The sequence below is a fragment of the Streptococcus constellatus genome (assembly GCF_902167705.1).
Classification (GTDB): domain Bacteria; phylum Bacillota; class Bacilli; order Lactobacillales; family Streptococcaceae; genus Streptococcus; species Streptococcus constellatus_A.
The window spans coordinates 1-57671 of the sequence record NZ_CABHMZ010000007.1 but is presented as its reverse complement, the minus strand read 5'-3'; the positions used below and the strand labels follow the sequence as shown (position 1 = coordinate 57671).

General features: G+C 39.7%; 44 protein-coding genes and 1 other annotated feature. Of the genes, 4 read left to right on the top strand and 40 right to left on the bottom strand.

Annotated elements, in window-relative coordinates:
* Positions 1-527 precede the first annotated feature (527 nt).
* From FQ204_RS02150 to FQ204_RS02035, 24 genes are all read right to left on the bottom strand, one after another.
* Positions 528-2300 (bottom strand): ABC transporter ATP-binding protein, encoded by a 1773-nt coding sequence (locus FQ204_RS02150; RefSeq protein WP_144208028.1) that lies wholly within the window; start codon positions 2298-2300, stop codon positions 528-530.
* Positions 2301-2313: 13 nt separating this feature from the next.
* A complete protein-coding gene (locus tag FQ204_RS02145) occupies positions 2314-4053 on the bottom strand; it encodes an ABC transporter ATP-binding protein (protein WP_144208025.1) in 1740 nt (579 codons plus the stop codon).
* Positions 4054-4343: 290 nt separating this feature from the next.
* Positions 4344-5189 carry a DNA/RNA non-specific endonuclease gene (locus FQ204_RS02140; RefSeq protein WP_144208023.1) on the bottom strand — a complete coding sequence of 282 codons (846 nt, stop codon included), beginning with the start codon at positions 5187-5189 and terminating at the stop codon, positions 4344-4346.
* A 206-nt stretch (positions 5190-5395) separates the two neighbouring features.
* The gene (locus tag FQ204_RS02135; protein ID WP_144208020.1) at positions 5396-5572 is read right to left on the bottom strand and encodes a DNA-directed RNA polymerase subunit beta; all 177 of its coding nucleotides are present in this window, start codon (positions 5570-5572) and stop codon (positions 5396-5398) included.
* Positions 5565-6845, bottom strand: a complete 1281-nt coding sequence (gene murA / locus FQ204_RS02130) for a UDP-N-acetylglucosamine 1-carboxyvinyltransferase (protein ID WP_144208017.1) — start codon at positions 6843-6845, stop codon at positions 5565-5567. The genes FQ204_RS02135 and murA overlap by 8 nt, the downstream gene beginning before the upstream one ends.
* Positions 6846-6883: 38 nt before the next feature.
* Positions 6884-7114, bottom strand: a complete 231-nt coding sequence (locus tag FQ204_RS02125) for a DUF1146 family protein (RefSeq protein ID WP_144208014.1) — start codon at positions 7112-7114, stop codon at positions 6884-6886.
* A 103-nt stretch (positions 7115-7217) separates the two neighbouring features.
* Positions 7218-7637, bottom strand: a complete 420-nt coding sequence (locus FQ204_RS02120) for a F0F1 ATP synthase subunit epsilon (RefSeq protein WP_144208011.1) — start codon at positions 7635-7637, stop codon at positions 7218-7220.
* A gap of 10 nt (positions 7638-7647) precedes the next feature.
* Complete coding sequence (gene atpD, locus FQ204_RS02115; RefSeq protein WP_144208008.1) at positions 7648-9054, bottom strand: F0F1 ATP synthase subunit beta; 1407 nt, start codon at positions 9052-9054, stop codon at positions 7648-7650.
* A 34-nt stretch (positions 9055-9088) separates the two neighbouring features.
* Complete coding sequence (locus FQ204_RS02110) at positions 9089-9967, bottom strand: F0F1 ATP synthase subunit gamma (RefSeq protein ID WP_144208005.1); 879 nt, start codon at positions 9965-9967, stop codon at positions 9089-9091.
* 15 nt (positions 9968-9982) lie between these two features.
* On the bottom strand, positions 9983-11488 hold the full coding sequence (gene atpA, locus FQ204_RS02105) for a F0F1 ATP synthase subunit alpha (RefSeq protein WP_144208001.1): 1506 nt from the start codon (positions 11486-11488) through the stop codon (positions 9983-9985).
* Between the two features lie 15 nt (positions 11489-11503).
* Positions 11504-12040, bottom strand: coding sequence for a F0F1 ATP synthase subunit delta (locus tag FQ204_RS02100; RefSeq protein WP_144207998.1), 537 nt, complete (start codon positions 12038-12040; stop codon positions 11504-11506).
* Entirely contained in the window at positions 12040-12534 is a 495-nt protein-coding gene (gene atpF / locus FQ204_RS02095) for a F0F1 ATP synthase subunit B (RefSeq protein ID WP_144207995.1), read from the bottom strand. The genes FQ204_RS02100 and atpF overlap by 1 nt, the downstream gene beginning before the upstream one ends.
* A gap of 14 nt (positions 12535-12548) precedes the next feature.
* Complete coding sequence (gene atpB / locus FQ204_RS02090) at positions 12549-13262, bottom strand: F0F1 ATP synthase subunit A (protein ID WP_144207992.1); 714 nt, start codon at positions 13260-13262, stop codon at positions 12549-12551.
* A gap of 39 nt (positions 13263-13301) precedes the next feature.
* The gene (locus tag FQ204_RS02085) at positions 13302-13502 is read right to left on the bottom strand and encodes a F0F1 ATP synthase subunit C (RefSeq protein WP_003025282.1); all 201 of its coding nucleotides are present in this window, start codon (positions 13500-13502) and stop codon (positions 13302-13304) included.
* Positions 13503-13836: 334 nt separating this feature from the next.
* On the bottom strand, positions 13837-16233 hold the full coding sequence (locus FQ204_RS02080; RefSeq protein ID WP_144207989.1) for a glycogen/starch/alpha-glucan phosphorylase: 2397 nt from the start codon (positions 16231-16233) through the stop codon (positions 13837-13839).
* Between the two features lie 21 nt (positions 16234-16254).
* Positions 16255-17688 (bottom strand): glycogen synthase GlgA, encoded by a 1434-nt coding sequence (glgA, locus tag FQ204_RS02075; protein ID WP_144207986.1) that lies wholly within the window; start codon positions 17686-17688, stop codon positions 16255-16257.
* Positions 17685-18824: a glucose-1-phosphate adenylyltransferase subunit GlgD gene (glgD, locus tag FQ204_RS02070; RefSeq protein ID WP_144207983.1), complete on the bottom strand. Its 1140-nt coding sequence runs from the start codon at positions 18822-18824 to the stop codon at positions 17685-17687. The genes glgA and glgD overlap by 4 nt, the downstream gene beginning before the upstream one ends.
* Entirely contained in the window at positions 18814-19956 is a 1143-nt protein-coding gene (locus FQ204_RS02065) for a glucose-1-phosphate adenylyltransferase (RefSeq protein WP_144207980.1), read from the bottom strand. The genes glgD and FQ204_RS02065 overlap by 11 nt, the downstream gene beginning before the upstream one ends.
* Positions 19957-19959: 3 nt before the next feature.
* Positions 19960-21870: a 1,4-alpha-glucan branching protein GlgB gene (glgB, locus tag FQ204_RS02060; protein ID WP_144207976.1), complete on the bottom strand. Its 1911-nt coding sequence runs from the start codon at positions 21868-21870 to the stop codon at positions 19960-19962.
* Between the two features lie 532 nt (positions 21871-22402).
* Positions 22403-26083, bottom strand: coding sequence for a helicase-exonuclease AddAB subunit AddA (gene addA, locus FQ204_RS02055; protein ID WP_144207973.1), 3681 nt, complete (start codon positions 26081-26083; stop codon positions 22403-22405).
* Positions 26080-29352, bottom strand: a complete 3273-nt coding sequence (rexB, locus tag FQ204_RS02050) for an ATP-dependent nuclease subunit B (RefSeq protein ID WP_144207970.1) — start codon at positions 29350-29352, stop codon at positions 26080-26082. Before rexB ends, addA begins: the two co-directional genes overlap by 4 nt.
* A gap of 119 nt (positions 29353-29471) precedes the next feature.
* Entirely contained in the window at positions 29472-30686 is a 1215-nt protein-coding gene (locus FQ204_RS02045; protein WP_144207967.1) for an ABC transporter permease, read from the bottom strand.
* Complete coding sequence (locus FQ204_RS02040; RefSeq protein WP_144207964.1) at positions 30683-31576, bottom strand: ABC transporter ATP-binding protein; 894 nt, start codon at positions 31574-31576, stop codon at positions 30683-30685. Before FQ204_RS02040 ends, FQ204_RS02045 begins: the two co-directional genes overlap by 4 nt.
* 202 nt (positions 31577-31778) lie before the next feature.
* Complete coding sequence (locus FQ204_RS02035) at positions 31779-31991, bottom strand: YdbC family protein (protein WP_003025304.1); 213 nt, start codon at positions 31989-31991, stop codon at positions 31779-31781.
* 87 nt (positions 31992-32078) lie between these two features.
* Here FQ204_RS02035 and FQ204_RS02030 point away from each other — a divergent pair, with 87 nt between their 5' ends.
* Positions 32079-32420, top strand: coding sequence for a hypothetical protein (locus tag FQ204_RS02030; RefSeq protein WP_186286753.1), 342 nt, complete (start codon positions 32079-32081; stop codon positions 32418-32420).
* 15 nt (positions 32421-32435) lie between these two features.
* Here FQ204_RS02030 and FQ204_RS02025 read toward each other — a convergent pair whose 3' ends face one another.
* The 3 genes from FQ204_RS02025 to trpX are packed head-to-tail and all read right to left on the bottom strand — an operon-like array spanning position 32436 to position 35106.
* The gene (locus tag FQ204_RS02025; protein WP_049494093.1) at positions 32436-33194 is read right to left on the bottom strand and encodes an ABC transporter ATP-binding protein; all 759 of its coding nucleotides are present in this window, start codon (positions 33192-33194) and stop codon (positions 32436-32438) included.
* Complete coding sequence (locus tag FQ204_RS02020) at positions 33191-34057, bottom strand: ABC transporter permease (RefSeq protein WP_144207958.1); 867 nt, start codon at positions 34055-34057, stop codon at positions 33191-33193. Before FQ204_RS02020 ends, FQ204_RS02025 begins: the two co-directional genes overlap by 4 nt.
* Positions 34058-34101: 44 nt before the next feature.
* A complete protein-coding gene (gene trpX, locus FQ204_RS02015) occupies positions 34102-35106 on the bottom strand; it encodes a tryptophan ABC transporter substrate-binding protein (protein WP_144207955.1) in 1005 nt (334 codons plus the stop codon).
* 131 nt (positions 35107-35237) lie between these two features.
* Positions 35238-35474 (bottom strand) — a binding site (T-box leader).
* 118 nt (positions 35475-35592) lie between these two features.
* Between trpX and fbp62 the strand changes: the two genes are divergently transcribed.
* Positions 35593-37242, top strand: a complete 1650-nt coding sequence (gene fbp62 / locus FQ204_RS02010; protein ID WP_144207952.1) for an Rqc2 family fibronectin-binding protein Fbp62 — start codon at positions 35593-35595, stop codon at positions 37240-37242.
* Between the two features lie 509 nt (positions 37243-37751).
* Here the strand turns inward: fbp62 and budA are convergent.
* From budA to FQ204_RS01975, 6 genes are all read right to left on the bottom strand, one after another.
* Positions 37752-38471 (bottom strand): acetolactate decarboxylase, encoded by a 720-nt coding sequence (budA, locus tag FQ204_RS02000; protein ID WP_144207949.1) that lies wholly within the window; start codon positions 38469-38471, stop codon positions 37752-37754.
* 92 nt (positions 38472-38563) lie between these two features.
* Positions 38564-40228 (bottom strand): acetolactate synthase AlsS, encoded by a 1665-nt coding sequence (gene alsS, locus FQ204_RS01995; RefSeq protein WP_144207946.1) that lies wholly within the window; start codon positions 40226-40228, stop codon positions 38564-38566.
* Positions 40229-40310: 82 nt separating this feature from the next.
* Positions 40311-41540, bottom strand: a complete 1230-nt coding sequence (locus tag FQ204_RS01990; RefSeq protein WP_144208407.1) for a tetratricopeptide repeat protein — start codon at positions 41538-41540, stop codon at positions 40311-40313.
* Positions 41527-42705, bottom strand: coding sequence for an AI-2E family transporter (locus tag FQ204_RS01985; RefSeq protein WP_144207943.1), 1179 nt, complete (start codon positions 42703-42705; stop codon positions 41527-41529). The genes FQ204_RS01990 and FQ204_RS01985 overlap by 14 nt, the downstream gene beginning before the upstream one ends.
* 428 nt (positions 42706-43133) lie before the next feature.
* A complete protein-coding gene (locus FQ204_RS01980; protein ID WP_144207940.1) occupies positions 43134-44510 on the bottom strand; it encodes a sensor histidine kinase in 1377 nt (458 codons plus the stop codon).
* A complete protein-coding gene (locus tag FQ204_RS01975) occupies positions 44507-45163 on the bottom strand; it encodes a response regulator transcription factor (protein ID WP_144207937.1) in 657 nt (218 codons plus the stop codon). Before FQ204_RS01975 ends, FQ204_RS01980 begins: the two co-directional genes overlap by 4 nt.
* Before the next feature lie 413 nt (positions 45164-45576).
* On the opposite strand from FQ204_RS01975, the gene FQ204_RS01970 reads away from it, so the two are divergent.
* On the top strand, positions 45577-46590 hold the full coding sequence (locus FQ204_RS01970; protein ID WP_144207935.1) for a lactonase family protein: 1014 nt from the start codon (positions 45577-45579) through the stop codon (positions 46588-46590).
* 374 nt (positions 46591-46964) lie between these two features.
* Here FQ204_RS01970 and ezrA read toward each other — a convergent pair whose 3' ends face one another.
* From ezrA to FQ204_RS01935, 7 genes are all read right to left on the bottom strand, one after another.
* Positions 46965-48689: a septation ring formation regulator EzrA gene (ezrA, locus tag FQ204_RS01965; protein WP_144207931.1), complete on the bottom strand. Its 1725-nt coding sequence runs from the start codon at positions 48687-48689 to the stop codon at positions 46965-46967.
* Positions 48690-48776: 87 nt separating this feature from the next.
* Complete coding sequence (gene gyrB, locus FQ204_RS01960; RefSeq protein ID WP_144207927.1) at positions 48777-50723, bottom strand: DNA topoisomerase (ATP-hydrolyzing) subunit B; 1947 nt, start codon at positions 50721-50723, stop codon at positions 48777-48779.
* A gap of 12 nt (positions 50724-50735) precedes the next feature.
* Positions 50736-51299: an HAD-IA family hydrolase gene (locus tag FQ204_RS01955; protein ID WP_144207924.1), complete on the bottom strand. Its 564-nt coding sequence runs from the start codon at positions 51297-51299 to the stop codon at positions 50736-50738.
* 128 nt (positions 51300-51427) lie between these two features.
* A complete protein-coding gene (locus FQ204_RS01950; protein WP_144207921.1) occupies positions 51428-51976 on the bottom strand; it encodes a DJ-1 family glyoxalase III in 549 nt (182 codons plus the stop codon).
* Between the two features lie 12 nt (positions 51977-51988).
* A complete protein-coding gene (locus FQ204_RS01945) occupies positions 51989-53221 on the bottom strand; it encodes an FtsW/RodA/SpoVE family cell cycle protein (RefSeq protein WP_144207918.1) in 1233 nt (410 codons plus the stop codon).
* 36 nt (positions 53222-53257) lie between these two features.
* On the bottom strand, positions 53258-54238 hold the full coding sequence (locus FQ204_RS01940) for a YeiH family protein (RefSeq protein ID WP_144207915.1): 981 nt from the start codon (positions 54236-54238) through the stop codon (positions 53258-53260).
* Positions 54239-54358: 120 nt separating this feature from the next.
* Positions 54359-56818 carry a bifunctional DnaQ family exonuclease/ATP-dependent helicase gene (locus tag FQ204_RS01935; RefSeq protein WP_144207912.1) on the bottom strand — a complete coding sequence of 820 codons (2460 nt, stop codon included), beginning with the start codon at positions 56816-56818 and terminating at the stop codon, positions 54359-54361.
* A 131-nt stretch (positions 56819-56949) separates the two neighbouring features.
* Here FQ204_RS01935 and FQ204_RS01930 point away from each other — a divergent pair, with 131 nt between their 5' ends.
* Complete coding sequence (locus tag FQ204_RS01930; RefSeq protein WP_144207909.1) at positions 56950-57585, top strand: MBL fold metallo-hydrolase; 636 nt, start codon at positions 56950-56952, stop codon at positions 57583-57585.
* Positions 57586-57671 lie beyond the last annotated feature (86 nt).

Below are 57671 nucleotides of genomic sequence, written 5' to 3'. Positions count from 1 at the left end.
CGTCGACTGGGGCGACGAAGCAAACCAAAACTGGTTCTTACTGTCGACCAGGGCGACGGGATAAACTGAAGTCATTTCATTTCGTCCGCTCGGCTGACAGTGCAAACTAAAACTCATTCATCTCGTCCGCCCGGCTGACAGTATAAATCAAAACTAGTTCATTTCGTCCGCCCGGCTGAAACTATAAACCAAAACTACTTCATCTCGTCCGCCCGGCTGACAGTATAAATCAAAACTAGTTCATTTTGTCCGCCCGGCTGAAACTATAAATCAAAACTAGTTCACTTCGTCCGCCCAGCTGACAGTGCAAACTAAAACTTATCCACCTCGTCCGCTGGGCGGACGGAAGAAATGTCATGCAGTTTTGAAGATTTATCAAAAAATAGTTGTGGAACAGAACGGGTGCATTTTAGCTTTATGTCACCAAAGATAAAAAAACACGAACTCGCCCAGATTAGCTAACTGCTAGTCAAGACAGGGTTCGTGTCTTCATTATTTTTTGGAGCTTTGTTCTACTCCCTTATTTGTCAAGCCTCTTTCTTGGCAAACTGACTCGTATATAAATCATAATAGAAACCTTTATCGGCTAGAAGCGATTCATGATTTCCTTGCTCAATGATTTGCCCGTCTTTGAGAACTAAAATCTTGTCCGCCTCTTGAATCGTCGATAAGCGGTGAGCAATGACAAAGCTTGTCCGCCCCTGCATGAGGTTCTTCATCGCTTTTTGAATCAAGAGCTCTAGGCGTGTATCAACGGACGAGGTTGCTTCATCTAAAATCAAGATTTTTGGATCAGCTAATAATGCTCGCGCAATGGTCAGCAATTGTTTTTGCCCCAGCGAAATATTGCTGGATTCCTGATTCATTTCCATATTATAGCCACCTGGAAGCGTCCGAATGAAATGATCGACATTAGCTGCTTTGGCAGCTTCTACAATCTCTTCATCTGTCGCATTCAGATTTCCAAAGCGCAAGTTTTCTTTGACCGTTCCTTCATAAAGCCAAGCGTCTTGCAAGACCATACCAAATTGTTTGCGGTATTCTTGGCGGGATAAATTGCGAATATCATGACCGTCAACAGAAATCGAACCGGCAGTTACATCGTAAAAGCGCATCAGTAGATTGATGAGGGTAGTCTTTCCAGCACCGGTCGGACCGACAATCGCCACCATTTCGCCCGGCTTGACCTCTAAGTTGAAGTCTCGAATGAGCGGTTTGTTTTCCACGTATTGAAAGTCAACATGCTTGAAGCTGACCTGACCTGTCAAATCATGCTCCAAATGCTCTTTTACATCCGTCACTTCGTCTGGTTCATCCAAGACTTGGAAAACACGATCCAACGAAGACTTGGCACTCTGCAATTGCCCAGCCAATTGCGTTAGGTTTTGGATTGGTTGGTTCACTTGCCACACATATTGTACAAATGCTTGCATGTTCCCAATCGTTAATTGTCCAGAAATGACTTGCAAACCACCAACAACCGCCACAATCAGATAGGTCAAATCTGAAACTGCATTCAAAATTGGCATCATCAACCCAGAAATAAAGCTAGCTTTGAAGCCGACTTCTTGGAGATTTTGCGTGATTTCTCGAAAATCTTCTGAAGATGTTTCTTCACGGCCATAAAGTTTCAGCACATTAAAACCAGTTAAATTTTCCTGCACAAATCCATTCATAGCTCCCAGCGCGTCTGCTTGCTTTTTAAAATAAGGCTGCGATTTCTTCAAAATAAAGTTCGCCCCAAAATAGGTCAAAGGAATGCTGGCAATCACGATCAAAGCCAATTGAAAATTGAGATACAAGACCATTCCGATAACCAAGGTAATGGTCAAAACCGCATTGACAACTTGCAGAAATGACTGTTGAAGCGCATTTGAAACAGTTTCTACGTCGCTGGTAAAACGCCCCAGCAAGTCTCCGAATTGATGTTTGTCAAAATAAGAAACTGGAATTTGATTGATTTTAGAACTCAGCTCATTGCGCATGTCGCGTACGGTATTTTGCACCGCATTGGTCATAAAATAATTCGAATAATAAGCACCAATCTCATAGAACAAACCACGTAAGAGATAGAGCGCCATTACCCAAAAGACATATGTGGTATTGATGCTTGCGCCTTCCACTCCCTTTGCCATATCCAGCAAATTTCGTGTTAATTCTGTAATGGCAAGACCAAGTACAAAAGGCTCTAGCACGCTCATTACAACACTTACCACTTTCAAGAAGATAGCAAGGATTACTGAGACTTTATAAACTTTTAAGTAGCTCCACAAACGAATAAAACTATGTTGTTTTTTCATTTTCTCTTCCCTCCTATCCTTCTTCTGTTAGTGATTGGCTATTGAGTTGAGAATTGGCAATTTCGCGATAGATATCGTTATCTTGCATCAATTCTTCATGCGTTCCGCGGCCGACGATTTCTCCCTTATCAAGGACAATAATCTGGTCAGCATCCATAATGGTTCCCACGCGTTGTGCAACAATCAAAACTGTCGCATTTTGCGTGACTTCCTTTAGTCTGCTGCGGAGAATGGCATCGGTCTTATAGTCCAAAGCAGAGAACGAATCATCAAAAATATAAATATCTGGCTCTTTTACGACTGCACGCGCAATGGAGAGACGTTGCTTTTGACCACCAGAAAGATTGCTTCCACCTTCTGCCAAATGCGTTTCAAAACGCTCTTCCTTGCTTTCGATAAAGTCTCTCGCTTGTGCCACATCTGCTGCTTGTACCAATTCCTCACGACTAGCATTTTCTTTCCCATAGCGGAGATTTTCTGCGATTGTGCCGGTAAAGAGTAGAGCTTTTTGTGGGATGAAGCCTATCTTCTGCCGCAGTGCTTTTAGATTATAAGAACGTACATCCACCCCGTCCACTAAAATCTTTCCAAGTGTCACGTCATAGAAGCGCGGAATCAATTGCACCAATGAGGACTTCCCTGATCCAGTCGATCCGATAAAAGCAATCGTTTCACCAGGCTTGGCTTTGAACGAAATATTGTGCAATACTGGGCTTTCTGTCTCGCCGGGATAAGCGAAAGTAACATTGTCAAATTCTAAATAACCGCGACTGTCCGTCTCCGTCACACCATCTTCATTTGGATTGATCGAAATCGGCATTTCCATCACTTCTTTCAACCGTTCACTAGAAACAGCGGTTCTAGGATACATGGTGAACAGACTGGACAGCAACAGGAATGACAGCAATGCATGAAAACTGTACTCGATAAAAGCAACCAAATCCCCAATCTGCAAGTCTCCTGTACCAAGCGGTTTTAAAGCAGACCAGACAATGGCAACAATCATCGCAATGATAATTTGAACAAAGAGCGGCTCTGTCAATCCTGTTAATTTGAATAACCGATTGGAATTATCCGCATAAATATCATTTTGTGAAGCAAAGCGCTCTTCTTGAAATTCTTCTCGTGCAAAAGCTCGAATGACACGCAGACCCGTTAAATTTTCACGCGCATATTGATTGATTTTGTCTAACGTTTTTTGTTGCTTTTCTGACAAAGGCCGTGTTTTAACCGCCACATACCAAACGACAATGCCAAGAAAAGGAACGGAAATTGCGACAATCCAAGCCAAAGAAGGGCTAGTGACAAAAATCATCATCACACTAGAAATCATCATCATAGGCGTGATGACACCCATTTTTAAGGATTGTTCTGCAAATTGCATCAAAACAAAGGCGTCACTGGTAATCCGTGTCACCAAAGATGAAACACCAATCTGTTCGTATTCATGGTGTGAATACTCTTGCAACTTGTCATAGACATCATTGCGCATGTCACGCACCATGCTCGTTGTCAACTTACCAGCCGCATAAGAAAGTACGATACGTCCAAAAATCCCCAGCAAAATCACAACAAGCATCACAATCGCCCAATAATACAAACGATTGCTATCCCCTTGGTTAATCCCTTCGTCAATCATCCGTGCTAAAACAGTCGGCAAGCCGAGATTTACCACAACAAAGAAGATAGCACCAAAGAAATCCAACATCAACCATTTGGGATATTTTTTCAAATAAGACCAAATATACTTCATGTTTCTCCTCCCTACATCATAAAATAAATCCACAATAAAAAAGCACCAACGCACTTTTTAGACAAAATGGGAGTGGGACAGAACTTATCTTGAAAAATTTAAGTTCGTAGTCCCACCCCCGCAAGGGTGATTAGGTGCTCTTTCGAGCTTGAAAAGCGAATAAAGAATCCAATCACCTACTGCGTCATTCGCTTATCACTAAATTAGATAGAGGCTGAGATACTTTTTGTCCGACCTCATGTAAAAACAGTATAACAAAAAGATGATAAAAATGCAAAATTATTAAAAACTTAGTTGGTGACGATCACTTCTCCTGTTTGATAATTTAACCGAATTCCTGTCTGTACATTGGGAACAAAAACATTTATTTCCAGACTGCCATCATTAGATTTGCCTTCAATATGCGAACCAACTGGCACCAAATCCTGTTCATTGGCATAAATCAAAGTCACCCGATACCGAACTCGTTTATTTTTGTCTAGTGCCTTACGGACCTTTGTTTCATAAAAATTTTGACCCGTAGAATGACTAGTATTGGCTTGATTGGCCCAAGCTGTTTGCACAGCGATGTTTTTCGGGTTGCTGGTCGAAGCATCAAAACCTTTCAAATTACCAATCAAAGCATAACCCAGCAAATGTCCACGGTCAACTGCATGGTTGTATTCACCTGATAAATGCTTGACTTGATGCCAACCAGCAGGTGTCCACGTCGTTGAGCCATTTCCTGTCTCTTCACGGCTTCTATATTGGCGAGTTGCTTTGGATAAAAGAGCATTGGCTACAGTCGGAACAGTTTGTCCTCTAACTAATTTTGTCTTATTATCCGCATAAGGAACACTTGCAACTTTGGCATCCAATGTTGTTTGATTTTCGTTAACTATGAATGCTCCTGCTCCATTCCACTCGATTTTCCCCCTGAGCTGTCGCTTAACAGGTTCTGTCAAAACACTCTGTGCTAATTCTTGACTGGGTGCTGCATGATTCTTACGAATACTCCTGTTAATAGCAGTGCTGTCAGAAGGCTTCGTACCACCATGATGATTGCTAAAAGAATAACCTCCCAGCGCAAGAACGAGTGCAAGAAATACGCCTACTACACTTTGCGCTACTTTCTGGTTGGATTTCTTTCTCGCCATTTCTACTCCCCTTTTAAATAAATAGGAGGGGGTGGGACTACAAAGTCTATTTCAATGAAATCATGACTTTTGTCTCACTCCCTCAAAGTTATTAACTTCTAAAAACTGATCCGCTCAATAACTAGAAGTCACGCAACTACTGCGTGTAATCGAACATTATTTGAATGAGAGGTCAATTTTATTTCGACCTCTTCTTGCTATTAAGATTATTGTCCTGTAAATTTGCTGATAATCTCCTGCCACTTATCTGGCGATAAAATATTCCATGGATTTTTGCCACCGTAGCCAACAACTAAGCCAAGTGCAAACAAAATCAACCCCAACAATAAGACTATCAGAACAATTCCGACTTGTTTCCCAACGTATTTCAAATCATTATTCATCGTCTTCTTCCTTCACTCGCTTCACATTTGCGCCTAAGTTAGCCAACTTTTTATGAAATTGGTAATAGCCTCTATCCAAATGAGTTAGTTGTCCTACTTTTGTTTCACCTTCTGCAACCAAGCCCGTCAAAATCAGTGCGGCACTTGCACGCAAGTCTGTTGACATCACTTCTGCTCCCTGCAAAGCTTGACCACCAACGATACGAGCTGTGTCCCGCATAATTTCTGAGTGCAAGCCCATCCGACGCATTTCTTCCAGATGTTGGAAACGGTTCTCAAAAACAGTCTCAATCATAGTGGATTCACCCTTGGCAACCGTCATCAAGGCTGTAAATTGCGCCTGCATATCTGTCGGAAAACCGGGATGAGGAAGAGTTTTGACATTGACAGCTTTTAGTTTAGACAAATCGGAACGAATCCGAATCCCTTCGTCCTCTTCGGTAACAGACACACCCATTTCCATCAGTTTCGCAATGAGGGGACGATTATGCTCCCAGATAGCGTCTTGGACAAGAACATTGCCACCAGTCATAGCAGCTGCTACCATAAAAGTTCCGGCTTCGATACGGTCTTGTACCACGCTGTGACTTGTACCAGTCAGTTCTGTAACTCCAGTAATCGTTAATGTTTCCGTACCTGCACCACGGACTTTAGCTCCCATTTTATTTAACAAAACAGCCAAATCTACAATTTCCGGCTCCCGAGCTGCATTTTCAATGACGGTCACACCATCTGCTAACGTTGCTGCCATCATAATGTTTTGCGTCGCACCTACACTTGGAAAGTCCATATAGATATGAGCTCCATGCAGTCGATCAGCTTTTGCTTCGATGAATCCAGCCGTCTGCTTAATTTCAGCTCCCATTGCCTCTAAACCTTTCAAATGAAGATCAATAGGACGGCTGCCAATCGTACAGCCACCTGGCATGGAAACTTTTGCGTGACCATTGCGCGCCAAAATAGGACCTAATACTACGATAGAAGCCCGCATTTTACTTACATATTTATAGGGTGCTTCTTCGCCCAATGGTTGAGTAGCATCCACCGTAATCTTGTTTTCTTCTTGCTCAAAGGTTACTTTTGTATTCAACCCACGAACCACATTGTTCATCGTAAACACATCGGATAGAACAGGAACATTTGTAAGAGTTGTTTTCCCTGTTTTTGCTAAAATAGTGGCTGCAAGCAAAGGCAAAACAGCATTTTTGGCACCTTCAATTTTAACCGAACCGACTAACGGATTTGAACCACCTTGTATAATAATTTTATCCATATTTTCTCCAAAACACCTATTGTATTTCTTTTCTCATCTTATAAATTGCTATTAAACACATCACGTCCCAATGTATAGAGACTAAGGAAGAAAGAGCTGAGCAAAAACCCTAACGCAATACTAAGCAGTAAAATTAAAAATCGAATCTTAAGAGCATTGTCAGCATTCACCTTCAATAGTTTTTCCCAATTCACAACAGTAGAAAGTAAGTGAAATGAAAGAAAAATAAAAATCATGTGGCTACTAAGCGTAAAAATTAACTGAATCATATCCCCATTATACCAAAAAAATAGGTGAGAGCAAACTATCGGACACGAATCATTTACTGATAGCAAAAAAGCCATTATAAAAAGGCCAATTGGCCTTTTCATATTATAGTCTTGTTCCAACGTTAATTCGGTTAATGGCACGTTGAAGGGCAATTCTGGCACGACGTTCTTGGTCAATCAAATGCTTTTCATGTGCTTCTTCAATGTCACGTTCAGCACGTAATTTTGCTCTTTCAGCACGACTGATGTCAATATCGCGAGCACGTTCAGCAGAGTCTGCAACAATAGTAATCAAATTGTCAGCAACTTCGACAATCCCACCATTCACAGCGATCCAATTAACATGATCTTCATCGTCAATCCGCTTCACTTTGACCTCATCGACAGCCAAAACAGCAATCATATTTTCATGATGCGGTAAAATCCCCATTTCTCCATCAAGAGTTTTAACGGAAACAAACGTTGCATGGTGATCAAAAACCAGACCATCCGGTGTAACGATTTGTACTGTCATTTGAGCCATAGGTCACCTCTTAGAATCCCATTTTTTCAGCTTTAGCAACAACATCTTCGATAGAACCAACACCACGGAAGGCGTCTTCAGGAAGATGATCGTATTTACCTTCAAGAATCTCTTTAAAGCCACGAACTGTATCAGCAACGGGCACATAAGATCCTGGTTGACCGGTAAATTGTTCCGCAACATTAAAGTTTTGTGACAAGAAGAACTGAATCCGACGTGCGCGAGCAACCAATGTCTTTTCTTCGTCTGACAATTCATCCATACCCAGAATAGCAATAATATCTTGCAATTCATGGTAACGTTGAAGAACGCGTTTCACTTCTGCTGCAACAGCATAGTGTTCTTCTCCGACAATTTCAGGAGCAAGAGCACGAGAGCTAGAAGCAAGTGGGTCAACTGCTGGGTAAATACCCAACTGAACCAATTTCCGTTCCAAGTTGGTTGTAGAGTCCAAGTGAGCAAATGCTGTCGCTGGTGCTGGGTCTGTGTAGTCATCAGCTGGCACATAGATAGCTTGGATAGAGGTTACAGAACCTTTTTTAGTTGAAGTAATCCGCTCTTGCAATTGTCCCATTTCTGTCGCAAGTGTTGGTTGGTAACCAACGGCTGAAGGCATCCGTCCAAGAAGGGCTGATACTTCAGAACCTGCTTGCGTGAAACGGAAGATGTTGTCAATGAATAACAGCACATCTTGCCCTTCGACATCACGGAAATATTCGGCAATTGTCAAACCTGTAAGAGCCACACGCATACGTGCTCCAGGTGGTTCATTCATTTGACCGAAAACCATGGCTGTTTTTTCAATAACGCCAGATTCTTTCATTTCCCAGTAAAGGTCGTTCCCTTCACGTGTCCGTTCCCCAACACCAGTAAAGACAGAAATTCCACCGTGTTCTTGGGCAATGTTGTGAATCAACTCTTGAATCAAGACGGTTTTTCCAACTCCGGCACCACCGAAGAGACCAACTTTCCCCCCTTTGAGGTAAGGTGCCAAAAGGTCGATCACCTTAATTCCTGTTTCTAAAATTTCTGATGAAGTAGACAACTCATCAAAAGTTGGAGCTTTTTTGTGGATTGGTTGACGTTCTGCATCTTCACCAAACGGAGCATCCAAGTCAATGGTATCTCCTAAAACGTTAAAGACGCGACCGAGTGTTTCTTTCCCGACAGGGACAGAAATTGGACGACCTGTATCTAGGACTTCCATACCACGAGTCAACCCGTCAGTTGATTCCATGGCAATGGTCCGAACCACTCCGTCACCAAGCTCAAGAGCTACTTCAAGGACGATTTTCGATTTTTTTTCGTCATTTTTATAGACTACAAGTGCATTATTTATCTCAGGTAATTTATCACCAGCTGCAAACGCAACGTCAACGACTGGTCCGATAACCTGAGCAATTTTGCCTGAGCTCATTCTTTTCTCCTCTTTATATTTATTTTCTGTGACACTATTCTAGTGCACTTGCACCCGCCACAATCTCAGTAATTTCTTGCGTGATAGCTGCTTGTCTAGCACGATTATACTGAATAGTCAAATCACTGATAACTTTTTTCGCGTTATCTGTTGCTGTCTGCATAGCTGTCATCCCTGCCGCATTTTCCGCCGTTTTCGCATCAATAATAGCCCCATAAATCATACTTTCAGCAAACTGAGGCAACAACTGATCCAAAATGACATCGCGGCTTGATTCCAATTCCAAATTTAAAATGTAATCTTCATCAGCTTCGTTTGGATCCAAATCCACAATTGGAAGCATTTGTTCAACACGCATTTGGCTAGTCAAACTATTGACGTGATGATTATAACAAACATACAATTCATCAAATAATTCGTTTTGATACATTTCAACCGTTTTATTAATGATTTTACGAACCTCATCAAAGCTTGGTTGATCAGCTAAGCCACGTAGTTCATAAATTGGTTGAATACCACGCGCACGAAAGAAGTCCGAGCCCATACTTCCGATTGAAATAATGACAAAGTCATCTTTATCATGATATTCTGCAAAGAGTTCCATCATGGATTTGAGAATAGTTGCATTATAACCACCAACTAAGCCACGATCCGATGTGATCACGATATAAGCTGTTTTCTTAACTGGACGACTAACAAGCATAGGGTGGTATTTGGAATTTTGATCTTCATGTCCATGAAGTAAATCCGTCAACAATTTTCTGACCTTAGAAGCGTAAATTTGAAAATTTTTAGCTGCTTCTTCGGATTTTCCCAACTTTGCAGCAGATACCATCTGCATAGCATTTGTGATTTGACTGGTGTTTTTTGTGGATGCAATTTTATTTTTTATATCATTTAATGAAACTGCCATCTGACACCTCTCTTCTTACTTGAAGCTAGACTGATTGATAAATTCAGTAATTGCAGCATCTAAGACTGCTTCCTCTGGAAGGTCTTTTGTTATACGAATGATTTCGTAGATGTCTTCATGATGTGCATCAAAGTAATCAAACAATTCTGCTTCAAAACGAAGAATATCATTAACCGGCACACTATCTAAGAAGCCATGTGTCAAGGCGTACAAGATAACGACTTGTTTTTCAACTGGTAATGGTTCATGGACAGGCTGTTTCAATACTTCTACCGTCCGACGACCACGGTTTAACTTCGCTTGTGTCGCCGCATCCAAATCACTACCAAACTTAGTAAAGGCCTCTAATTCTCGATAGGAAGCAAGGTCAATACGCAAAGTTCCGGCAACCTTCTTCATCGCTTTTATCTGAGCAGAACCACCTACACGAGATACAGATGATCCGGCATCAATAGCAGGCCGGACGCCTCCATTAAAGAGACTGTCGCTCAAGAAGATTTGACCGTCTGTAATTGAAATTACATTGGTTGCGATGTAAGCTGAAATGTCTCCTGCCTGTGTTTCAATAAATGGCAAGGCTGTAATAGAGCCACCACCTAATTCATCGGAAACTTTAGCAGAACGTTCCAAAAGACGGCTGTGAAGATAGAAAACATCTCCTGGGAAAGCTTCACGACCTGGCGGACGACGAAGTAAAAGTGACAGTTCACGATAAGCTACTGCTTGTTTTGATAAATCATCATAGACAATCAAAACATGTTTGCCATTATACATAAATTCCTCTGCCATTGCTACACCCGCATAAGGAGCCAAAAACAGCAATGGTGATGGTTGAGAAGCTGACGCTGTGACAACGATTGTGTAGTCCAGCGCTCCATACTGACGAAGCGTTTCTACTTGCGTACGAACTGTTGATTCTTTCTGACCAATGGCAACATAGATACAGATCATATCTTGTCCCTTTTGGTTCAAAATCGCATCAATCGCAATACTTGTTTTACCCGTTTGACGGTCTCCGATAATCAATTCCCGTTGACCACGACCGATTGGCACCAAAGCATCAATCGCTTTCAGACCTGTTTGAAGCGGTTCTGATACAGATTTCCGTTGCATAACCCCTGGAGCAGGTGTTTCAACTGGGCGCGTCTTATCTGTCTTAATCTCGCCAAGCCCATCAACCGGACGACCAAGCGGATCCACAACACGACCAATCAAAGCATCTCCGACAGGCACTTCCATGATTTTACCAGTCCGACGGATTGTATCTCCTTCGCGAATATCTGTAAAATCACCCAAAATAATAATCCCAACATCTGTTGATTCTAAGTTTTGTGCCATACCGTATGAGCCATTCTCAAAAATCAACAGCTCACCGCTCATTGCATTGTCAAGACCATGAGCACGGGCGATTCCATCACCAATATATGTGACGACCCCTGTTTCTGTGACGTCAAAATTTGGCTGGAAATTTTCAATTTGTTGCTTAATTAAAGCGCTGATTTCTTGTGCGTTAATCGCCAAAATTCACACCACTTTCTATTTCAAATTTTCTTTTACTGTTTGTAATTGACGTTTAATACTTGCATCAATTGTCTTATTATTAGCAGTGATGATAAAGCCACCAATGAGACTCGCATCCAGTTCTTCTTTTAAGGAACGAACTTGCAATCCAAATTTTCGCTCAATAATCGGAATGATTTTAGCTTTTTGCTCCTCAGACAAAGTCTGAACTGATTTAATCGTCACTTCAAATTCATTACTAATCTTTTCAAGCTGGTGAAGACTTTCTACCAAAATATCATAAAAAAGATCTTCACGATGATTGTGAATAATAACTTCAATGAAATTGTCAATCAAAAGCGAATCAGAGTCTTGAAAATAGCGAAGACTTCTTTCTTTTTCTGTATCATCAACACCAATATGTGATAAAAAAGCGGCTAAATTTGTATTGTCAAAAATGTCTTTGATTTGCTGAAGCTTTTCAAAGACATCTTTTTGTTGCCCTTTTTCGATCACAAGCTGGACAAAAGGTGTGGTATATTTTTCAATTACCGCAAATCTTTTTTTGTCCATTAAGCATCTCCTAGCTTATCAATATAGCGGTCAATCAACTCTTTATGAGCTTCTTGATCCAACTGCTGACCCAAAATTTTGCTAGCAAGATTTACAGTCAAATCAGCTACATCACCTTTAATGCTGTTCATGGCTTCTGCTTTCGTTTGAGCAATTTCTTGATTAGCTTTTTCTTTTAAACGTCCAGCTTCTTCAGCTGCATCTGCCAAAATACCTGCTTTATTTTTTTCAGCAGTTTCTTTAGCATTTTCAATAATTATTGTCGCTTCTTGACGACTACCTGCTAATTCTGTTTCTCTCTTTTGAGCCAAATCTTCTGCTTTTTGACGAGCAGACTCTGCTCCATCAATGTCATCTGAAATTTTCTTAGCGCGTTGCTCAAAAGTACTTGTAATATTATCCCAGGCAAACTTCTTAATTAAAATGATTAACAGAAGAAATGAGCCTGCTACAAGGATAAAATCCCCAATAAGACTACCTAAAGTAATATTCATCTCTTTTCTCCCTTCTATTCCTCACCGTTAATTTTCTTACCTAGATACATAGATGTCAACATGGTAAATACATAGGCTTGAATACATGAAATAAAGACTGAAAAAGCAGTCCAAACAAGATTCAATACAAAAGCTATTGGATACCAGGCAGCAGCTTGCTGTGACAAGGTTAATAACAAGCCAGATAGAACTTCACCTGCATAAATATTACCATAGATACGCAGAGCCAAAGAGGCAAAATTGGTGAATTCTTCCAAGATATTCATTGGAGTCATTCCAGCGGGTGTCGCAAAAGCCTTTAAATAAGCCTTCACTCCACGTCGGCGAATCCCTTCAATGTGACAAATCAAGGTGATGAAAAGTGAAAATCCCAAGTCAAATGCAAGGTTAGCGGTTGGAGATGTCCACAAGTTATAACCATTTGTTGTCTGCACTTTTGCCATCAGCCCAAGGTTATTGGCTACTGCAACGAAAAGGAATAAGGAAAAGATAAATAGAGAATAATTCTTCATGTACTTATCGCCAATATTTCCCTTTGTAAAGCCAATAACAAAATCATAGAGATATTCTAAAACATTTTGCTTTCCCGATGGCTTAAGAGTCATTTTTCGGCTAGCCCAATAAACAAAGGCAAATACGATAACTATTGTCAGAAGAGACATAGCAAGTAGAGTCAAATCAAAGGTCACAGGACCTAAAGTGATGGTTGGATTTACACTTTCTTCCAACGAACTCCACCCCCTTTTCTAAAGGATAACTTTCTTTTCTTATTTAATGATGAATGACATCGCAAGTGTTACGAAGAAAGTACCTTCAATAAAGGCAATCCCCATGATCATAAGTGTTCTCAACTGACCAATGATTTCTGGTTGACGTGATGCTGATTTAAATAGATTTGCCATTAAAAAACCTTCAGCGAGTGAAACACCCATACAGGCAAGACATAATCCAAAAAATGTTAAATTCATGATGAATTCTCCTTTATGTTTAAAATTTACTTACTTAGTTTAGTCCTAAAAATTCTTTTTGTCAAATGTTTTTATGTTTTGGAAACGTTTTATAAGGATTTCTTTCGTTTTCTAAAAAAGCAGGCTATCCTGCAACAATTATGGATTTAGCATAGTAGAAAAGTGAATTTGATTTTACTGTTTAATCTATTGATATATCAAATAGTCGTTTCCATTTATTAACTTCTGATTTTCTACATAATTATATTATAACCTATCTTTAAACAGATAAAATAGATAAGAACTACAAGTATCTTTCAACAAAGAGGCTGGATAAGTCCCAGCCCCTAGCTTATTACTTTTTCAGGTTCCAAATTTCTTTGGCGTATTGTTCAATCGTATCATCTGATGTAAATTTATCAGATGTTGCGATATTAACAAGGCTCATACGCGCCCATTTTTCTTTGTCGCGATAGAGTTGATCAATCTTTTCTTGGGCAGCTACATACGAAGCAAAATCTTCCAGAAGGAAATATTCGTCATTGTGCGTAATTAAAGCTTCATAAATCTCAGAACCTTCATTCCGAACATTTGGAATGCTTCCATTCACAAAACTATCCACTACGCGACGAATGATTGGATTTTTTTCGTAGACACCACGTGAGTAGTAATCATGACGGGCATAGTGGTCGTAGACTTCGTCTTTGTCCATACCGAAAATTACAATATTGTCATCTCCGACTTCATCTTTGATTTCAATATTGGCACCGTCAAGGGTTGCCAGAGTAATGGCTCCCGTCATCATAAATTTCATATTAGATGTACCAGAGGCTTCCTTAGAAGCAAGCGAGATTTGCTCTGACACATCTGCAGCAGGAATGATGAGTTCAGCCAAACTGACACGATAATTTTCAAGGAAAACAACCTTTAGCTTGCCTTGTAAACTCTCATCATTATTGACGAGATTAGCCACTTCATTAATCAATTTGATAACAGATTTGGCAAAATGATAACCCGGCGCTGCCTTGGCACCAAAAATGAAGACACGTGGCACCATATCTTTATCAGGATTTTCTTTTAAATCCCAATATAATTTAAGGATATGAAGCAAATTGAGCAATTGACGTTTATAGGCGTGAAGCCGCTTCACTTGTACATCAAAGATAGCTTCCGTTGACACTTCCACTCCTGTAGATTCTTTGATGAAAGCTGCTAAGCGCGCTTTGGCCTCTTGCTTGATATTATAAAATTCACTCAAAACTTGCCGATCATCTTTGTAGTCTAAAAGTCTGCGAAGTTCATGAATATCCGTCCGCCAATCTTTACCAATCAAGCGATCAATTTCATTTGACAATGGTTCGTCTGCAATTTGCAGCCAGCGACGTTGAATGATGCCATTCGTTTTATTATTGAATTTTTCAGGATAAATAGCATAAAAATCACGGAGCGTATCTTCTTTAAGAAGTTCTGTATGAAGTTTTGCCACCCCATTGACCGAATGCCCACCAATAATCGCCAAATGTGCCATGTGGATTTGATTATCCTTGACAATCCGAGTATTTTCAATCACTTGTGGATCAATGCCACGCGCAGCCATATCAGAGACATAGCGATTGTCAATTTCAAGGATGATTTGATAAACACGAGGAAGAACATTTTTAAAGAGTTCTGCATCCCATTTTTCTAGTGCTTCTGAAAGAATGGTGTGATTGGTATAACTCATCGTCTTAACTGTTGCATTCCAAGCATCTGCCCATTCAAGACCGCAATCATCCAACAAAAGTCGCATAAACTCTGCTGGTGCAACCGCTGGGTGTGTATCGTTGATATGAACCGATACCTTTTCATGAATTTGCTCTAAAGGCAGGCCTTGCTTCCGATAAGATTTGATAATTGTCTGCAAGCCGGCACTGGTCATAAAATATTCTTGAATCAAGCGCAATTCTTTTCCTTCATAACTTGAATCATCTGGGTAAAGAATAGCTGTAATATCGTGTACCTTGCGACGCGCTTCAATCGTTGGATAGTCTAATTCATATTCTTCAGGAATTTCAACATCCCAAAGACGAAGATTATTGACAATATCATTTTCAAAACCAATTTGTGGTACATCGTAAGGCACTGCACGAAGAGTTTGTGAATTTTCATAAAAGGGAACGATTCGTCCTTCTTCGTTGGCTTGAAGATAGACATTCCCAAAGATTTTGACATCTACAACATCGTGATCCTTACGCGTTTCCCAGACATTTCCGAGACTGCCAAACCAATCATCTGGCAATTCGACTTGATAGCCATTTACAATTTTTTGTTTGAAAAGTCCGTAGCGATAGCGGATTCCATTACCAAATCCAGGATAGCCTGTAGTTGCAAGTGAATCCATAAAAGCTGCTGCAAGACGACCAAGACCGCCATTTCCTAACGCCATATCGTGCTCAGCCTGTTTGACAGCCGTAAAATCAACACCTAATTCGTCAAAACCTTCTTTGACAACATCAAGGATTCCAAGATTTAGTAAATTGGTTTCCAGCATTCGCCCAGGCAGAAATTCAATAGAAAAGTAATAAGCAATTTTTTGCTTGTCTTCTACTAGTTTGTTTCGTCGTTCCAACCACATAGGAGTGATGTATTTGCGAATTGTACGTGCTAAGGTTTGAAACAGCTCTGTTGGAGTGGCATCTTCTACCTTAATCAATTGTTCTTCATGTAAAATATCTTTAAAGTCATGAAGAAACTGTTCTTTTGTTAGTTCCATTTCTTAACGGCAAACTCCTTTCTATGAATAAAGAGATTGGTACAAATGACTATAAGCTTGGCTAGCTGTATCCCATGAAAAATCACGTTCCATAGCTTGTATTTGAAGGTCATGCCATGCTTCTTTATCATTGTGATATAAGTCAATAGCCATGTCAAATGTCCATTTCAGCCAGTAACCTGAGAAATTATTAAAGCTAAATCCAGTTCCTGTTCCTTCGTAAGCATTGTACGGTTGAACAGTGTCACGCAAGCCACCAACTTCATGCACAAGCGGCAATGTTCCATAACGCATTGCCATCATTTGGGACAATCCACATGGCTCAAAGCGACTCGGCATCAAGAACATATCACAAGCTGCATAAATTTCTTGGGCTAATTTCACATCAAACGTAATATTGGCAGATAATTTTTCTGGATAAGCTTGACCAAACCAAGCAAAGGATTGCTCAAAAGACGGGTCTCCTGTACCTAAAAGAACGATTTGTACATCATCTTGCAGTAAATTGTGCAATTGATCTACAACCAAATCAAAGCCCTTTTGTCGGGTCAAACGAGATACAATCCCTACCAGTGGCACATCATCTCGCACAGGCAGACCAACTTTTTCCTGCAAGGCCCGCTTATTAGCAAGTTTGCCAGATAAATCGTCTTTGCTAAAATGATGATCCAACAGCGCATCTGTTTCTGGATTATAAATATCTGTATCGATTCCATTGACAATACCTGATACTTTACCAGACTCCATCCGCAAAATTTGATCCAAACCACAACCAAATTCTGGCGTCATAATTTCACGCGCATAACTTGGTGACACGGTTGTCACACGATCTGCATACAGAATCCCTGCTTTCATCCAGTTGAGACAGTCATTCCAACGCAAGGTACCGTCTGCATAGCGCTCATAGCCCACTCCGAACAAATCCCAGAGCATGCCATCAGAAAATTGCCCTTGAAATTCTAAATTGTGAATGGTTAAAACAGTCCGAATGCCATGATAAGCCTGAATCCAATGATATTTTTCTTTTACCAAAAATGGAATCATTGCTGTATGATAATCATGCGCATGAAGAATATCTGGAATAAAATCTATTCGTTCCATCAACTCAACAGCCGCCATTTGGAAATAGGCAAAACGTTCGCCATCATCAAAATCGCCATAAACATGACCACGGAAGAAATAGTATTGATTGTCTATAAAGTAGAAAGTAACACCGTTTAAAACCATGCGTTTCACGCCGACATATTGACCGCGCCAACCGACTTTCACTTCAAAATGGAACAGGTCTTCCATTTGGTCGCCAAACTTTTTATCTACCATATCATAATAAGGAAGAATAACGCCCACTTCATGACCTGCCTTCACAAGAGATTTAGGGAGAGCGCCAATGACGTCCCCCAAACCTCCTGTTTTAGAAAAAGGTGCACCTTCTGCTGCTACAAATAAAATTTTCATTGAATTCTATCCTCTGTTACTTTTTCGCCTTTTTTAATAACAACTGGGTTATCAACTGTTCCTCGAACGGTCACATTCTCAGCAACTTCAACACCCTTATCTAAAATAGCATTTTCTACAACAGCATTTTTACCAATAATGGCACGCGGGAAGAGAATACTGTTTTTAACACTACTTTCTTTGTTAATGCGGGTATTACGAGAAATGACAGAATCAGTAACTTCTCCTTCAACGATACTACCAGAAGCAAATTGAGAATTTGAAACCTTAGAACCGACTGCATAATAAGTTGGTTCTTCATTTTTTACTTTAGTATAAATCTTTTGATTTGGAGAGAAAAGAGAGTAGAATTTTTGCGAGTCAAGCATATCAATATTGGCATTGAAGTAAGAATTAACAGAATGAATATTTGCCAAATAACCTGTGTATTCATAAGCAAATGCTTTTTCCTGAGCAGCTAAATCACGCAAGACATAACGCAATTTTTGAGGAAATTCTTTCTTCGCTTCTTCTTCCAATTTTTCAATCAACCAAGGTGTATCCACAACGAAGATATCTGTTGACATGTTATACAGCTCTTTAGTATCTTTTTCATCAAATAAATGATGACTTTCCACATGGTCTGTATCATCAATTTCTAACACAGCATTGACTTCAGAAATTTCTTCTTTTGGTAATTTTTTATAGACAACTGTGATTGGCTGATCAGTTGTATTATGTAAGTGGAAGACTTGGTTCAAGTCAATGTTCACCAAAACATCACAGTTCAATGCTACTGTCTGATCACTGCCCGAACGTTTTAAGTAAGTCAACAATTGCTCGTAGTATTCTTTGCCAACAGTAGAGCTTTCTACGCGCGTATTGTAAATGCCGAGATAATAGTGACTCAAAAGAGTAGACAGACCCCATTCACGTCCAGAACGGATATGGTCAAAGACAGAGCTGATATTATCTTGTTGGAAAATGCCAAAGACACTCCGAATGCCTGCATTGGCTAAGCTGGACAATGAAAAGTCAATCAAACGATATTTCCCACCAAAAGGCAAGCTGGCAACTGGACGATGACTTGTCAAAGTAGACATATCATGAAATCCAACTGTATTTCCTAAAATTGCTGAATATTTATCAATCTTCATCTGATGGTACCCCCACTTTCTCATTGTATCCGATAACTTGTACTTCGTCTGTTCCATCAATTTCTACACCATCAGAAATGACAGCTCCTTCACCGATAATAGCACGTTTAATTTTCGCCCCTTGACCAATGATGGCGCCACTCATTACAACAGAATCTTCTACAACTGCATCTTTACGCACTTGAGCTTCCGTAGAAAGAATGGAATGCTTAACTGTTCCATCAACAAGACAGCCATCCACAACCAAAGAATCTTCAACATGAGCATTTTCTCCAAGGAAGTTTGGTGGGGAAATCAAGTTACGTGAATAAATTTTCCATCGACGATCACGGCTATCTAAAGCATTGTTTGGATCAATATATTCCATATTGGCTTCCCAAAGTGATTCAATCGTTCCAACGTCTTTCCAGTAGCCTTTAAATTCATAAGCATAGACGCTTTCGCCGGATTCGAGATAATTTGGAATAACATTCTTACCGAAGTCAGACATATCTACATTGCTCTTTTCAGCAGTGACCAACATATTGCGGAGACGTTTCCAGTCAAAGATATAAATCCCCATAGAAGCCTTGGTAGACTTAGGTTCAGCTGGTTTTTCTTCAAATTCGACAATGCGATTATTGGCATCTGTATTCATGATACCAAAACGACTTGCTTCTTTCAAAGGAACATCCAGAACAGCTACTGTCAGGCTGGCATTATTGTCCTTGTGAGATTGAAGCATATCATCGTAGTCCATTTTGTAAATATGGTCACCAGACAAAATCAAGACATATTCAGGATTGATAGTGTCAATATAATCAATATTTTGATAAATCGCATGACTAGTTCCTTCAAACCAACGATTGCCTTCACTTGCTGAATACGGCTGGAGAATAGACACACCTGTATTGATGCCATCCAGCCCCCAACTAGAACCATTTCCAATATGACTATTCAAAGCTAATGGTTGGTATTGAGTAATAACACCAACATTATGAATCCCTGAATTTGCACAATTGGACAAAGCAAAGTCAATGATACGGTAACGTCCACCGAACTGTACTGCTGGTTTGGCAATACTTTGAGTGAGTTTTCCAAGGCGTGTTCCTTGCCCACCGGCAAGAATCAAAGCTAGCATTTCATTCTTCATCTGTTACTCCTTTTTGGACTTTTTACTTACATTTGCTGATTTCACACGACGTTTAATCTTCCAAATACTTGCCCCTAATGCTGGCAAAGTAAAGGTCAACGTCTGAGGATAATCCTTCCACAAGCCTTCTTGAGACTGAACTGTTTGATTGTACTCTTTCCATACACCTCCCCATTCTTCTAATTCGGTATTCCAAATTTCTTCATATATGGCTGCCACCGGAACACCAATGGTAAAGTCTTTGCGCTCTACCGGAGCCATATTAAAGACGCAAACTAACATATCTCCTTTGTCATTTTTCCGAATAAAGGAAAGCACACTTTGATCTGTGTTATCCGCATCAATAATTTCTAAGCCATCCCAGCTTAAGTCATTTTCCCACAAAACGCGATTGTCTTTATAAAGCTGATTGAGTTGAGAAGTGAAATGCTGCATCTTAGCATTCATATCATCTGCCAAATCACGCCATTCTAAAGATTCTTCGCATTTCCATTCTAAGAATTGTCCCCATTCACTGCCCATGAAAAGCAATTTCTTACCTGGGTGACACATTTGATAAGTATAGAGATTGCGCAGACCGGCAAATTGATTATAGCGGTCTCCCCACATCTTATGCATAAGGCTCTTCTTACCATGCACCACTTCGTCATGAGAGAATGGCAATAGGAAGTTTTCAGAGAAAGCATACATGAAGCTAAAGCTTACTAGATTAAAATCATACTTGCGGTAAATCGGATCTTCTTCGTAGAAGCGCAGAATGTCATTCATCCAGCCCATGTTCCACTTGTAGTCAAAACCAAGACCACCCATTTCTGCCATACCCGTAATCTTCGTATCACTCGTACTTTCCTCTGCAATCATCATGACATCTGGATGAGCCAATTTGATAACCGTGTTCAATCGTTGAAGGAAGTAATAGCCTTCGTAATTTCGATTGCCACCGTCTATATTTGGTTGCCATGGACCACTATCGTAATCCAGATAGAGCATGTTGCTGACAGCATCTACACGGATTCCGTCTAAGTGATAAAAGTCAATCCAAAACTTAATACTAGAAATCAAGAAAGACTGCACTTCATTTTTCCCTAAGTCAAAATTTAGAGCGCCCCAGCCATAATTGTGGGCACGGTCATGATCTTGATACTCAAATGTAGGTGTACCGTCATAATAAGCCAAGGCATCATCATTGATAGTAAAATGACCCGGCACCCAGTCGACAATAACTCCGATATTATTGACATGGCATTCTTCTACAAAATCACGAAACTCTTCAGGAGTTCCATACGTGTGCTCAAGTGCAAAATATCCCATCAGCTGATAACCCCAGCTCAACCCAAGTGGATGCGCCATTAGTGGCATGAATTCCACATGAGTATAATTCATTTTAACCAGATAAGGAATCAGTTCGTCTTTTAATTGAGCAAATGAATACGGACTGCCGTCTTCATTCTTCTTCCAAGAACCTGCATGAGCTTCGTAAATATTCACTGGACGTGAGAAAAATCCCCAACGTTTTCTGCGAGCTAACCACAGACCATCTTTCCATTTCTTTTCTGGAATCGTCCGAATCACTGCACCTGTACCAGGACGTTTTTCAAAATAGATAGCTAAGGGATCAATTTTTAAAATTTCTTGACCACTGCTTCGTTTAACGTTGTATTTGTAAATATCTCCTTCCTTTGGCAAATCCGTGAATACTTCCCAGACGCCGCCTTCATTGCGTGTCATAGGAATCTGATTTTCATACCAGTCGGTAAAGTCTCCTATTAAATGCACACTTTGAGCATTTGGCGCCCATACACGAAAGGTATAGCCGCTTTGTCCATCGACTTCATCTTGATGAACCCCCAAATAGTGCTGCAAATGGAAATTTTCACCTGTGGTAAAAGTTCTCAATGCTTCTTGTCTATCCATTTTTTCACCTCGCTTTGTAAGCGTTTTCTATGATTCTATTTTACTATTTTTCCTATTTCTTTTCAAGTAAATTTCCATTATTATTACAAAAAATTCTCAAAACCAAACATTTCTTCAAACAATGCTCACTATTATTAAAAATAACTAGATTTTGTTAGAATTTCGAAATTTTTATTCCATTCCTACTAAATAGACGCTAACATATTAAAATTACTTAAATGAAAATTTTCATAAAGGTCTATACAGATTTATAAAAAAGACCGCACAAAGCTGCCTTTTCTGTTTAATTTATAGTAGCAAATTACAAGATTACGATCTAATTGCAAATATTTTTCCTCCACTCTCTGATGTACTACTATTCTATCGAACTTTTCTGAAATTTTCAAGCTGTATTTTCAACAAAATACAGAATTTAGGAACTTTTTTGATTTTTAATAATAAAACATTCGTAAATAAGAGGACGATTTTGCTATTTCACGTTGTAAAGCATAAAAAAGAATTGGAAATATTCATCATTCCAATTCTATTTTAGCTATTCTACTTTCACTACTTGAAGCTGCGTTCCGCCCAACAGCACTAAATATTTTTCAATTTTTTCAATACCATACGAACGACGAAGAGCTTCAGCGTAAAGCTCTAGTTGTGCTTGGTAGCGTTCCACTAATTCACTTGGATTCGTATATTTATCTGTCTTATAATCAAAGAGAATGATTCGGTCAGCCAGTAGGAGATATCCGTCTAAAATCCCACGGACTACAAAATCCTGTCCGCTTGCTTGATCTTGCTTTAACATAGCAAAAGGGGCTTCTCGATAAAGTTTATCTGCATGTTTTAGCAACATTTCACCCAATTCTGTTTCAAAGAAAGCAGCAACTTTTTCAATGTCAATTTTATCTTTGACAGCCTTTTCTGCCTGAACTTGAGTCAATGCCTGTTTCAATCTTGTGAGATCAGGCTTCTTATCCAAAGAAATCCGCTGCATCAATTCATGAACAGCGCTACCAATTTGCGCCCCTGTAACTGGAGCTTTTTTAGCAAAGTCTGGTAGTTCAAAAGAAGTTTTTCCAATAAAATCTAGGGCTTTTTTCTCCATAATCTCAACACCGTCTGTGTCCATGACCGGTTCATAAAATTTCTTGATTTGGCTCGGTGTTCGAACACTTGGCAAATGAATAGCGGCTCGATACTGGGTATTTAGCCTGTCCACATTTTCCAAAATATCCAAAGCCCTGCGAATATCCTCAGACTGGCGATTATGCGCTACACTTTCTTCAACAATTGGTTCCTTTAGCTTTAGCTGACCTATTTTTTCACTTGTTAGGTCACTATCCGTCACAAATTGTGTTGAAAAAGCTAAATCATCATTCTTAAAAACAGTTCGCAAAGCCCAAAGCCACTCTTGAAAACTTGTCATAGTTTGCCTAATGGAGGTTGCTAAACGACCCTTTTCTGGAGAAGGGAAAGTCTTTTTCTCCAAGCTTTCCTGACGACCTTTGCCAACCAGATACAACTTTCTTTCAGCCCGTGTCATGGCAACATACAGCAGACGCATTTGCTCAGAAATACTTGCTAAATGAATTTCACGCTCATTTTGCTCATAAGGAAGAGTATCAATAGACAAACGAACATGATTAGGCGCCAACTTATCAGCGACATCTACCACTACGTCTGCGACATACTTGATACCGACGCCATTTTGACGACTGAGGATCAAAGCAGAGCTGCTATCCTTACGATTGAAGGCCTTGTCCATATTGAGCAAAAAGACATATTTAAATTCCAGACCTTTGCTCTTGTGAACCGTCATCAAGCGGACTGCATGTTTCGGAGCTGCAACAACTACACTTGCCAAGTCATTTTGAGTTTCTAAGATCTTATCAATCATCCCAATAAAACGAGACAAACCTTTAAAACTCATCTTTTCATAATCGTTCGCTCGCAAAGTAAGAGCGTAGAGATTCGCTTGACGCCCTGCTCCATTTGGTAGAGCTCCTACGTAGTCGTAATAAAAGCGGTCTTGATAAATTTTCCAAAGCAAATCATAGAGCGAATTTGTTTTTGCATACTCTCGCCAAGTTTGCAGTGTTTCTTGAAACTGCTGGATTTTCTTTAAAAGAGGAGGTGTGATGAGTTCAGGATGTTGACCGTGCCCGCTTAAGACATTTTTCAATTTCTCATAGAGATTTTCCTGATGAGCAACATGATTAGCTTCAGTCACCTTTTTTTGCAAGGCCAAACGAGCCAATTCATCCTCAGTAAAGGTGAACATTGGCGATTTTAAAAGCGCCACTAGAGCGTAATCATTGAGAGGATTGTTAATCGTACGCAACGTATCTAACATCACCATGACTTCTACAGATTGCAAATAATTATCCTCGCCACCGTCTGAAACGACTGGGATATCATACTTGGCAAATTCAGCTAAAATCACATCATTGCGCGTCCGTGAAGCTGTTAGCAATGTTATGTCTTCAAATTGGACGTTTTCTTCATTGTGCAAACGAATAATCTCTTTGATAACCAGCGCCACTTCTCCTGCAGACACAGAAGAAACATCCTTGTCGTTTTCCTCATTATCCGTCTCAAGTGTTCCATCATAAATGAGAAATTCTGTCTGATATTGTGGATTTTGTTCTTTCTTGTCAGGATTTCCAGCTACCAGATAATGCGTTTCATTGTAATCAATTTCTCCCACTTCCTCATCCATGAGACGTTTGAAAACGTCATTCGTGGCTTCCAAAACTTCCACATGACTGCGGAAATTTTCCTTCAAAACAATCAATTTCCCTTGCCAGCTATCCTCTTGATAGGTTTTAAATTTCTCATTAAAAATCTGCGGATCAGCCTGACGAAAACGATAAATAGACTGTTTAATGTCCCCCACCATAAAGCGATTATGCCCATTTGATAACAGCTCCAGCATACGCTCCTGCGTGTGGTTGGTATCCTGATACTCGTCCACCATAACTTCATGATATTTTGTCCGATAAAAGTGGCGCACATCAGGGAATTCTTCCAAAATCTGAATGGCAAAATGATTGATATCCGCAAATTCAAACGCATTTTCTTCTTTTTTGCGGTTCAAATAACTTTCAACAAATGCTTTCATAAACCGTTGCAAGACAAGCAGGATTTCTTTTGCTTCCTCATGATAGGTCATTTGAAATTCAAAGCGATAAAATCGATCCGCTAAATCACGTAAAACCTGAATTTTTTCTTTGCGTTTTTCATTGTATACCTTGATAATTTCTTTTAATTCTTCCTTGCGTCCGCTGTTGGTCAAAGCTTTTCCATTGCTTGCGCGCGAGATTTCTACAACCCTATCAAGCACTGTGAGATAGGCTTCTTCAGAGGGCTGCCCTTGTAAACTTACCAGGCAATCAAGCACAATCTGCACATTTTCAAGGTATTTTGCTTTGGGAAATTCCTTAGCTTCATTCGCCAAATGATAGTGGAAGAATTCTTCTAGGTCAAAAAGAGCTTCTTTTGTTTGTGCCAAAAGTTGCGCTTTTTCTTCTTGGAAATCCGTACACTCATAGCCTTTCAAAAAATCTTTTTCCAACCATGCTATTGGATTACTGGTGGATTGCAAAAAAGCATAAATCTTATAAACTTGTTCTCGAAAACCAAGCAAATCTTTTCTCTGACCTGTAAAGTTTTTGACTAATTTTTTAAATAAGGCTGCCTGATTCGATTGATAGAATTCTTCAAAAACTTGCTCGAAAACTTCATTTTGCAACAATAACTGCTCACTCGCACTTTGCAAAATGCGAAAATTCGGCGCCAATTCCAAAAGATAACCATATTTATTTAGGACTTTTTGAGTGAAAGAGTCCATGGTTCCAATGTCGGCATTCGGAATATCAGCTAATTGCTGTGCCAAATGCTGTTTGAGCACCTCATCATTTGTTGCCTTCAAGACCTTTGCCAATTCTTTTTCCAAGCGCTCTTTTAATTCACTGGCTGCTTTGACAGTGAAAGTTGAAATGAAGAGCTGCTCAATGCGAACTCCCCGCAGAATTTGGTCAATAATCCGCTGCACCATAACAAAGGTTTTTCCTGAACCTGCAGAAGCAGACACAAGAATATTTTGACCGGAGGAGTAAATGGCTTCAATCTGTTCTGGTGTATGTTTTTGAGCTTTGTTAGACTGGGCTTCTTGATTCTGCAAAGCACAAATCTCTGCTTGACTCAAAAATGGAATTTGCTTCATTTTTCTAACTCCTCCTTCATCTTTTCTATCCATGCTTGACGTTTTTTTTCACCTGTCGGGTGGCTATCTAACTTAACCAAATGGCGGGCGCTAGAAAGGTGAAGATTCGCTTCAAAACCTGTAATGGATTTGTATTGCTCTACAAAAGGTGCAATACTTCTGCCATTTTCCGTATAAGGATTGATGTTAAAATGCCCTGCCAATATCTTCTCAGCAGCACGGCGATACAAGAGTGCATTATAAGCCAACAAAGTTTCTAGCTCTTCTTGACTCAATAAATTGACTTTCTTTTTATTATACAAACCATTGAGCTGATGAGCCTGCGCAGACAAGAATAGACCTTTATATTCTAGGTTCTTCATCGCCTCTTTGACTGCATCACCCTGTGACTTCGTCTTAGCTAATGGCACGAGCGGATTGGTCATCTGCAAATACATGGCACCAAAGACCTGTACTTCATCATTCGCCCACTTTTCTTGCTTCAGCGCCATTAGATATGTAGGCAATTGAGAATTTAAGCCATTGAAAAATTTTTGAAAATCAAAATTCGTGTCACTTGATTTATAATCCACAATTCCCAGACTGCCGTCCATCTTCAATCGGTCGATGCGGTCAACTTTGCCTCGAATTTGAAGGTTGCGTCCGTCTGACAATGTTAGAACATTTGTTTCTTCCTGTCCGAAAACAGCTTCTTCTTGAATGGTTTCTACTAAATCATTTCTTTCTAGAACATGTCCTGTCGCACGCACGGTGTCCAGCAAAACTTCGTAAGCAAATAATGCTTCTGCATTTTCTGTATAAAGAGCTTCAAATTCCGCTTCCTGACTCGCTTCTTGAATGGCTTTTTTTAGACGATCATCGAATGGCTCACTAGACTGCTCTTGCATGACTTTTTCAAACACACGGTGCAGAAAATTTCCATGACTGCGCGCATCTGGGTGAATCGTCATTTCTTCCTGCAAAGCCAAGACATACTTCAAAAAATAAGCATATTGATTGCGATAGAATTCTGTCAAAGCTGAAGTTGACAGCTGAAATACCTGATGAGGCGGATAAAGAGCTTGCAATGTCTGCGTTGACAAGGTTTCTGTTTCAAGACTTGACGTTACATTAGGAATCGAAATGCCTTCACTTTCCAATTTTTTGCGCAAAACCCGTACAGCTACTGACCAAAAAGTCTGCTCTTTCTCCGTCAAAGAACGCTCCCGATCAATATCTCCTTGATTCAACTCAATAATTCTCGCCAACAAAGCACGGTAAGTACCAATATCATCACTTGTTGCCTGCGGACGCTTCACTTCAATCGGCAGTCCAATTGGTTGTTCATGCAGTTCTAACAGATATGGAGAAATATTGTTCTCTATTTCATTGACAATCTGAGGAGTGGAGAGGACAAGCCTCTCTGTTGCAGCATTCAAAAGCGACAAGGCGACAAAACGATTTTTCTTGAGATTTTCCTGAGCAGCAATCAGCAATTCCGAATGCTCATCTGTTGCTTCATTTAATCGTAGTCGGTCTTCGTCTGACAAAAGGCTCTTATTTTGGGAAATTTTGGGAAAATAGTCTTGGGTCAAGCCAACAGCATAGACAAACGGACTTGACAAAGGCTCGATCAAGTCATAAGACTGAATGGTCACAACATCTACTGTTGCTGGAATAGTTCGATAGTTGGATAACAGCATTCCTGACTGTACCAGAGTCAAAAAATCATCTAGCTTGACTTTGCTGGCTGAAAAAACACTGGAAAATTGTTCCAAGACATGGCAAAAAGCCTTCCAGACTTCTTCTTGTCTTTCTTGGTCTTGCGGGTCAATAGAAGTGACTAAACCAGCAAAATTCTGAGAAAGAGAAGTTGTCGTTAAAAATTGATGAAATTTTTGAAGCAAACCTGTCGCTGTTTGACTGCGAGATTTAAAAAATTCCAAGAGCGGAGTGATTATTTTTTTTCTTAATTGATTGATGTGAATCAGGTCAAATTTTTGATGCTGATTGTGAGTGAAATCTTTAGAAAATTTACTAATCCCTTTTACATCCGCAAAGCGAATATATTGCTCAAACAAGTCCAGCTCTTCTTGCTTTAAATGACCATAAAGACCTGTTTTTAAGAGATTGAGCAAATCTTCCGTCCGAAAATTATAGCGTTTCAAACGCACTAAAGATTCGATAAATTGCACCAAAGGGTGATGTGCCATAGACTCGCTTCGCCCCAGATAAAAGGGAATCTGATACTGATCAAAAATCGTCTTTAACTGCAAACGATAGGCTTCTACATCTCCTAAAAGAACGCGAATATCCTTGTAACGAGCACCGTCATGAACTCGCTGGCGAATGCTCTTTGCCACATACTCCAGTTCTTCCTTTTGATTGACCGTTGACCAAATCTGTATATGCGAGCGGTCTTGCTCCGTCAGCTCCAGCTCAACATCTGAGAAATCATAGCGACTTTCTAGCAGTTTTGAAATCTTTCCAAAAGGATCATCTAGCTGTATTGACGGTATGTATTCAGGTTTTACCTTATATTCATCTGCCAAATGACGCAAAAAATCTACACTTGCCTGATACAGATTGCCCTCTCGAAAACTTGCACGATAAGCTTTTTCACTTGCATAAGCACCGATGACGATTTCCACGCCCTTGCTATGCAAAAGCTCGATCAAATAAGCTTCCTCAGCAGAAAATCGCGTAAAGCCATCAATCACCAAAACCAAATCCTGCAGTTCCTCATCCACGTCACCTACTATAATATGATTGGCAAATACCATAATATTTGAATCAGAAGTAAATTCACTCTGATTTAGCTGATGTGTTACTAACTGTAAAATATTGATTAAATCTGCTTTTTTCTCATCCTCATCTAGATAATCTAAATCCGCAAAGGTCATCTGAGCAGCTTGCAATTCATGATAAAGATCAACCAATTGCTGAATAAATTGCGCATCCGTACGAATACCACCGTACACCCGCAAATCGTGCTCATCCATTTCTGACAAGACTTTGTAAAACAGCATTCCCAAACCAATATCGTCTAATGGTCTACCTTGCTGCACATCATTGAGGACAAAATAACGCGCCATCTGCGCAAAACGTGTCACTGTAATAGCAAACGAGGCGTGGTTTTCTAAAAGACTCAAAACAGCCCTCTCTTTTTCAAATGAAAGAGAGTTAGGAGCAATATAAAACACGCGCTTGCCTGCTTGTGCCAAGCACTCTGCTTCTTTCACCAAAATCTTCGTTAAGGGATTGCGAATATCAGTATAAAGTAATTTCATGAGCATCCTTTTTGTCAAAATATAGTCTTATTATATCATTTTTAAAGTTTTTCAACAGCGATTGACTGCATACCTTATCAAGAAAAAATCCCCACAAGAATACTTGTGGAGAACGATTTTTAATGATAAGCTAAAGCTTTTTTGAAGCTCTTCCAAATGCCAATATCATCTGTCTGCAAAATCAAACTGGAGTAAATCCGACCGATATAAACTGTCATTCCTAAGGTAAAGACAAAGGCAATGGCAAATGAAATCCAAGCTTCTAGCCCATTTGCATAACCGTTAATCGCACGGAAAGGCATAAAAAAGGTCGAAATAAACGGAATATAAGAACCAACTTTCAACAAGATCGTGTCACCAGCGTTTCCAAGAGCCGCCACTCCAAAAAATCCCAAAATAATCAGCATCACAACAGGCTGAACAGCTTTCCCAACGTCTTCAATTCTCGTCACCATTGACCCTAAAAAGGCAGATAAGACTACAAACATAAAGACACTCAAGGTGATGAAAGCAATAGTATTAAAGGAAATTGCTTCTCCCAAATGTTTCATCAGATTTGGATTGGCATCTAAGAATTCTTTTACAAAAGAAATCTGGTCTGAAAAAGCAAGCAACAGCACAGCGCCGATTACATAAATGCTGACATGGGTCAAGATAACTGCAAAAATCCCTGCCATTCGACCATAGAAATATTCAGAAGCCTTGATACTGGAGAAAATAACCTCCATAATCTTGGTTCCTTTTTCACTAACAATTTCTTGAGCAGTAGAGCTTGTATAGACAAGGAGAATCATGTAAAGCATAAACCCAATTGCTGTTGCGACAATCGTTTGAGTTGCCTTCTTCGCTTCTTTCTTCTCATCAATCTTTTCCTTGAAATCAATAGCTCTTGAAAGCAGCTTGACTTGATTAGCTGATAAATTAGCTTGACTAATATTTGCAACCTGCTGCAACTGCATCAATTTCTGTGTAATCTCAATTTTTGTAGCACTACTCATGCTCGTATCTGCAAAATAAGTTGCCTTGATCTGCCCCTCTGCTTCTGATACTAGCAAATATCCGCCAACATCGCCATCTTTTACAGCTTTCTTAGCTGCTGCTTCATTTTTATAATCGAAATCCAGATTCTTAGTATCTTTCAAAACTTCCTTGACTTGAGGATTATCTACTACGACTGCAACACGGTTAGAATTACTACTTGACATGGAGGAAAGATAACCAACTCCCATACTCAGACCGATAAAAATGAAAGGCGAAATAACCATGAAGACAAAACTCCATGACTTGACATGACGAAGATAGGTTTCTTTGATAACAATTAAAGTCTGTTTCATACTTCCACCCCTGATTCTAACTTAAAGATTTCATCAATTGTTGGAGCTTGTTGGTCAAAAGTTTCAATATATTGTCCTTTAGTCAACAAGCCAAACAATTCCTTACCAGCTGCTTCGTCATCTAATATCAATCGCCATGTTCCTTGGTTGGTTAGATTGGCTTTACTTACGTGAGGAAGTGCTTCTAATTCCGTTTGAGACAGCGAGCTAGACACAAACAGACGTGTTTTGCCGTATTGATTACGAACCTCCTGCACACTGCCATCTAAAATAACTTTACCATCACGAATCATAACAACATCATCACACAATTCTTCCACATTGGTCATCACATGGTCAGAGAAAATAATCGTTGCTCCACGCTCTTTTTCTTCAATAATGACCCGTTTCAAAATCTCGGTATTCACAGGGTCCAAACCACTAAATGGTTCGTCTAGGATAATCAAGTTTGGTTCATGCAAAAGCGTGATAATCAACTGAACCTTTTGTTGATTCCCTTTAGACAAGCTCTTGATTTTATCGGTCACTTTTCCTTTGACTTGCAAGCGCTCCATCCACTGAGGCAATTTTTCTTTCACAACTGCATTTGGCACTCCCTTTAAGTTTGCCAAATACCGCACTTGCTCATAAACGGTTAACTTAGGCATCAGACTTCGCTCTTCTGGCAAATAACCAATTTTCCGATAGGTCTCCTGAGAAATCGATTGCTTATCAAATGTAATGTTTCCGCTGTATTCTAAAAAACGCAGAATACTGTGGAAAATCGTTGTTTTCCCAGCACCGTTCTTTCCGATCAGACCGAGGATTTGTCCTGATTCAGCCCTGAAATCAACACCAAATAGCACTTGTTTTTGCCCAAAACTTTTTTCTAAATTTTGAATTTCAAGCATCCTAAACCTCCTAAAATTCTAAGTTTACTATATGCATATATAGATTCTCTATATTTAATAGTATAATCTTTTGAAAGCGGATTTTCAAGTTTTTGTGTAAAATTTTCTTATTTTTTTTTACAACAAAAAGAGAGTCATCAATAGCCGCCATTTATAGATTGACTGCCTCTCACTCTCTTACCTTGATTCTATTTGCGCTTTACTAAGCCTTAAAAGCATCCACTAATACTTGAAATTCTTCATTAGAGAGCGTAATCCCTTTCCCCATTTTTGTATGGTCAGGACTCCAACTACGAATATCGTATTTGGCTGGCGCACCATTGAAGCTCACACGATTCAGCTCTTTCGTCCAGCCTTTATCATTTTCTGACAACACCAATAACTTTTCTTCTATCTCAAATTTGAATTCTGACATTTTTGTCTCCTTTTTCTTCTTTCTTGATTTATTCGTAAAAAATTTACTTTTTTAGCGAGTTTGTTATATAATATATTGTAACAAGTTATGGAGAATTTAGCTATGAAAAAATTTCTCGAAATGATTTTAGAGCGCGCAAGTGAATTTATCAATTACAAAAAGGATACACAAGAGATAAAGGAAGACAACGCCAATATTTTGCAGACGATTGAAACAGCTTTGCAAAAAAAATCAGGTGTGCATGTCATTTTTTCAGATAAAAGTTTTACTGGTGATATTGTCAAATATGACGAAGAGCGTCAGCAATTGATTGTTAAAAACTTCCAGAAAAGTATGTCAACGATTATTCGTATTTCAGATATTAAGCGGATTCGTCTGGTTCCAAATACTATCAGAGAAGCGCAAAAAAGAAATTCCAACCTCAGCTAGGAGATTGGAATTTTTTTATTCAAATAAGCTGTAATAATCCGCAATCGTCATTTTCGCTTTCTCTTCTTGATGTAAGTCTTGGATAATTTGTCCGTCCTTCATGACAATCAAGCGATTGCCGTATTTGAGAGCATCTTCCATGTGGTGAGTAATCATGAGAGCAGTCAGTTGGTCACGATTCACAAATTCATCTGTCAGACTCATCAATGCCACACTGGTTTTGGGGTCAAGCGCTGCTGTATGCTCATCCAAAAGCAACAGCTCAGGGCGTTTGAGAGTCGCCATTAAAAGACTCAACGCCTGTCTTTGCCCGCCAGAGAGAAATTCAATCGGTGTGTCCAAATGTTTTTCTAAGCCATTGCCGATTTTGTCTATTGTCTCCTGAAATTCTTTGCGATAATGGCTCAGACGGCGTGGCACTAGACGGCGTTTTTCACCACGAAATTTAGCAATCAATAGGTTTTCTGCCACCGTCATGCGCGGAGCTGTTCCCATCTTTGGGTCTTGAAAGACGCGTGACAGATACTTAGCCCGTTTTTCTGGTGAATAACTGGTCACATTTTCACCTAGAATATAAATGCTGCCACTCGTCAATGGTAATGTTCCTGCAATGACATTGAAAAGCGTAGATTTTCCCGCCCCATTTCCGCCTAAAATGGTAATGAAGTCATGCTCAAAAATATCCAGTGAAACATCATTTAAAATAACTTTTTCTTCCTCAATACCTGTGTTGACAATTTTTGTCGCGTTTTTTAATTCTACAATTGCTGTCATTTGCTTAACTTGACTCCTTTAAAGAATTTATTTTTGAAAGTCGGAATCATGAGACAAATTGCCAAGATAACCGCACTGTAAAGGCGAAGATAGCTGGTATTAAAGCCAAGCGCAATCACGCCCCAAATCAGGAATTGATAGAAAATAGAACCGACAACAATCGTCAATAGGCGTTCTGCCAATGTCAGGCTGGTAAAAAGCACCTCTCCGATAATGAGACTGGCAAGCCCCACAACGATGACACCAATCCCACGCGAGACATCCGCATAACCTTCCTGCTGGGCAATAAGGGCTCCAGCTAGGGCAATGACGCCATTAGACAGCACCAACCCCATTAACTCCATTCGTCCTGTGTGAATGCCAAAACTCCTTGCCATATCCGGATTATCACCCGTGGCAATATAGGCTTGACCCAATTTTGTATCTAAGAAAAAGAGCAATGCTGCAATTACCAAGCTAACAAAAATCAATCCTGTCAGAAGATTGTTTAATTCGACAGAAAATGGCAGAAAGTCCTGAATTTGCTTCGTTCCGAGAAGTCCAAGATTAGCCCGCCCCATTAGCATGAGCATAATGGAGTGGCAGGAAGTCATGACCAAAATCCCTGAAAGGAGAGTAGGAATTTTCCCCTTAGTATAGAGAAGCCCTGTTACCATGCCTGCCAGACAGCCAGCTAGAATGGCAGCAGCAGTTGCTAGAAAAGGATTGATTCCCTTACTAATTAGCGTAACTGCCACTGCTCCGCCCAATGGAAAAGATCCTTCTGTAGTCATATCAGGGAAATTTAAAATGCGGAAAGTCATAAAAATCCCCAAGCCTAAAATAGCCCAAACAAGTCCTTGTGAGACAATTGAAATAATCATACTGTTGTCCTAACTTTTAAAAATATCGTTTCTTATCAATCGGATTACTCAATGACTTGTCCTGCTTTTTTCAGAACATCATCTGGAATCGTTATTCCTAGCTGAGCAGCCACTTTTTTGTTCACAACTGATTTGCCAGTAGCAAAGATTTCAACAGCTGTGTCTGCTGGTTTGGCACCTTTCAAAATTTTCGCTGTCATTTTTCCAGTCGCCACTCCAAGATCTTTTTGATCGACAACAACCGAGCCCAGACCGCCTTCTTCTACCATAGCTGTCGCACTTGGATAGATAGGTTTTTTAGCCGTTTGATTGCTGGAAACAACTGTTGAAAAAGCAGAAGCAATGGTGTTGTCAATTGGAATCCAAATAGCATCTACCTTTCCTGTCATCACATTCATGGTTGAAGCAATCTCATTTGTAGAAGGTACAGCATAAGGAAACACTTTATAACCTGCTTTTTCAGCCAAAGCTGTAAATTCTTCTACCTGCGTTTTTGAATTGTCTTCACTGCTTGAATAAAGAACGCCAATTGTTTTCACATTCGGTGTTAATTGTCTGATGAGCTCCAATTGCTGCTTAGCTGGATTGTGGTCAGACACACCTGTAATGTTGCCTCCCGGCTTTTTCAAATCCTTTACTAAATTCGCCCCAACTGGATCAGTCACTGCTCCCATGACGATTGGCTTGTCTTTCGTTGCACTAGCCAAACCTTGAGCAGCAGGCGTTGCGATTCCAATCAGCACGTCATTGCCATTGGCAACTAATTGCTTGCTCATCGTTGCCACTTTACTTTGGTCACCTTCCGCATTCATAAAGTCAATCTTGATCTTCTTACCTTTATAACCTTCTTGTGCCAATCCTTCTTGAGTCCCTTTATAAATCAAATCAAGTGACGGGTGGCTGACATATTGCAGCACACCAACTTTCACTGTTTTTGTTGTATCGCTTGTCTTCGTCGCTTTCTCGCCAGTTACACTAGAATAAATAATGCCTCCGACAACTAATACCACTAAAAGAGCAATCATTCCCATTAACCGTTTGTTTTTCATATCTGTTCTCCATTTCGTATTTTCTAATTTTTATTCGAGTAAAAGCCAGAGTCGCCATCGTTTCAACATATTTTTACCTCCATTAACGAGACTGAAACAATAAAAGAAAAACCCACACACAGTTCATCCTGTGTGAGGGCGTAAATCGCGGTGCCACCTCAATTATGGGAAAAATAATAGACTTCTCCCACATCTCTATCTTGTCTAACAACAAGTTGCACTGTAAGGTGTGCTCACCGAATTTTTATCGTTTCAAATTCAATTTCTATCCATTAGCCCAATTTCATAAAACGCTGCTGCTTATTTTCACCAACCACAAGCTCTCTGCCAACAACTATTTTATTACTTTTCTAATTTGATATTATTTTAGATGTTTCTGAAACAAATGTCAAGTGTTTTGTCAAACTTTTCTGACAATAATTTTCCAACCTTTTCTTGCTATTTTTTGTTATAATTTTCTTTAGTATCATTCAAGGAGAGAAAACCATGTCCTTTGACGGATTTTTTTTACACCACATGACAGAGGAATTGCGGCAACAGTTGCTATATGGTCGCATTCAAAAAATCAACCAACCTTTTGAGCAGGAATTAGTGCTGCAAATCCGCAGCAATCGGCAAAATCACAAATTACTCTTATCTGCTCACCCTGTTTTTAGTCGCATTCAACTAACCAATACCAGCTTTGAAAATCCCGCAGTGCCTAATACATTCATCATGGTCATGCGGAAATACCTGCAAGGCGCTACGATTGAAAGCATTGAACAGATTGACAATGACCGAGTTTTAGAAATCTCTGTCTCCAACAAAAATGAAATTGGAGATAGCGTGGCAGCAACTCTAGTCATCGAAATCATGGGCAAACACAGCAATATCATCTTAATGGATAAGGCAAGTGGCAACATCATTGAGGCCATTAAGCATGTTGGCTTCTCGCAGAATAGTTACCGCACGATTCTGCCGGGCTCAACCTATGTTGCTCCACCTCAAACAGGCAGTCGCAATCCGTTTACGATTTCTGATGAAAAGTTATTTGAAATTCTCCAGACAGAGGATTTATCAGCTCGTTCTTTACAGAAGCTATTTCAAGGCTTGGGGCGCGATACAGCGACCGAGCTCAGTCAGCGCTTAACGAGTGACAAACTAAAAACCTTCCGTGCTTTCTTTGCCAGTCCCACACAAGCTCATCTGACAACTAAATCCTTTGCGCCCATTCTTTTTATGGACAGTCAGAAAGAATTTCCGAGCTTATCGCAGCTGCTAGACGACTTCTACCAAGACAAGGCGGAGCGCGACCGTGTTAACCAGCAGGCTAGCGAATTGATCCGTCGAGTGGAAAATGAGTTAGAGAAAAATCGCAAGAAATTAAAAAAACAAGAGCAGGAATTAGTCGCGACTGAAAATGCGGAGGAATTTCGCCAAAAAGGAGAATTGCTGACTACTTTCCTCCACCAAGTCCCTAACAATGAAGATCAGGTTTCGCTAGAGAACTACTACACAGGCGAGACAATTAGCATCGCTCTGGACAAGGCATTGACTCCTAACCAAAATGCTCAGCGCTATTTTAAGAAATACCAAAAGCTGAAGGAAGCGGTCAAGCATTTGACAGGATTGATTGAGGAGACCAAAGAAACCATTCAATATTTGGAGAGTGTGGAAACCGCCTTGTCACAGGCTAGCTTGACAGAAATCGCAGAGATTCGTGAGGAATTGATCCAGACAGGCTTTATTCGCCGACGCCAGCGCGAAAAAATTCAAAAACGAAAAAAACCAGAGAAATACTTGGCAACTGACGGTAAAACGATCATTTTGGTCGGTCGAAATAACTTGCAAAATGATGAGTTGACCTTTAAAATGGCTAAAAAAGAGGAGCTTTGGTTCCATGCGAAAGACATTCCCGGCAGCCATGTGGTCATCACAGGCAATCTGCAACCAAGTGATGAGGTCAAGACGGATGCTGCGGAGCTGGCCGCTTATTTTTCTAAGGCGAGACTGTCCAATCTCGTTCAGGTGGATATGATTGAAGTCAAAAAGCTCAATAAGCCAACCGGTGGCAAACCCGGTTTTGTGACCTATACTGGGCAAAAGACCCTGCGGGTCACTCCCGATGAAGTCAAAATCAAATCTATGAAAATGTAAAGGTGTCCGCTAATCGGCACCTTTTTCTGACGACTCTTCGTACGTCCGACCCTCGGACGAAGCAAACCAATTCTCAGGCAAGCTGTCCGACCCTCGGACGGAGTGAACCAGTTATCAGGCAGGCTGTCCGACCCTCGGACGGAGTGAACCAGTTCTTAGGCAGGCTGTCTGACCCTCGGACGGAGTGAACCAGTTCTTAGATAGGTCGTCGACCAAGGCGACAACTTGAACTAATTCTCATTCTCTCCGTCGACTGAGGCGAAAGACCTAAAAAGAGAGTGTGGGACAGAAATCAATCATTCGAAGAATTTGATTTCGTCGTCCCACCTCCGCACAGTTGGTTAGGATAGCCGCTATCACCGGTATAACAAGGGATAAGGATATCCAACCAACCACTGCGTCTTATAAGTCTGACTATATAAACAAAGGAAGCTGAGCACTTTTGTCCCAGCTTCTTTATATTCTATTTAAGGCGTATGTAGGTCTCTTAAACCTACCCCACCGCCTTTTTATTCCGATTTCTCAATATCTTCCTTTAGCTCCGCCACATTCAATTTAGCAGAGAGAAAATCTTGATCTTGAACAGGGAAATGCTGCTCCAATGCTGCAATCGTTCCGATTTCAACCTCTCCATTTTTCATGACAAAATCCATGATATGTCCGCCAAATTGGTGGTCATCAGATAGAAAATGAAGATGATAACCGGCTACGCTGACACCGTGAAATAGCTCCGGCGTCCAAAAGCCAACGATTGTTCCCGAAATGTGTTCTGCATGGTACTCAGGTTGATGAGCTGCGATTTCTGCGAATTTCTTTCCCGAAGAGGATTTTGGAGCCATGCGTACGTGCATGTTGCTAAATTCACCATGAATCTTGATAGAGTGAAAAAGATTTTCCCCGACATAGCTAGCCTCTATGCGCTTCTTCAACGCTTCATCGGTCAGCTCAACGTCCTGACGAAAATGTGCCTCTGCTCGGTGGAAAGCCACTGCAGCATAAGGAACCGTCATATCCATTGAAACCTCTATCACTTCAGGACTTGCTCCTATCCCCTTAGCTTGATAGGCCTTGCCGTCAAGCACAATCAGCTCTCCGTCAATGGAGTCTAAAGTGCCAATCCCTAAGTCACCATGTTGAAGCAATTCTCCAATCGTCATCGTCCCCTTGTAAAGCCCCGCCATCAAAGCTCCCAAAGTATTGTAATGAAATAATGTTACAAGCTCTGCCATTTCTCCTCCCAGATAATGTTTACTATCTTTCTTTGAAAAACAGTGGAAAAAGGAACCCTTTTAAAAATTGCGAGTTCTTTCCCACTCCTTCTTTAATAAAACTCATCTGGCAGAATGGTTTCTCCCAGCGTGCTGCTGTCCTTGTAATCAACTGGCACATCAATGATGACCGGTCCATTTTCCTTTAAGGCTTTTTGAAGCAGCTGTGTTAATTCTGCTGGAGATGTCGCTCGGAATCCTTTTGCCCCAAAACTCTCTGCATATTTGACAAAATCAACAGGTCCGAAGTCCACTCCAGATGAACGACCGTATTTCATTTCTTCTTGGAATTCCACCATATTATAATGACCATCGTTCCAAATAAGATGAACAATTGGCAAGTGCAGGCGAACCGCTGTCTCTAACTCCTGAGCTGAAAAGAGGAAGCCCCCGTCGCCAGATACAGAAATAATCTTTGTGTTGGGACGAACCAAGGCTGCTGAGATTGCCCAAGGCAATGCTACACCTAGCGTTTGCATCCCGTTTGAAAAGAGCAAGTGCCGTGGTTCATAACTCTTGAAATAACGCGCCATCCAAATGTAATGCGTACCCACGTCGACAGTAACTGTCATATCGTCTGTCGTATTTTCCTGCAAGACTTCGACAATATCCAGCGGGTGCAGGCGACCTTTTTCGGTTTGGCTACGGTCGAATTTCACATCACCATCCATTTTATCGCGCAGCACTTGCAGATATTCCCGTGAGCCTTCTGGTAATTGATAGCCGTTAATCGCGGGCAGCAATAAATCCAAAGTATTTGCAATATCTCCAATCAGCTCACGCTCCGGTTGAAAGTAAGTATCAATCTCTGCTGGTTCTACATCAATCACGATAACGCGGGCAGAAATTTCCGCATTCCAATTGCGCGCTTCATACTCAATCGGATCATAGCCGATAGCGATGACTAGGTCAGATTTTTTCAGGAGCATGTCACCCGGCTGATTGCGAAACAGCCCGACACGCCCAAAGAAAGTAGCTTCTTCCAAATCACGTGAAACAATCCCAGCACCTTGGAAAGTTTCCACAACAGGTAACTGTACTTGCTCCAACAACTGACGAATAGAAGCCGTTACTTTAGCACTTGAAGCGCCATTCCCCAAGAGCAGAACTGGCAACACAGCGTTTTTAATCGCTTGCGCCAGGTAGTTGATGTCAGCCACCGAGCTAGAACCCAACTGCGGATCCGTCAACGGTTTAATAGCTTTGACTTGCACCTGACTATCCACCACATCCTGCGGAATGGAAATGAAACTTGCCCCCGGCATTCCTGACTTAGCATGACGATAAGCATTGGCAATGATTTCTGAAAGAGTATTTCCGTCTTGCACTTCGACCGAATACTTGGTAATCGGCTTAAACAGCGCAGCATTGTCCATAGACTGGTGAGCGCGTTTGAGCAGGTCAGCGCGTTTGACCTGACCAGCTAAAGCCAGTACTGGGTCACCCTCTGCGGTCGCAGTAACCAAGCCCGTTGCTAAGTTTGAAGCGCCTGGCCCGCTCGTTGCAATCACGACACCCGGCTCCCCTGTAATCCGCCCAATTCCTTGCGCCATAAAAGCAGCATTTTGTTCATGACGAGCAACGATAAGTTGTGGACCTTTGTCCTCTAAGGTATCAAATACACGGTCAATCTTTGCACCGGGAATCCCAAATACATAATCCACCTTGTGATTGATTAAACTATCCACAATTAAATCTGCACCAAATTTTTCAGTCATTTTCTTCGTCCTTCCTGAATATCACGCTCATCATTATATCATAATTCCTATGTGGCTTATAGGATTGTGCTTGTTACTCTTTTTACAAACTATCATACAATTCCTGCATGATACCGTCATCTGGAACGAGGCGAAGATACTGCTCTGCTTGACGTTTTGCTTCTTCAAATTCACCCATTTCACGAAGCAAATAGATATATTGCTCTAAAAATTCTGGATTTTCCTTTAAATCCGAGAGCAAGAGACGATAGCGCTCCAGAGCTGCTGTTGTATGCTCCAAAGCCTGATAGGCACGCGCAATATTCCATTTAGTCAGAACATTGTCTACATCTCGCTCTTCAAAGTCCAGAACTTCTTCAAAACGCTCTTGCTGCACATAAAGATTTGTCAAACGCAGTACGATTTCTTCTTCATCTTCAGCATTCTCTTGCGCTTGCAGCAAATATTCTTCTGCCTTTTGCTCATCGTGCAACTCATAAGAAAGCTGCGAAGCTAGCAGCAAAAGACGTATATCAAATGGATTTTTCGACAAGCCCTGCTGCGTAAGGCGCAATGCCTCTTCTGCCTGATGTTCTGCATGAAGCGACAAAGCATAACCATACTCATAACCTTCAAATTCCGGCGAAATCGCATCAATTTGCTTAAAGTATAGATTGGCTTTTTGATATTCTTTCTGGTCATACAAAATAGTCGCTAATTCAAAGGCTACAGCATCATCATATTCTATCTCTAAAGCCTTTTCTAAAAACTCAATCGCTGCTTCAAATTTCCCCAAACTTGCATAGGAAACGCCAATCCGCTGATAAGTAGAAACACCCGTCTGCTCATAAATCATGCGATTGTCTAAACTAGCATACTCTTTAATAGCTTGATTAAAATTTCCCAATTCAAAATCTATTTCAGCCAAACCAAAAGTCACTAATGGCTCGTCAGACAATTGCTTTGCCTCAGCTAATTTTTCCCTTGCAACATCTGGTAAACCTTCCATTTGGTAAAGATCGGCTTTAACCAAGAGTGCTGTCACATACCAATCACTATCAGAAGTAATTTCCTCCAGATAAGCAAACGCCTCTTCCGCTTGTCCATCTTCACTAGCAATCTGCGCCAAACTAATATAGGCTTCTGGATAGTGAGGAGCCAATTTTTCATAAATTCGCTTCGCTTGAGGGAAAAAGCCGATACTTTCTAAGTAGTCGGCTAATTCAAGTAATTCTTCTTCTGTATCATTTGTTAGAGTTCTTTCAAAATATTTATTGGCATGCGCCAAATCCTGCTTTTGCAAAGAAGCAACCATTTTCTCACTGTTGTTCAATTTCTTCTCCTGTTTCATCTACTAATTCTTCTTCATACAAGCCGCTGACTTTCTTATACCAATTAAAAATAGCAGCAATTACAACTTTTGCAGATGCATAAACGGGAATTCCCAGCAAAACACCCCAGATACCAAACATAGATCCCGCTGTCAAAAGGACAAAAAGGACATTGATTGGGTGGATATTCAATTGGCTACCGAGAATCAATGGTGACACAAACCTTCCTTCAATAGTTTGCTCTACAATAAAGACCACGATGACTTTCAAGAGCATAATTGGCCCAGCAATCAAACCTAAAACAAGAGCCGGCAACATAGCCAAAAAACTTCCCAAATAAGGAATCAAATTTAAAATCCCTGCCGTCACCCCAAGCGTTACTGCATAACGAAGACCGATTATCTTAAAGAAAAGGATAAACATCATCGCTACGATAATCGCAACGGTCACTTGACCACGAACATAGTTAGCAAGCTGTGTATTGACGTCTGTCAAAATTTGCCCAACAGGCTCACGAAACTTAGTTGGCATGAATTTTGTCAAATAAGATTTCAAATTTTTCCCATCTCGCAAAAGGTAAAAAAGGATAAAAGGCATGATGATAATGGCTACAATCACTTGCGAAGCCGTACTAATCAATGTGCTTACCCAATTCACTGCTTTCGATGAAAAATTACTTGCCCAAGTCGTCACTTGAGCTGAAAAATTATTCACAATCTCTTCTAATTGAGGTTTGACATCATCAGAAATTCGATTTTCCAAAAAATCCTGAATTATTTTATTCGACTTTTGCAAATTAGCTGGTAAATTCTTTGCAAAACTAACTATCTGATGTTGCAAACTTGGAATTGCCACAGCCAATCCCCAAATCAAGAGCAAAGCAATCAAAATAAAAACAGTCGTAATCGCGACCACGCGATTGATTTTATGCTTTTCCATAAAATCCACAATCGGATTTAATAGATAATACAAAAGCCCTGCTAAAATAACCGGTAGCATAATAACCCCGATAAATTCTAGAACAGGAATGAAAATGAAACTAATTTTGCTTAATACAAAAATATTCAATCCCAACAATAATGTTACCAAAAAAACGGTGATTGCTTTATTGTCTAAAAACCACCGAAAAAACCATGATAGACTAAAATCCTTCTTTTTATGTTCCATACAGACATCCTTTTCTTTATTTATCTCATTGTAGCATTTTTCACTGAAAATTTCTTGAAGAAAGAGTGACCCTTTGTGAATTTCCTCCTTGCGCCCGAGTCAAATATAAAAAGCGAGGCTAGGACAAACATTCCCAACCTCAAAGCATACTATTGTAATAAACCAACGACGCAATAGCTGATTACTCATGTGGTTGCGGATAGAGCTTGCGAAGCAAGTCACTTATCTGACATGATAACCAAAGCTATCAATGCTGGTAGCGGATAGAGCTTGCAAGGCGGTTCGCTTTTCAAGACTGGAAGAGAACTTTTAACGAAAACTTCGTTTTCTTCATTCACCACCTCAACAGTCTAAAAAACGGTTAGCAACTTTGCGAGAAGAAAAAGAACTAAATTTTTATTTCATTTAGTTCTGTTCCACTCCCACTTTTAGCCTTCTTCATCTGAGAAAAAAATTGTAAAACGCATTCGTTTACCATCAACTGACTCGAAGCGATAACGCAAGTTGTGTTTCTCCAAAATTTGTTGAACAATAAAGAGTCCCAGACCTGTTCCACCGTCTTTACGATTGCGACTGTAATCTGGACGGTAAAATGGTTGAAAGATTTGCTGGATTTGCTGTTCATCCAATACATGTTCCGCATCATTTTCAATCATTAACTGACCATTTTGAATCGTTAAAAGAATTTCCCCACCAGCTAATGCATAATGAAAAGCATTGTCCAATAAATTTTTAATCGCTTTTAGCAAATAAGTCTTGTTGCCATGAACCTGAAATTCTGCTAAACTCACCGTAAATCTGTAGCCTTTCATATCAGCCAACATCTTATAAGTACTTAAATTTTCCTCCAAAAGCTGCTTGAGTGAAAAGTCCTCTTCCTCAGCTTCTATTCGCATTTCAATCTTAGAAATTGCCAAAATGGATTGCACAAGTTTAGATTGTTCTTCTAAAATTTCACGGCATTTTTGGAGGTATTTATCTTTATCCTTGAAGTCGCCAACTCCATAGATCATTCCATCAACAATCCCCATCATGCTCGTGATAGGTGTTTTCAGCTCATGAGAAGTCATGCGAAGAAACTCTGCTTTCTCACGCTCGCTTTCAGCCACTTTTTCATTTTCCAGCCGCAAAGCTTCAATGCTTGTCAAAAGATTTTGATAAAGACTGTTAATATCTTGAGCGAGATTAGAAATTTCATCACGTCCTTTGACAGGACAAATTACATCTGGAGAAAGAGTTGCCATCTTGCGCGTACTCTCTGAAATATCTGTAATGCGTTTGGTTGCAAATCGACTGTAAAGAAAAGCCGCCATACCACCTAAGGCTAAAGAAAAGAATAAAATATAGGGATAGAGACTTAACAGCACATAATTAGCATCTGATATTGGTTGAAGAGAATATTCCCCACGTAAGATCAATGCCGTACCTTCCGCTGTTCTTATCGTCCGACTCATGCTTTTAGTTTGGTTATTCAAGCTCATGTCCGAAGGCAAAATCGTTAGCTGAAATTCTACTCTTCCGTTAGCTAGATCAATGTTCGGATAAATGAGCTTCCCATTTTTATCTAATACACTAAACCAAACTCGTGTATTTTTTCGATTGTAGTCACTCAAAAGCTTTCCTATGTCATCTGACGGCTTTCCTTGAACCTGCTGAGCAATTTGAAGAAACTCACTTTTTGCCTCTCGATGCTTGACTTGCTCATAATAAACAGGCATCACAAAATAAAGTGTTGCTAGAACCGTTGTTACGACAATAAAAATAATCGTTCCTGTCAAAAGGAAATGCTTTTTAGCAATTCTCACTCTTCTTCGTCCCCAAGTTGATAACCCATACCGGTAATAGTTTTAAGAGGAATTCCGGGAATTTTTTTCCGAATATTTTTCACATGGTTGTCCAAAACACGACTATCCAATTCACTATAGCCCCAGATTGTATTCATCAATTGATCTCGCGTCACCAAATGATTCTTTCTTTTAGCTAGAGCTTGGATAATTTCATATTCTTTCTTTGTTGGAGACATTTTTTCTTCTTGCCAATAAACTGTACAATCATCAATTGATACACGCAAGTCCCCAACAAGAATTTCAGATTCTGTTACTGTACTACGGAAAATATTTTCAATCCGTTTCATCAAAATAAGTGGTGAAAATGGCTTGGTAACATAGTCGCTAATCAAATGATTAAAACTAACCAATTGAGTATATTCATCATCTAGTGCAGTTAACATCATAATTGGCACCTGCGATGTTTTGCGGATTTCTTTTAACACATCCAGGCCGCTCATCGAAGGTAACATGACATCCAAAATGATGAGGTCAAACGATTTTTCTTCAAAGGCATGCAAAGCTTCTGCACCGTCAAACACAGGTGTCACTTCATAATGGTTTTCTTTTAAAAACTCACAAATCACTTGATTGATGGTAGTGTCATCTTCTACTACTAAAATCTTATGCATTTTTTACTCCTTAAAAATATAAATATAAAACGACTAATAATCCGTGTAAAGATTACTTTTATTATACAACAAAATAGAGAACTTACAAAGATTGAACTTCGTGATATAATACAAAACTTTCTTCAAAAAATCTAAACATTTTTTAGAAGTTAAGACAATGTTCCTTAGTCTCTTCTGATAGCTTAAAAACTTTATAACACAGCCATTTCAACGAACTTCTTTATCATTTAGAAAGCTCTATTCTGCTTCTATAAATCTATTTTATTGTAACAAAGTTATCTGTTCCCTTTCTATCCCGAATCTATTTTTTATCTATTTTTTCAGTCATAAAACCAAAAGACACTTTCATTTGTGAAAACCATTTCATCTCTTTTTGTGTTATAATAAAAGTATCAAATTTTTCGAGGTGAATGATGACTCAAACAGTTTATTTTGGAACTTATACACGTCGTAGCTCTGAAGGAATTTACAAGGCTGATTTTGATACTAGCACAGGTGAACTAGCAAATTTGACACTTGTTGCAAAAGAGCCAAATCCTACTTATTTAGCTTTTGATAAGCAGCATTACCTGTATTCCGTTGGAGCTGAACACGGTGAAGGAGGCATTGCAGCTTTTAATAAAGCCAGACAATTGCTCAATCATGTTGTGGCAGAAGGTGCTCCCCTATGCTATGTAAGTGTAGATGAAGCAAGAAGTCTTGTTTACGGAGCAAACTATCATAAAGGACAAGTCTTGGTTTATAGACGACAAGAAAACGGCAGTTTAAAATTAGTTGATTCTGATGTTCATATCGGCTATGGTCCTCATGAAAATCAAGCGGCTGCTCACGTGCACTTTGCAGATTTAACACCTGATAAGTATCTGGTTACGTGCGATTTAGGAACTGACGAAGTTGTGACATACGAAGTTAGTGATTATGGCCATCTAAATCGATTAGAAACCTATCATGCGACAGCTGGTGCCGGTCCACGTCATATCGTTTTTCACCCTCACCACAAAATTGCATATCTCATTTGTGAATTAAACTCCACTATTGAAGTGTTAATTTATGATGGTGATGGTCAATTTGAACGCCTGCAAATCATCTCCACTTTACCAGAAGATTTTTCAGAATTTAATGGAACAGCTGCTATTCGCCTATCTGCTGACGGTCGTTTTCTTTATGGATCTAACCGCGGGCATAATTCAATCGCTGTTTACAAGGTAGCAGAAGATGGAACTCTTGAACTCGTAGAAATTGTTCCAACTAACGGGAAAAATCCGCGTGATTTTAATATCACGCCAGATCAACAGTACATTATTGCAGTTCATCAGGATTCAGACAATGCGACGGTCTTTAAACGTGACCCAGAAACAGGAAAATTAACAGAATTATCACATGATTTCTTTGTCCCAGAAGGCGTTTGTGTTGCTTTTACTCATTAATCTCTTCTTAAGACACTAATCCCAATCGTCTATGATTGGGATTTTTTGTTGTCTTATATGGTCATCTTCCTAGATTATATCCGTTTGCAAGTAATTGCATTAGGGAGCACGACCGTCTGCTTTCATCTCCAATTTCACGCCGAACATCACAATATTGATATTGATGAAAGGAACATAACAAAAAGGGAGTGGGACAGAACTAAAAATCGAAAATTTTTAGTTCGTATTCCCACCCCCCGCAAGGGTGATTAGGTGCTCTTCCGAGCTTGAACAGCGAATGAAGAGCCCAATCACCTACTGCGTTATTCGTTTATTACTAAATCTGATAGAAGCTGGGACACTTTTTGCCCAGCCTCTTTCTTTATTGTTTTAGTTTAAAATCGGATATTTTCTCGTGTTTTTTCATACGATGTAACAAAACGATTGGTTACACCGGGTTCTACTACATCCAATGCTTGTGAGATTTCTTCAAATGAAGCTTGATAATCAAAATCATTCTCAAAAATTTCTAATGCACGGTTGAAGGCAGTTTGTACCCCTTCATCAAATGAACGATAACGATTTGAATACTGCAATAATTGTTCTGTCAATGTTGCATTTTCAACAATTCGATAGGTTTCATTTTCAAGTTCATTCATATCATTGGTCAAAATTTCCAACATACGATTTACTGATTCAATATTGACACGATACTGTTCTAATTCTGCTACTAAGCTTTCTGTGTTATCACTTGCAGTAAAGAAAGTGGTCAAAAAACTCCGTGGAATACCCGGCAAATTGCGCTTTTCCATATAACGCTTAATCGTATGCAATTTATTGATATAAATATTAACTTTTTGTCGAGCATTGGCATCATCTTTTTCAATTTTAGCCAATTTTTCACTCAGTACCAACTGCTCATCTTCAATTTCTTTCACTCGTTTTTGAATAGTTTCAAGATTTTCTTGAAGAACAGAATAAGCTTGTTTTCTTTCTGAAGAATCTTCAATCGCTTCTAAAACAACATCATCTAAACTAGAAAGTTCACTTTGAAGTCGACGAACATGATTCGTATCGCTTTCCGTTAATAGATATAATTTTGAAAGGCGGGCAATCTCTGTCAAAAGATTTTGATTGTTTTCTTTTGTATGACCCAAATAACCTGGTAAACTATTGACTAATTTGACAACCACTTTATGTGACTTGATTTCACGGTTGAACATGTCATATAAAGCATCCATTTCTTCTTGGATTTGCGTATTTTCATATTGCGCATTATCCAATTCCAAACTGGCAATGTTTTCACTGTTCCGTTTCAAACTAGTATGTAGTTGTTGGAAACGAGATTCAATATCAGTTTCAATGAAGTGATACCCTGACTCCAGTAATTTGCGATGACCAGATTCCAAATCTTCTAATTGCTCTGGCAATTTTTCCACTAATTCTAATACAAGCGTTGGAATTTTTTCAACGATATGCGTCAAAGCAAGGATGTGATCCTCTGTTTTATCCAAAATTTCTGCTGCTTCAACAGGGTCTCCTGATGAATTCAAGGTTACAAATTGAGAGAATTCAGATTGAATTTTTTCTAATTGCTTTTCAATCTCAGGAAGCGCCGAGCCATAACTTTCTGTATCATTCGCAACTGACACTTGCAACTTTTCAAATAAATCCAAAGCATGCAAGACACGACCGCTATTTTTAGACTCTTGCTTTTCTAATTCAGCAAGTGCATTACGGATAGCAGTAATATCTTCTTCAATCAAGTCAATTTGGCTCTCAATTTTATCAATGCCATGCTTTGCTTTTAAAAATCGAAATGAATTATTGTAACCTTCTGTCTCAAAAAGGTTGTTTTCAATATCAGCAAAGGAATTCAAAGAAAGATCAACCCATTTTTGATTCCATTCACGAAAAGCCACTTGACTTTGTCCGATCAAATGCATGTTTTTAACTGCTTCTACTTCATCATTTACAGGAAGATTATAAAGTTCTTCTTTGCGATCTTCTAACTTAGCAAGTAAAGCATCATTTCTTTTTCTTAATAAGACAGCAGCTATATAAGCAACAATTAAGAGAACTGCTATCACTATAATTAGTATGATTAGTCCGTTAGACATGTAAAACTCCTTCAAAATATTACTTGAAAATAATCATGATTATTATATCATAATTTTACTGGTAAATGTGAATTTTTTCAGATTTTTTTAAACGTCTAATGTACTATAAACGGCATTTTCTTCAATAAATTCACGACGGGGTTCTACACGGTCACCCATCAGCATGTCAAAAATCTTATCTGCTTCTGCTGCATCATCTACTGAAACACGCGCCATTAAGCGGTGTTCTGGGTTCATCGTTGTTTCCCAAAGTTGGTGGTCATCCATTTCGCCTAAACCTTTATAACGCTGAATACTTGGTTTGGAACGACCTTCAGAATAACGCTCCAATGCCAACTGTAGCTCCTCTTCTTGATTGGCTCCGGGTTGGATATATTCTTTCACTTCGCTGCCGACTTTCACACCATAAATAGGCGGTTGAGCAATATAGACGTAACCTGCTTCTAAAACAGGCTTCATATAACGATAAATCAACGTCAACAGAAGAGTTCGGATATGTGCTCCATCAACGTCAGCATCGGTCATAATGACTAATTTTTGGTAGCGAGCCTTGCTCACATCAAAATCCGCTCCAAAGCCCGTTCCCATTGCAGTAAAGAGGCTACGAATTTCTTCATTTGCTAAAATTTTATCCATGCTGGCTTTTTCAACATTTAAAATCTTACCTCGAATTGGCAAGATAGCCTGAAACTCCCGATTTCGTCCAGACTTGGCTGAACCACCTGCTGAATCTCCTTCCACGATAAACAATTCTGTTTCATGTGGATCGTTAGAAGAGCAGTCTGCCAATTTACCAGGTAGATTTGAAATTTCAAGACCTGATTTCTTGCGAGTCACTTCACGCGCACGCTTCGCTGCAATCCGAGCTTTGGACGCCAAAATTCCCTTTTCAACGATTTTCTTAGCAACCGCAGGATTTTCCAAAAGGAAATCTGAAAAAGCTTCGCTAAAGAGACGATTGGTTATTTTAACAACTTCGCTATTGCCCAACTTTGTCTTTGTTTGTCCTTCAAATTGAGGATTAGGGTGTTTGACAGAAATGACCGCTGTCAGTCCTTCACGGACATCTTCACCAGTCAGGTTATCTTCATTTTCTTTTAAAAGTTTGTTCTTCTTAGCATAGTCATTGATGACACGTGTGAGTGCCGTACGGAATCCTTGTTCATGAGTTCCACCCTCGTGAGTGTGGATATTATTTGCAAAACTCATAACTGTTTCATGATAGCCTGTTGTATACTGCATAGCTACTTCAACAGTAATATCTTCCATTTCCCCGTCTGTGTAAATCGGATTTTCAAAGATAACATCTTTATTTTCGTTGATGTATTGGACGTAGCTGGCAATCCCACCTTCATAGTGGTAATCTTTTGTTTGTTCTAAACCTTCGCGTTTATCCGTAATAGAAATCCGCAGACCACGATTCAAAAATGCTAGTTCTTGCACCCGTTTATTTAATTTTTCAAAATCAAATTCAACCGTTTCTGTGAAGATTTCTGGGTCTGGTGTAAAATGAACAGTTGTTCCTGTTCGATCTGTTTCACCGATAATCTCTAAATCCGCTACGACATGCCCGCGACGGTATTCTTGAAAATGAATCTGACCGTTCTTGTAAACCCGAACATCAAGCTGAGTAGAAAGAGCATTAACAACGGAAGATCCGACACCATGCAATCCTCCAGACACCTTGTACCCGCCACCGCCGAACTTTCCTCCAGCATGAAGAATGGTAAAGACCGTTTCCACAGCAGGACGACCCGTTTTTTCTTGAATATCCACGGGTATTCCACGACCGTCATCAACAACTGTAATCGAATTGTCTTTTTCTATAAATACTTGAATATGTGTAGCAAAACCAGCTAGTGCCTCATCAATTGAGTTGTCTACGATTTCCCAAACAAGGTGGTGAAGTCCTTCTTTTGAAGTTGAGCCAATATACATTCCCGGACGCATACGGACAGCTTCTAAACCTTCTAGCACCTGAATTTGACTAGCATCATAATCCTGCGCTTGCATTTCTTTATTTTCTTCTGACATACGATTCCTTTTCTATATTTTTATAAATTGCTTGAGATTTTCCATATTATCAAAGAGATAGGTGGCAAAACCAGCCGCTTGACCAGCTTCTGTGTCAATTGAGCGATCTCCAATAACTAAACCGTTCTCAATCTGATACTTATCTTTTAAGTAAAGCATTGACTCAGGATTTGGCTTTCTTTTAAAGCCACTACTAGAAGTCACCACTTCCGTAAAATCCGCCAAAATCTCTGTTTTTTCAAGAATCTCTAAAACCTGATCATTCCGATGAGAAATCAGAAAATTACGCCCTCCTTGTGCAATAATCTTCTTAAGCAACTCCGAGGCTCCCTCAAATAAGACAGGATGTGCTAATTCTCTTGCTTCATTCGCTTTATAAGTTTGTAAAAATACAGGGATGTTGGGCGCAAACTGAGCAATTGCATAGGGGGTGGAAATCTTCAGCGCCTTATAAACATCATCATGGGCAGCTTGAATTCCAAAATCAGCTAATGTTTCTACAAAGGCAGCCGTTGAAGTCTCGTAATTATCGAGGAGAGTCCCCCCTAAATCCCAAATATAATCTTGATAATCCATACCCTTTATTATAACATATTTTTGTAAAAAATGGCGGTAAAAAGGGATAGGAGTGCTTATTTTAGATATGAATTCCCATAAAAAAACTTACTTGGATCATTCCAAATAAGTTTTAGTATCACAGAAGATCAATCGCCATAAACATCATTGTAAAGCATCGCTGTTGCAAGCCGCTCACTATCTCCACCTAACTGATGAACCAACTCATAAGCAAAAGCTAAAGCAGTTGCAGGCCCTCGGCTAGTAATCACTTTCTCGTCAACAACGACGGTTTGTTTGATATAAGTACCAGAGTCAATATCTGATTCGATACCGTCATAGCAGGTAAACTGTTTGTCCTTTAAAACACCTGCACGATTGAGTGCAATCGGTGCTGCGCAAATGGCTGCTATCCACTTACCTTCTTCTTGCATCTTTTGTAGAGCTGACATCAAACGATCATCATCTCGCAAATTTGTCGCCCCAGGCATTCCTCCTGGCAGTACCACCAAGTCATAATCCTCTAACTTTCCAGCCCAAACTTTATCTGCTTGAACTGAAATACCATGAGAACCCGTTACAATCTCTTCAAAGCCAATCATCTCGCAAGTAATGCCAGCACGACGCAGAACATCCACAACCGTCAATGCTTCAATTTCTTCAAAACCATTGGCTAACATAACAGCTACTTTTGTCATACTTCTTCTCCTTTATTTTAATTGTTTTAATACTACTTTTTTACGCCTTGTAGGATAATGTGAGCGTTTTTCATCTGATAGATTATTTTGATAGCTCATAGAAAGCAAGAGTCCTACACCGATTAAATTACTAATAATGGATGATCCACCTTGAGAGATGAATGGAAGTGGAATCCCTGTCAAAGGCAAAATCCCTGTTACTGCTCCGATATTTTCAAAAATATGAAAGAGCAACATCATGATAAAACCAGTTGAAATATATGTATAAAACTGATTATTTGATTTCAGCGTAATTTTTAGCATACGATAAATCAAGAGCAGATACAAGGCAATCACAACTGTTGCGCCGACAAAGCCAAAATCTTCTGCAATAACCGTAAAAATCATATCGCTTTCACGCACAGGAACCAATAGATTGGATACATTAAACCCTTGCCCCAATAGACCACCGCTGCCAATTGCTATTTGACCTTGTGCCTGTTGATAAGTAGTGGTTTGAGCGTAATCAAACGGATTCAACCAAGCCAAAATGCGGTTGATCTGATAAGTTGGCATCCCAATTTGGTGCAAAAAAGCTCGCCCATCTTTTGAAATGAAGATGAGTAAAAAGCCGCCACCTACAACCAGAACGGTCAAAACAACTGGTACAATAATTTTCCAAGATACACCTGATAAAAGGACAATTCCTGAAAAGATTGCGATAAAGACTAAAGCTGTCCCTAAGTCACTCTGCAATGCCAACAAAATCAGAACGGGTAAGGTATAAAGGGCTAGTTCAAAAATCAGGAAGAAGTCCAATTGAACCGTTCGCTCTCTATCTTTATAACGCTGTAAAAAATTAACAACGGCTCGCGACAGCATGAGAATATAAGAAATTTTCATGAATTCAGACGGTTGAAACAAGGTGACATGTCCTATAGTCACCCAGTTTTTCGCCCCTGTCGAAGCAACTAATTCTGAACTATAAAAAATAAGTGGTAGCACCATCAATGCCAATCCGAACACATATAAGTATGGCGTGATTTGCCAAAGAAATTTTGTATTAAATAGCATGATAACCAGACTGATGACTGTTCCCAGAGCAATCCAAGCAATCTGCTGCCCTACAATTGGCCAAACGTTTTTTGGATAATCATGACTAACAGCGATATAAATGGCTACAACGCCGATAAGAAGCAAACAAAATACCGGTAATATTAAACTATAATCCACTCGTGAATCAATCGAGCGTTTTTGATAAGGCATATCTCCTCCAATGTACGTAATAAACATCAAAAGCTTTTATGAGAAAAAGTATTGAATAATCAAGCTAGACACAGCAACTGAAAACCAAGTAAAGGCTCCTGTCAAAAGCGGTGCTGCACCCGCTTTTCTAAATTGCCCTAAGGATACTCTCGCACCAATTCCAGCAAGAGCCATTGCCATGAGCCACTGTGACAAAAACTTCGTTACAGGAACGAGCGAACTTGGAAAAATCCCAACACTAGTAACAATGGACGCCACGACAAACCACAAAATAAACCACGGAAAAATTTTCTTTAAATCGACTTTTTGATGACTGCTTTGTGAGCGTACATATCGAACTCCTGCAAAGATGAGGCAAGCTGGTACAATCATTAAAGCACGACTTAGTTTGACAATCGTTGCCAAATCTCCAGCAGACTGGCTGTAGGTATAGCCTGCCGCTACAACAGACGACATATCATTGATAGCTGTCCCTGCCCAAGTTCCAAACGTTGCATCATTCATGTGCATGAGATGTCCCAAAAAAGGGAAAATAAAGACTGCTAAAATATTAAAGAAGAAAATTGTTGAAATAGATAAAGCAATCTCTTCATCTTTTGCTTCTAAAATCGGCGAAGCTGCTGCAATAGCAGAACCACCGCAAATAGCCGTTCCAAATCCAATTAAAGTGGTTAAAATTTTGCCCATTCCTAACAGACGTCCTACCACATAAGCTGAAAGAAAGGCAATCAAAATAGTCAAAATACTAATTTTCAAAGAGGAGATACCCGTAGCAGAGACACGGCCAATGGACATGCTAAAGCCCAACAAAATAATAGAATATTGTAGCAATTTCTTACCTGAATAAGCTAGACCAGCATGATAAGTCTTCTTTATCTGAAAAAGATTATTGGCTAAAATTCCCAAAAGAATGGCAAAAACACTAGAATCAATCAAGGGGAAGAAATTTCCCAAGACAGTAGCTACTGCTGCTAGTACAAAAGCAAAGCCAATCCCTGGAAGATATTTTTGATACATATCGAACCTTCTTTCTTTGTGTTTCTATTATAACAAAATTTAAAACTAGCAGCGGAGAAAATTACCATTTTTAACAAAAAACTCAGTCCACTTTTGAACTGAGTTTTCTAATGGGCAAAATTACATCGTTTCCTTCCTCAAAAATTGCTCAATTTCTTTTGGAATTTTTTTCATACCGGTGACGGATATTGGAGCAATTTTTTCCAAAGCTGTCTGAATTTGACGTCCGTAACGTTTGGTTAATATGCGATTGTCTAAAATAACGACTGCTGACTGCTGCTCTTGATGTCGAATTGTACGTCCCAAAGCCTGTTTTATCCGTAAAATCGCAACAGGCAAGCTATAATCATAAAAAGGATTCTTACCTTCTTGTCGCAATTTGCGATTGAGCTTCTGCGTAAAGAAATCACTCGGATTGTCAAAAGGGATCCGCGTAATGACTTCAATCATTTGCTTCTGACTAGAAAAATCTGTCCCCTCCCAAAAGCTACCAGATCCTAGTAAAATACTCGTTTCCCCTCTGTCAAAGCGTCGTTTAATATTAGCCGCTTCACCATTCTTGTACTGTGCTAAATGAGGCAGGCGCAAGCGTTCTGAAACAGCTAACAATAACGCCTTCGACGTAAATAAAACGAGAAGTGGAACTTCTTGAGTAGCTAACTTATGAACCCATTTGACAATCAATTCTGCATAAGTATCCACATCCAAGTCTACAACGTTTGGAAAATCCTTATCCAGCCATATTTTCTGCTGATGTTTCTGCTTTTGTGGTAATTGATAAAATGGTGCATTTTCAAAACCAAGTAAATGCGCTAAATGCACTTTTTTACTGATTTCAAGCGTGGCTGAAACGAACAAGACTTGCACTTCTTCAGGCAGCAAGGCTCGAAAATCTAGCACTTCTAGGCAAGCGGCTTCCAACATCGTCACTCGATAGTCATCAAACTGCTCTTCTTTTAACCAGAACTGGTCATATTTTGTAGCAAAAATAGCGTGTAAGTCAGCAAGAGAGCTTTGAGCTAACTCTGACAAATCTTGTCGGAGTTTGAAACAGGTTTCTTTTGTTAACTCATTTTTCTTATAGTGTTGGAATTGTTCCACCGCATGAGCTAGCTCAAATTGAATATCTTCTAATAAACGACGTTTCAAAATGGTATCTGTTGTTTCAAGTTCTGATTGAATCTGCTGCAAGCATTTTGTCATATTGAGCGATTTTCGAGAGAGATTTTCTAAAGCTAAAAACAATTTTTGAGCCTCGTCCACAATCAAAAGTCGATTCTCCACCATAGATTTATCATCTTCTAGCCGCGTCAAAAAATAAGCATGATTGGTCACTAACACACGGCTGCGTTTCGATTTTTCTTGACCTTTTTGCCAAAAATCCGCACCCCAAAAGAGGGACTTTTTACTTAATTTCCCATCATGAAGCACCTGTTGAAAATAGGTCTGATAGCGATGCCGTTGACCAATTTCATCTAAATCACCAGATTCTGTTTCTGTGAGCCAAACTAAAAGCAACATCTTGCAACGATTGACCAAACGATTGTCATCTACCTGCTGCAAACTGTCATAAAAGAAGTCAAGCTTTAAATAATTAGCAGGACTTTTCAAGCTATGAACAGAAGCATGAAAAATTTCTTCTAATTTTTGTCCTTCATTTGCCACAATCTGGTCCTGCAACACTTTCGTAGGAACCGTTACCAGAATTTGCTTACTCGTTTGTGCCAAAGCAGGAAGCAAGTAACCATAGGTCTTGCCTAAACCTGTCTGAGCTTGTAAAAAACTTGGTTGCTGACCTTTCAAAGCCTGTTCCACATCATGTGCAAACTCATCTTGTTCTTTTCGCTCTTCTAAATCCAGCAAATGAATATTATGTTGAAAATTTTGGGACAATTTTCTCGCTTTTTTACTTTTTCTACTTTTTCTAAGAAAAATTCCCTGCCACTTCATCAAATCGTGGCAAGGTATGTCCGACATTTGATGAAAAGCATCTTCTATTGCCAAACGTGATTCATAAATCAAACTATCCGAAAAAGTTAACAAATATTCCACTAATTCTTTTGGAAGTTTTTGAATTTTTTCTTGTATTCTTAAAAATAATGTAGCCGTTGCTGAGGCATCCGCAAGTGCTGTATGCGCATGTTTCAAAGGAATGTCTAACTGTTCACATAATATCCCTAGATTGTATTTTTCAAATGTTGGGAAAAAGACTTGCGCAAGCTCTACCGTATCTACCCTCGGAGTCACTAATTCAAATCCTTCCCAAAAGAGAGCTTCTGCCAGTAGATTGGCATCAAATTTCACATTATGCGCCACAAAAATGGCATCTTCAATCAATTCATAAATCTCACGAGCCACTTGAGAAAAGTCTGGTGCCTTTCTCAATCGCTTATCTGTCAATCCTGTCAATTGGCGAATATGAGGATCTAACTTTTCATGAGGATTCACATCGGTTTCATAAGTTTTGACAATCTGACCATTTTCAATCAGCACAATCCCGACTTGAATAATCTTTGCGTTGCTGCTGGCACTCGTCGCCTCTAAATCCACCACAGCATATTTTCTTTTTTCTTGTGTCATACTAGAAAAATTATACCATAAATCCAACTATTTCGTATCACGTTTGATGTCTCATTTTTTCTCTTGATACAATATTTCTTTTGTGTCATTTTCCATATTTTTTGCTAAACTATGAAGTGAAAGGAGTTCTCATGATAACGATTCATAAAACTTTAAATTCTCAAGCATACGAAAATACTTATTATTTAGAAAATGAGCATCATCTTATCGTAGTTGATCCAGGTAGTGACTGGGATAAAATTGCAGCAAAAATCCAAGAAATCAATAAACCAATTACAGCTGTTTTGCTGACCCATACTCATTACGATCATATTATGAGTGTTGATTTAGTTCGTCAGCAGTTTCACCAGCCTCCTGTTTATGTAGCTGAAAGCGAAGCAACTTGGCTCTACACTCCGGAGTATAATCTATCTGGATTAGCTCGCCATCAAGATATGGATAACATCATTCTCCAACCTGCCGACGTCTTTTTTGACTATCATAGTCCCTATAGTCTAGATGATTTCTATTTTTATGTCGTACCAACACCAGGACATTCAATCGGTGGCGTTTCAATCATCTTTCCGAACGAGCACTTCGTATTAACAGGTGATGCCTTGTTCTGTGAAACAATCGGTCGTACAGACCTCTATACTGGAAACTTGGAGCAGCTCATTACTGGCATCAAAAAAGAATTACTGACCTTACCTAATTATGATGTCTACCCTGGACATGGTCCTCAAACTACCATTGTTCACGAAAAAATGTTTAATCCGTTTTTACAATAGATAAATTGCAAGAATAAGTGCAACATTTACTCTAACTCATCCACTAGAGCTTCATAAGCAGTTCTGTAAGCTAAACATTTTCGTGG

Bases quoted from the DNA above. Each gene is read 5' to 3' on its own strand.
- FQ204_RS02150 (WP_144208028.1), bottom strand. From the start codon at position 2,300: ATGAAAAAACAACATAGTTTTATTCGTTTGTGGAGCTACTTAAAAGTT.
- FQ204_RS02145 (WP_144208025.1), bottom strand. From the start codon at position 4,053: ATGAAGTATATTTGGTCTTATTTGAAAAAATATCCCAAATGGTTGATG.
- FQ204_RS02140 (WP_144208023.1), bottom strand. From the start codon at position 5,189: ATGGCGAGAAAGAAATCCAACCAGAAAGTAGCGCAAAGTGTAGTAGGC.
- FQ204_RS02135 (WP_144208020.1), bottom strand. From the start codon at position 5,572: ATGAATAATGATTTGAAATACGTTGGGAAACAAGTCGGAATTGTTCTG.
- murA (WP_144208017.1), bottom strand. From the start codon at position 6,845: ATGGATAAAATTATTATACAAGGTGGTTCAAATCCGTTAGTCGGTTCG.
- FQ204_RS02125 (WP_144208014.1), bottom strand. From the start codon at position 7,114: ATGATTCAGTTAATTTTTACGCTTAGTAGCCACATGATTTTTATTTTT.
- FQ204_RS02120 (WP_144208011.1), bottom strand. From the start codon at position 7,637: ATGGCTCAAATGACAGTACAAATCGTTACACCGGATGGTCTGGTTTTT.
- atpD (WP_144208008.1), bottom strand. From the start codon at position 9,054: ATGAGCTCAGGCAAAATTGCTCAGGTTATCGGACCAGTCGTTGACGTT.
- FQ204_RS02110 (WP_144208005.1), bottom strand. From the start codon at position 9,967: ATGGCAGTTTCATTAAATGATATAAAAAATAAAATTGCATCCACAAAA.
- FQ204_RS02100 (WP_144207998.1), bottom strand. From the start codon at position 12,040: ATGGACAAAAAAAGATTTGCGGTAATTGAAAAATATACCACACCTTTT.
- atpF (WP_144207995.1), bottom strand. From the start codon at position 12,534: ATGAATATTACTTTAGGTAGTCTTATTGGGGATTTTATCCTTGTAGCA.
- FQ204_RS02085 (WP_003025282.1), bottom strand. From the start codon at position 13,502: ATGAATTTAACATTTTTTGGATTATGTCTTGCCTGTATGGGTGTTTCA.
- FQ204_RS02080 (WP_144207989.1), bottom strand. From the start codon at position 16,233: ATGGAACTAACAAAAGAACAGTTTCTTCATGACTTTAAAGATATTTTA.
- glgA (WP_144207986.1), bottom strand. From the start codon at position 17,688: ATGAAAATTTTATTTGTAGCAGCAGAAGGTGCACCTTTTTCTAAAACA.
- glgD (WP_144207983.1), bottom strand. From the start codon at position 18,824: ATGAAGATTGATAAATATTCAGCAATTTTAGGAAATACAGTTGGATTT.
- FQ204_RS02065 (WP_144207980.1), bottom strand. From the start codon at position 19,956: ATGAAGAATGAAATGCTAGCTTTGATTCTTGCCGGTGGGCAAGGAACA.
- glgB (WP_144207976.1), bottom strand. From the start codon at position 21,870: ATGGATAGACAAGAAGCATTGAGAACTTTTACCACAGGTGAAAATTTC.
- addA (WP_144207973.1), bottom strand. From the start codon at position 26,083: ATGAAGCAAATTCCATTTTTGAGTCAAGCAGAGATTTGTGCTTTGCAG.
- rexB (WP_144207970.1), bottom strand. From the start codon at position 29,352: ATGAAATTACTTTATACTGATATTCGCAATCCCTTAACGAAGATTTTG.
- FQ204_RS02045 (WP_144207967.1), bottom strand. From the start codon at position 30,686: ATGAAACAGACTTTAATTGTTATCAAAGAAACCTATCTTCGTCATGTC.
- FQ204_RS02040 (WP_144207964.1), bottom strand. From the start codon at position 31,576: ATGCTTGAAATTCAAAATTTAGAAAAAAGTTTTGGGCAAAAACAAGTG.
- FQ204_RS02035 (WP_003025304.1), bottom strand. From the start codon at position 31,991: ATGTCAGAATTCAAATTTGAGATAGAAGAAAAGTTATTGGTGTTGTCA.
- FQ204_RS02030 (WP_186286753.1), top strand. From the start codon at position 32,079: ATGGAGAATTTAGCTATGAAAAAATTTCTCGAAATGATTTTAGAGCGC.
- FQ204_RS02025 (WP_049494093.1), bottom strand. From the start codon at position 33,194: ATGACAGCAATTGTAGAATTAAAAAACGCGACAAAAATTGTCAACACA.
- FQ204_RS02020 (WP_144207958.1), bottom strand. From the start codon at position 34,057: ATGATTATTTCAATTGTCTCACAAGGACTTGTTTGGGCTATTTTAGGC.
- trpX (WP_144207955.1), bottom strand. From the start codon at position 35,106: ATGAAAAACAAACGGTTAATGGGAATGATTGCTCTTTTAGTGGTATTA.
- fbp62 (WP_144207952.1), top strand. From the start codon at position 35,593: ATGTCCTTTGACGGATTTTTTTTACACCACATGACAGAGGAATTGCGG.
- budA (WP_144207949.1), bottom strand. From the start codon at position 38,471: ATGGCAGAGCTTGTAACATTATTTCATTACAATACTTTGGGAGCTTTG.
- alsS (WP_144207946.1), bottom strand. From the start codon at position 40,228: ATGACTGAAAAATTTGGTGCAGATTTAATTGTGGATAGTTTAATCAAT.
- FQ204_RS01985 (WP_144207943.1), bottom strand. From the start codon at position 42,705: ATGGAACATAAAAAGAAGGATTTTAGTCTATCATGGTTTTTTCGGTGG.
- FQ204_RS01975 (WP_144207937.1), bottom strand. From the start codon at position 45,163: ATGCATAAGATTTTAGTAGTAGAAGATGACACTACCATCAATCAAGTG.
- FQ204_RS01970 (WP_144207935.1), top strand. From the start codon at position 45,577: ATGACTCAAACAGTTTATTTTGGAACTTATACACGTCGTAGCTCTGAA.
- ezrA (WP_144207931.1), bottom strand. From the start codon at position 48,689: ATGTCTAACGGACTAATCATACTAATTATAGTGATAGCAGTTCTCTTA.
- gyrB (WP_144207927.1), bottom strand. From the start codon at position 50,723: ATGTCAGAAGAAAATAAAGAAATGCAAGCGCAGGATTATGATGCTAGT.
- FQ204_RS01955 (WP_144207924.1), bottom strand. From the start codon at position 51,299: ATGGATTATCAAGATTATATTTGGGATTTAGGGGGGACTCTCCTCGAT.
- FQ204_RS01950 (WP_144207921.1), bottom strand. From the start codon at position 51,976: ATGACAAAAGTAGCTGTTATGTTAGCCAATGGTTTTGAAGAAATTGAA.
- FQ204_RS01945 (WP_144207918.1), bottom strand. From the start codon at position 53,221: ATGCCTTATCAAAAACGCTCGATTGATTCACGAGTGGATTATAGTTTA.
- FQ204_RS01940 (WP_144207915.1), bottom strand. From the start codon at position 54,238: ATGTATCAAAAATATCTTCCAGGGATTGGCTTTGCTTTTGTACTAGCA.
- FQ204_RS01935 (WP_144207912.1), bottom strand. From the start codon at position 56,818: ATGACACAAGAAAAAAGAAAATATGCTGTGGTGGATTTAGAGGCGACG.
- FQ204_RS01930 (WP_144207909.1), top strand. From the start codon at position 56,950: ATGATAACGATTCATAAAACTTTAAATTCTCAAGCATACGAAAATACT.